63 protein-coding genes and 1 pseudogene (2 of these 64 only partly in view) are annotated in these 57671 nt (G+C 38.2%); 22 read left to right on the top strand and 42 right to left on the bottom strand.

The window, feature by feature from the left end; translation table 11 throughout:
- The 5 genes from IW15_RS10075 to IW15_RS10055 form a co-directional block, all read left to right on the top strand.
- A protein-coding gene (locus IW15_RS10075; RefSeq protein ID WP_034711004.1) for an OmpA family protein crosses the window boundary here: on the top strand, positions 1-146 show its 3' end. Its footprint begins 1159 nt before the window's first position; only the last 146 of its 1305 coding nucleotides appear in the window; its start codon lies off the left edge, out of view; the stop codon is at positions 144-146.
- A gap of 118 nt (positions 147-264) precedes the next feature.
- On the top strand, positions 265-1596 hold the full coding sequence (locus tag IW15_RS10070) for an Nramp family divalent metal transporter (RefSeq protein ID WP_034711002.1): 1332 nt from the start codon (positions 265-267) through the stop codon (positions 1594-1596).
- Positions 1597-1800: 204 nt separating this feature from the next.
- Positions 1801-2337 (top strand): nucleotide exchange factor GrpE, encoded by a 537-nt coding sequence (locus tag IW15_RS10065; protein ID WP_034710999.1) that lies wholly within the window; start codon positions 1801-1803, stop codon positions 2335-2337.
- Between the two features lie 100 nt (positions 2338-2437).
- Complete coding sequence (gene dnaJ, locus IW15_RS10060; RefSeq protein ID WP_034710996.1) at positions 2438-3559, top strand: molecular chaperone DnaJ; 1122 nt, start codon at positions 2438-2440, stop codon at positions 3557-3559.
- A gap of 132 nt (positions 3560-3691) precedes the next feature.
- Positions 3692-4372: a hypothetical protein gene (locus tag IW15_RS10055; protein WP_051881909.1), complete on the top strand. Its 681-nt coding sequence runs from the start codon at positions 3692-3694 to the stop codon at positions 4370-4372.
- Positions 4373-4377: 5 nt separating this feature from the next.
- Here the strand turns inward: IW15_RS10055 and IW15_RS10050 are convergent, their stop codons facing one another.
- Positions 4378-5295, bottom strand: coding sequence for an acyltransferase family protein (locus tag IW15_RS10050; RefSeq protein WP_034710993.1), 918 nt, complete (start codon positions 5293-5295; stop codon positions 4378-4380).
- 63 nt (positions 5296-5358) lie between these two features.
- A complete protein-coding gene (locus tag IW15_RS10045; RefSeq protein ID WP_034710990.1) occupies positions 5359-6243 on the bottom strand; it encodes a DUF808 domain-containing protein in 885 nt (294 codons plus the stop codon).
- 342 nt (positions 6244-6585) lie between these two features.
- On the opposite strand from IW15_RS10045, the gene IW15_RS10035 reads away from it, so the two are divergent.
- From IW15_RS10035 to IW15_RS10025, 3 genes are all read left to right on the top strand, one after another.
- Positions 6586-7179, top strand: a complete 594-nt coding sequence (locus IW15_RS10035; RefSeq protein WP_084681402.1) for a Crp/Fnr family transcriptional regulator — start codon at positions 6586-6588, stop codon at positions 7177-7179.
- A gap of 60 nt (positions 7180-7239) precedes the next feature.
- The gene (locus IW15_RS10030) at positions 7240-7677 is read left to right on the top strand and encodes an SRPBCC domain-containing protein (RefSeq protein WP_034710984.1); all 438 of its coding nucleotides are present in this window, start codon (positions 7240-7242) and stop codon (positions 7675-7677) included.
- A 69-nt stretch (positions 7678-7746) separates the two neighbouring features.
- Complete coding sequence (locus tag IW15_RS10025) at positions 7747-8613, top strand: alpha/beta hydrolase (RefSeq protein ID WP_034710982.1); 867 nt, start codon at positions 7747-7749, stop codon at positions 8611-8613.
- Between the two features lie 42 nt (positions 8614-8655).
- Here IW15_RS10025 and IW15_RS10020 read toward each other — a convergent pair whose 3' ends face one another.
- The 5 genes from IW15_RS10020 to IW15_RS10000 form a co-directional block, all read right to left on the bottom strand.
- Positions 8656-9351 carry a DedA family protein gene (locus tag IW15_RS10020; RefSeq protein ID WP_034710978.1) on the bottom strand — a complete coding sequence of 232 codons (696 nt, stop codon included), beginning with the start codon at positions 9349-9351 and terminating at the stop codon, positions 8656-8658.
- 86 nt (positions 9352-9437) lie between these two features.
- Entirely contained in the window at positions 9438-10550 is a 1113-nt protein-coding gene (prfB, locus tag IW15_RS10015) for a peptide chain release factor 2 (RefSeq protein WP_034710975.1), read from the bottom strand.
- 95 nt (positions 10551-10645) lie between these two features.
- Complete coding sequence (locus tag IW15_RS10010; RefSeq protein WP_131368540.1) at positions 10646-11125, bottom strand: hypothetical protein; 480 nt, start codon at positions 11123-11125, stop codon at positions 10646-10648.
- A gap of 63 nt (positions 11126-11188) precedes the next feature.
- On the bottom strand, positions 11189-12295 hold the full coding sequence (locus IW15_RS10005; protein ID WP_034710969.1) for an NAD(P)/FAD-dependent oxidoreductase: 1107 nt from the start codon (positions 12293-12295) through the stop codon (positions 11189-11191).
- Positions 12296-12339: 44 nt separating this feature from the next.
- The gene (locus IW15_RS10000; RefSeq protein ID WP_034710965.1) at positions 12340-13695 is read right to left on the bottom strand and encodes an ATP-binding protein; all 1356 of its coding nucleotides are present in this window, start codon (positions 13693-13695) and stop codon (positions 12340-12342) included.
- A gap of 117 nt (positions 13696-13812) precedes the next feature.
- On the opposite strand from IW15_RS10000, the gene IW15_RS09995 reads away from it, so the two are divergent.
- Positions 13813-14724 (top strand): ABC transporter ATP-binding protein, encoded by a 912-nt coding sequence (locus IW15_RS09995; RefSeq protein ID WP_034710962.1) that lies wholly within the window; start codon positions 13813-13815, stop codon positions 14722-14724.
- Positions 14717-15562, top strand: coding sequence for an ABC transporter permease (locus tag IW15_RS09990; RefSeq protein WP_034710960.1), 846 nt, complete (start codon positions 14717-14719; stop codon positions 15560-15562). Before IW15_RS09995 ends, IW15_RS09990 begins: the two co-directional genes overlap by 8 nt.
- Before the next feature lie 119 nt (positions 15563-15681).
- On the opposite strand, the gene msrB is transcribed toward IW15_RS09990, so the two are convergent.
- The 4 genes from msrB to IW15_RS09970 form a co-directional block, all read right to left on the bottom strand.
- The gene (gene msrB, locus IW15_RS09985) at positions 15682-16773 is read right to left on the bottom strand and encodes a peptide-methionine (R)-S-oxide reductase MsrB (RefSeq protein ID WP_034711106.1); all 1092 of its coding nucleotides are present in this window, start codon (positions 16771-16773) and stop codon (positions 15682-15684) included.
- Positions 16774-16796: 23 nt separating this feature from the next.
- Positions 16797-17243: a DUF417 family protein gene (locus IW15_RS09980; RefSeq protein WP_034710957.1), complete on the bottom strand. Its 447-nt coding sequence runs from the start codon at positions 17241-17243 to the stop codon at positions 16797-16799.
- A gap of 79 nt (positions 17244-17322) precedes the next feature.
- The gene (locus IW15_RS09975; protein WP_034710954.1) at positions 17323-17595 is read right to left on the bottom strand and encodes a hypothetical protein; all 273 of its coding nucleotides are present in this window, start codon (positions 17593-17595) and stop codon (positions 17323-17325) included.
- 14 nt (positions 17596-17609) lie between these two features.
- A complete protein-coding gene (locus IW15_RS09970; RefSeq protein ID WP_034710952.1) occupies positions 17610-18164 on the bottom strand; it encodes a sigma-70 family RNA polymerase sigma factor in 555 nt (184 codons plus the stop codon).
- A gap of 434 nt (positions 18165-18598) precedes the next feature.
- Here IW15_RS09970 and alaS point away from each other — a divergent pair, with 434 nt between their 5' ends.
- From alaS to IW15_RS09935, 7 genes are all read left to right on the top strand, one after another.
- The gene (gene alaS / locus IW15_RS09965) at positions 18599-21202 is read left to right on the top strand and encodes an alanine--tRNA ligase (RefSeq protein ID WP_034710949.1); all 2604 of its coding nucleotides are present in this window, start codon (positions 18599-18601) and stop codon (positions 21200-21202) included.
- Positions 21203-21284: 82 nt separating this feature from the next.
- On the top strand, positions 21285-22037 hold the full coding sequence (locus IW15_RS09960) for a hypothetical protein (protein WP_131368539.1): 753 nt from the start codon (positions 21285-21287) through the stop codon (positions 22035-22037).
- Complete coding sequence (locus tag IW15_RS09955) at positions 22037-22732, top strand: hypothetical protein (protein WP_131368538.1); 696 nt, start codon at positions 22037-22039, stop codon at positions 22730-22732. The genes IW15_RS09960 and IW15_RS09955 overlap by 1 nt, the downstream gene beginning before the upstream one ends.
- Before the next feature lie 129 nt (positions 22733-22861).
- Complete coding sequence (locus IW15_RS09950; protein ID WP_034710940.1) at positions 22862-25276, top strand: hypothetical protein; 2415 nt, start codon at positions 22862-22864, stop codon at positions 25274-25276.
- Positions 25277-25355: 79 nt separating this feature from the next.
- On the top strand, positions 25356-25592 hold the full coding sequence (locus IW15_RS09945; RefSeq protein ID WP_034710937.1) for a hypothetical protein: 237 nt from the start codon (positions 25356-25358) through the stop codon (positions 25590-25592).
- 9 nt (positions 25593-25601) lie between these two features.
- Entirely contained in the window at positions 25602-27071 is a 1470-nt protein-coding gene (locus IW15_RS09940) for a M20/M25/M40 family metallo-hydrolase (protein ID WP_034711105.1), read from the top strand.
- 58 nt (positions 27072-27129) lie between these two features.
- Positions 27130-27744, top strand: a complete 615-nt coding sequence (locus tag IW15_RS09935; RefSeq protein ID WP_084681400.1) for an MFS transporter — start codon at positions 27130-27132, stop codon at positions 27742-27744.
- A gap of 202 nt (positions 27745-27946) precedes the next feature.
- Here IW15_RS09935 and ilvA read toward each other — a convergent pair whose 3' ends face one another.
- From ilvA to IW15_RS09790, 31 genes and pseudogenes are all read right to left on the bottom strand, one after another.
- A complete protein-coding gene (ilvA, locus tag IW15_RS09930; protein WP_034710931.1) occupies positions 27947-29206 on the bottom strand; it encodes a threonine ammonia-lyase IlvA in 1260 nt (419 codons plus the stop codon).
- A 5-nt stretch (positions 29207-29211) separates the two neighbouring features.
- The gene (gene ilvC / locus IW15_RS09925) at positions 29212-30258 is read right to left on the bottom strand and encodes a ketol-acid reductoisomerase (protein ID WP_034710928.1); all 1047 of its coding nucleotides are present in this window, start codon (positions 30256-30258) and stop codon (positions 29212-29214) included.
- A 27-nt stretch (positions 30259-30285) separates the two neighbouring features.
- A complete protein-coding gene (gene ilvN, locus IW15_RS09920; protein WP_051881904.1) occupies positions 30286-30573 on the bottom strand; it encodes an acetolactate synthase small subunit in 288 nt (95 codons plus the stop codon).
- Between the two features lie 5 nt (positions 30574-30578).
- Complete coding sequence (gene ilvB / locus IW15_RS09915; RefSeq protein WP_034710924.1) at positions 30579-32324, bottom strand: biosynthetic-type acetolactate synthase large subunit; 1746 nt, start codon at positions 32322-32324, stop codon at positions 30579-30581.
- Positions 32325-32335: 11 nt separating this feature from the next.
- The gene (ilvD, locus tag IW15_RS09910; protein ID WP_034710921.1) at positions 32336-34012 is read right to left on the bottom strand and encodes a dihydroxy-acid dehydratase; all 1677 of its coding nucleotides are present in this window, start codon (positions 34010-34012) and stop codon (positions 32336-32338) included.
- A 203-nt stretch (positions 34013-34215) separates the two neighbouring features.
- Positions 34216-35097, bottom strand: coding sequence for a branched-chain-amino-acid transaminase (ilvE, locus tag IW15_RS09905; protein WP_034710919.1), 882 nt, complete (start codon positions 35095-35097; stop codon positions 34216-34218).
- A gap of 488 nt (positions 35098-35585) precedes the next feature.
- Entirely contained in the window at positions 35586-36431 is an 846-nt protein-coding gene (gene folP, locus IW15_RS09900) for a dihydropteroate synthase (protein ID WP_051881902.1), read from the bottom strand.
- Between the two features lie 158 nt (positions 36432-36589).
- Positions 36590-37246: a formyltransferase family protein gene (locus IW15_RS09895; RefSeq protein WP_051881900.1), complete on the bottom strand. Its 657-nt coding sequence runs from the start codon at positions 37244-37246 to the stop codon at positions 36590-36592.
- Positions 37233-37505, bottom strand: coding sequence for a hypothetical protein (locus tag IW15_RS23100; protein ID WP_262483663.1), 273 nt, complete (start codon positions 37503-37505; stop codon positions 37233-37235). The genes IW15_RS09895 and IW15_RS23100 overlap by 14 nt, the downstream gene beginning before the upstream one ends.
- 27 nt (positions 37506-37532) lie before the next feature.
- A pseudogene (locus IW15_RS23210) lies at positions 37533-37733 on the bottom strand (hypothetical protein); the annotation flags it as partial.
- Entirely contained in the window at positions 37679-38368 is a 690-nt protein-coding gene (locus IW15_RS23010) for a hypothetical protein (RefSeq protein WP_228384337.1), read from the bottom strand. The gene IW15_RS23010 and the pseudogene IW15_RS23210, both read right to left, overlap by 55 nt.
- A gap of 145 nt (positions 38369-38513) precedes the next feature.
- Positions 38514-38897 (bottom strand): hypothetical protein, encoded by a 384-nt coding sequence (locus IW15_RS21995; protein ID WP_051881898.1) that lies wholly within the window; start codon positions 38895-38897, stop codon positions 38514-38516.
- Entirely contained in the window at positions 38894-39310 is a 417-nt protein-coding gene (locus IW15_RS09880; RefSeq protein WP_034710916.1) for a hypothetical protein, read from the bottom strand. The genes IW15_RS21995 and IW15_RS09880 overlap by 4 nt, the downstream gene beginning before the upstream one ends.
- Before the next feature lies 1 nt (position 39311).
- Positions 39312-39806 (bottom strand): hypothetical protein, encoded by a 495-nt coding sequence (locus IW15_RS09875; RefSeq protein ID WP_034710913.1) that lies wholly within the window; start codon positions 39804-39806, stop codon positions 39312-39314.
- A 3-nt stretch (positions 39807-39809) separates the two neighbouring features.
- Positions 39810-41819 carry a hypothetical protein gene (locus tag IW15_RS09870; protein WP_034710910.1) on the bottom strand — a complete coding sequence of 670 codons (2010 nt, stop codon included), beginning with the start codon at positions 41817-41819 and terminating at the stop codon, positions 39810-39812.
- A gap of 2 nt (positions 41820-41821) precedes the next feature.
- On the bottom strand, positions 41822-42643 hold the full coding sequence (locus IW15_RS21990) for a phage baseplate protein (protein WP_051881896.1): 822 nt from the start codon (positions 42641-42643) through the stop codon (positions 41822-41824).
- Between the two features lie 54 nt (positions 42644-42697).
- Positions 42698-43186: a hypothetical protein gene (locus tag IW15_RS09860; RefSeq protein WP_034710907.1), complete on the bottom strand. Its 489-nt coding sequence runs from the start codon at positions 43184-43186 to the stop codon at positions 42698-42700.
- Positions 43186-44064, bottom strand: coding sequence for a hypothetical protein (locus tag IW15_RS09855; RefSeq protein WP_034710904.1), 879 nt, complete (start codon positions 44062-44064; stop codon positions 43186-43188). Before IW15_RS09855 ends, IW15_RS09860 begins: the two co-directional genes overlap by 1 nt.
- A 1-nt stretch (position 44065) precedes the next feature.
- On the bottom strand, positions 44066-44365 hold the full coding sequence (locus IW15_RS09850; RefSeq protein ID WP_034710902.1) for a hypothetical protein: 300 nt from the start codon (positions 44363-44365) through the stop codon (positions 44066-44068).
- Positions 44365-44553, bottom strand: coding sequence for a hypothetical protein (locus IW15_RS09845; RefSeq protein ID WP_034710899.1), 189 nt, complete (start codon positions 44551-44553; stop codon positions 44365-44367). Before IW15_RS09845 ends, IW15_RS09850 begins: the two co-directional genes overlap by 1 nt.
- Positions 44543-44839, bottom strand: coding sequence for a hypothetical protein (locus IW15_RS09840; RefSeq protein WP_034710896.1), 297 nt, complete (start codon positions 44837-44839; stop codon positions 44543-44545). Before IW15_RS09840 ends, IW15_RS09845 begins: the two co-directional genes overlap by 11 nt.
- A 4-nt stretch (positions 44840-44843) precedes the next feature.
- Complete coding sequence (locus IW15_RS09835; RefSeq protein WP_034710893.1) at positions 44844-45344, bottom strand: hypothetical protein; 501 nt, start codon at positions 45342-45344, stop codon at positions 44844-44846.
- The gene (locus tag IW15_RS09830; RefSeq protein ID WP_034710891.1) at positions 45319-46314 is read right to left on the bottom strand and encodes a hypothetical protein; all 996 of its coding nucleotides are present in this window, start codon (positions 46312-46314) and stop codon (positions 45319-45321) included. Before IW15_RS09830 ends, IW15_RS09835 begins: the two co-directional genes overlap by 26 nt.
- A complete protein-coding gene (locus tag IW15_RS09825) occupies positions 46314-46910 on the bottom strand; it encodes a DUF6046 domain-containing protein (RefSeq protein ID WP_034710889.1) in 597 nt (198 codons plus the stop codon). The genes IW15_RS09830 and IW15_RS09825 overlap by 1 nt, the downstream gene beginning before the upstream one ends.
- 183 nt (positions 46911-47093) lie before the next feature.
- Positions 47094-47435, bottom strand: coding sequence for a hypothetical protein (locus IW15_RS09820; protein ID WP_131368537.1), 342 nt, complete (start codon positions 47433-47435; stop codon positions 47094-47096).
- Positions 47436-47530: 95 nt separating this feature from the next.
- Entirely contained in the window at positions 47531-47965 is a 435-nt protein-coding gene (locus IW15_RS21985) for a hypothetical protein (RefSeq protein WP_051881895.1), read from the bottom strand.
- A gap of 2 nt (positions 47966-47967) precedes the next feature.
- Positions 47968-49224: a DUF2586 family protein gene (locus tag IW15_RS09810; protein ID WP_034710884.1), complete on the bottom strand. Its 1257-nt coding sequence runs from the start codon at positions 49222-49224 to the stop codon at positions 47968-47970.
- Positions 49193-49741 carry a hypothetical protein gene (locus IW15_RS09805; RefSeq protein ID WP_034710883.1) on the bottom strand — a complete coding sequence of 183 codons (549 nt, stop codon included), beginning with the start codon at positions 49739-49741 and terminating at the stop codon, positions 49193-49195. Before IW15_RS09805 ends, IW15_RS09810 begins: the two co-directional genes overlap by 32 nt.
- Before the next feature lie 8 nt (positions 49742-49749).
- Complete coding sequence (locus IW15_RS09800) at positions 49750-50160, bottom strand: N-acetylmuramoyl-L-alanine amidase (RefSeq protein ID WP_034711097.1); 411 nt, start codon at positions 50158-50160, stop codon at positions 49750-49752.
- An 11-nt stretch (positions 50161-50171) separates the two neighbouring features.
- A complete protein-coding gene (locus IW15_RS22765) occupies positions 50172-51110 on the bottom strand; it encodes a hypothetical protein (RefSeq protein WP_034710881.1) in 939 nt (312 codons plus the stop codon).
- A gap of 5 nt (positions 51111-51115) precedes the next feature.
- The gene (locus tag IW15_RS09790; protein WP_034710879.1) at positions 51116-52279 is read right to left on the bottom strand and encodes a head maturation protease, ClpP-related; all 1164 of its coding nucleotides are present in this window, start codon (positions 52277-52279) and stop codon (positions 51116-51118) included.
- 167 nt (positions 52280-52446) lie between these two features.
- On the opposite strand from IW15_RS09790, the gene IW15_RS09785 reads away from it, so the two are divergent.
- The 5 genes in view from IW15_RS09785 to IW15_RS09765 are tightly spaced (at most 21 nt apart) and all read left to right on the top strand, a layout consistent with a single transcriptional unit that may run on beyond the window.
- Positions 52447-52878 carry a hypothetical protein gene (locus tag IW15_RS09785; protein ID WP_034710876.1) on the top strand — a complete coding sequence of 144 codons (432 nt, stop codon included), beginning with the start codon at positions 52447-52449 and terminating at the stop codon, positions 52876-52878.
- Positions 52878-54428, top strand: a complete 1551-nt coding sequence (locus IW15_RS09780; RefSeq protein ID WP_034710874.1) for a hypothetical protein — start codon at positions 52878-52880, stop codon at positions 54426-54428. Before IW15_RS09785 ends, IW15_RS09780 begins: the two co-directional genes overlap by 1 nt.
- Positions 54429-54440: 12 nt before the next feature.
- Positions 54441-54872 (top strand): phage protein Gp36 family protein, encoded by a 432-nt coding sequence (locus IW15_RS21980; protein ID WP_051881892.1) that lies wholly within the window; start codon positions 54441-54443, stop codon positions 54870-54872.
- Between the two features lie 11 nt (positions 54873-54883).
- On the top strand, positions 54884-57322 hold the full coding sequence (locus tag IW15_RS09770; RefSeq protein WP_034710873.1) for a phage portal protein family protein: 2439 nt from the start codon (positions 54884-54886) through the stop codon (positions 57320-57322).
- Between the two features lie 21 nt (positions 57323-57343).
- Positions 57344-57671: the beginning of a tape measure protein gene (locus tag IW15_RS09765; RefSeq protein ID WP_034710871.1), read on the top strand. Its footprint extends 1586 nt past the window's final position; only the first 328 of its 1914 coding nucleotides appear in the window; its start codon is at positions 57344-57346; its stop codon lies off the right edge, out of view.

Genomic DNA, 57671 nt, shown 5'->3' with positions numbered 1-57671 from the left:
TCAAAGGTGCTTTAGCAAAAGCAGGAGTTGGTGCTCAGGTTTTAGAAGCTGAAGGATACGGAAGCAAATTTGCTAAAGTAGATCCTAAAGCATCAGATGCTGAAAGAGCTGCTGACAGAAAAATGTCTGTACGATTTGCAAAATAATTATAAACACCCAATACTTAAATCCCGAAAATATTTTCGGGATTTTTTTTGGTCTTAGTTTTTATATTTTCATTTATTTAATTACATTTGTTAGACATTTCTAACATTCACATTATTTATGAATCTCAACTTAAAGAGCGCTTGGCGAAAAGATAAAACTTCACATTCATTACCAGAGGTTTATTCTTCCATTAAGGTACCGGTAAAAGGGAGTTTTTGGAGAAAATACCTAGCCTTTGCGGGGCCCGGACTGATGATTGCCGTTGGATACATGGACCCGGGAAACTGGGCAACGGATATTGCCGGAGGAGCGCAGTTTGGCTATACTCTACTTTCTGTTATTCTTATTTCCAACCTTTTTGCCATGGTTTTACAACATTTATCTGTAAAACTTGGTGTGGTTGCAGAAAGAGATCTTGCACAGGCATGCAGAGATCATTTTAATCCTACCACCAATTTTATTCTCTGGATATTATGTGAAATTGCTATTGCAGCCTGTGATCTCGCTGAAGTCATCGGTTCTGCGATCGCCCTGAACCTTCTGTTTCATATTCCTCTTACCTGGGGAATTGTGATAACTACTGTTGATGTTCTTATTATCTTATTACTCCAGGCAAAAGGGTTTCGATGGATAGAAAGTATTGTGGGCGGCCTTATTTTTATTATTTTATCCTGTTTTTTATACGAAATTATTATTTCAAAACCGGCTATCAATGAGATTTTAGGGGGATTAATTCCTCAGAAAGAAATTATCCAGAATCCTGCGATGCTTTATATTGCCATTGGGATCCTGGGAGCCACTGTTATGCCTCACAACCTGTATCTTCACAGCAGTATTGTTCAGACCAGAGACTATCCACGCGATAGAGAAGGAAAAAAGGAAGCTATTAAATTTGCTACTTTAGACAGTACTGTTTCACTATTGCTGGCGTTTTTCATTAATGCAGCAATTCTTATTCTGGCTGCAGCTACTTTTCACACGACCGGCAATGAACATGTTGCAGATATCCATGATGCTTATAAAATGCTGACGCCTATATTGGGTGCTTCGATGGCCAGTATAGCATTTGCCATCGCTTTGCTTGCTTCAGGTCAAAATTCCACGCTTACCGGAACCCTGGCCGGACAGATCGTAATGGAAGGCTTCTTAAACATAAGGTTAAAACCCTGGCTCAGAAGGTTAATTACCAGACTTATCGCTGTAATTCCTGCCTTAATTGTAGCTATTTTATATGGGGAAGAAGGAACTACCAACCTATTGGTTTTAAGTCAGGTGATCTTATCTATGCAATTGAGCTTTGCTGTAGTTCCATTGGTGATGTTTACGAATGACAAAGCAAAAATGGGTGAATTTGTAAATAAACCTGTTTTAAAAGTATGTGTATGGATCATTTCATTCATCATCATTATTTTAAATCTTTACCTGCTTTATCAGACTTTTGCAGACTAACAATAACTGTACACATCAAGATTCACTATGGATTCATTCATTGATTCTATAAAAAAAACGGTTTCATTATAACCTTCAGTAACGGCTGAAAGGGTATATAATCCATGTAATTTTTTCACAAAATAAAAAATAAACTGCCTTAATGTCTTAATTTTTCATTTGGCAAAGTCTTTGCCAAACACACCTGTAAATAAATATTGAATTATGGACAATCAGGATATTAACGAAGAAAGCATCAATAATCAAGAAGAAAACACGATTCAGAACGAAACAGCTTCTGGAGAAAATGTGACAGATACTCCTACTGCTGAGGAACTTTTGGCAGAAGAGAAAGACCGTTACATCAGACTGTACGCTGAATTCGAAAATTATAAGAAAAGAACAGCAAAAGAGAAGATGGAATTCTTCCAGTATGCTAATCAGGATATGATGGTTTCTATGTTAGGAGTACTGGATGATTTTGAAAGAGCATTGAAAGAAATTGCTAAAAACGGAAATACTTCAGATTTACAAGGTGTAGAATTGATTTATCAAAAATTCAAAAACAGACTTACTGAAAAAGGATTAAAACCAATGGAAGTAAGAGCCGGAGATACCTTCAATGTTGATTTCCACGAAGCGATTACTCAAATTCCTGCACCGTCAGAAGATTTGAAAGGAAAAATCGTAGACGTTATCGAAACAGGATATACTTTAAGTGATAAAGTGATCCGTTTTGCAAAAGTAGTAACAGGAAACTAAAATTTAATAATGATAAATGATAGGTGGTAATTGATAGACCTTTTATCCAGCAAGAATCAATCATCATTTATTTCACATCAATTGTAAGCATTTAAGTATCATGTCAAAAAGAGATTATTACGAGGTTCTTGAAGTAAGTAAATCTTCATCATCCGAGGAAATAAAGAAAGCATACCGAAAAATGGCGATTAAATTTCACCCAGATAAAAATCCGGGAGATAAGGAAGCCGAAGAAAAATTCAAAGAAGCAGCGGAAGCTTATGAAATACTGAGCGACGATCAGAAGCGTTCGCGTTATGACCAGTTCGGTCATGCAGGCGTAGGCGGAAACGGAGGTTTCGGCGGTGGCGGCTTTGGCGGTGGTATGAATATGGAAGATATTTTCAGCCAGTTTGGAGATATTTTTGGTGGCGGTGGCTTTGGAGGCTTCGGCGGCGGCGGCGGCGGACGCCAGCAGGTGAAAGGTTCTAATCTAAGAATCAGAATCAAGCTGAACCTTGAAGAAATGGTGAACGGAACCCAGAAAACGCTTAAAGTAAAAAAAATGAAGATGGCAGAAGGTGCCACTTCAAAAACATGTCCTACATGTAACGGTTCAGGAGTTCAGGTTAAGGTAATGAACACGATGTTTGGGCAAATGCAGACCCAGGCTACTTGTGGAACCTGTCAGGGAATCGGAAAGGTTGCTGATAAAATTCCAGCCGGAGCAAATGCGCAGGGACTTATTAAGGATGAAGAGGAAATCTCAATCAACATTCCTGCCGGTGCAAGAGACGGAATCCAGCTGAATGTAAGAGGAAAAGGTAATGATGCTCCTTTTGGAGGTATTCCCGGAGATCTATTGGTTATTATTGAAGAAGAAATCGATAAAACAATCAAAAGAGAGGGAGACAACCTTCACCAGGAATTATATATTTCCTATGCTGAAGCTGCATTAGGAACAAAAAAAGAAATCTCTACCGTTGGCGGAAAAGTGAAAATCACAGTTGATCCGGGAACACAGTCCGGAAAAATCCTTAGGCTAGCAGGAAAAGGCCTTCCTAGCATCGACAGCTATGGAAAAGGTGATATGTTTATCCACATCAATGTATGGACGCCACAGAAGCTTACAAAAGATCAAAAAGATTTCTTTGAGAAGCAGATGTCCAGCGGAGAAATGGAAGCAGAACCTTCCGGAAAAGAAAAAACTTTCTTTGATAAAGTGAAAGATTTATTTAACTAAAATATAAAAGGATTCTTATGGGAATCCTTTTTTTATGGATAATTGTCTGGTTGAATTTTGAATTAATTAAAGTCTCTTTATGGTTTTTCATTTTCTTTATATTTGTTTTTAAATAATTAACCCAAAGCTAAAATGGATACCAGAGTAGTATTTTTAAGTGCCTGCAACGAAATTGCCGCTCAACTTGAGGGGTTTAAAACACTTGAAAAGGGACAAAGGCTTAAGAAAATTTCGACGGATAAAGATATCCATTTTGAGATTTATTTTCAATCGAGTTTTAGGAATGATTCTTCATCCATCCAGATCCTTCCACACATCAATATCTATTCTAAAATATTAAAAAAATGGCAAATTGAACAGAGAAAAAATGAATATTCGCAAGGGTTAATCTATGGAAACCAGATTGGTTATTTAACTCCCTTTAATAATTGGAAAGAATGGAATTTAGCCGGTCTTTCTTATCAAAATTCAATTACTGAAATTACAGAAAGCATACAAAAATACATCCTCTCTATTTTTGAAATTTTCAGTTCTAAAGAAACTGCCATTGATTTTTTAAAGAATAATGGAACAAAATTTAATCAGTGGACAGAAGATTCCATTTCTCCTCTAGATTTTCTCCTCTGCTTTTCTGAAAAAGAAACCGCTGAAATCTTTTTAAACAATTTTGTAGATTATTGCCCATACAAAAGTAACATTCTTAAATTGTATGAGAACTTAAAATCTGAGAATGAAATTGATCTTAATTACTCTGAATTTCACGGAGCGGATGCAATTAAATTAGCCTATGTACAGGGGTTGAAAATTCAGTAACTTTATTACAACAGATATTTTAATTTTCTATTAAGAAAAACCAATATCAAACTTACCATTAATAATGCTCCGATAAAGACCACAAACCTGAATGAGGTAAGGTGAGGATTAAAAATCCATTCCATGATTAATGGATGAACCAAATAAATTGCGGTTGAAATACTTGCTAAAATTTTAGAATCTGTTTTTACAGGAATACTTTTACAGTATAAAAATACAATGGGACAGGCAATCAATAAAGATAGTAATAAGTCAATGCTTTCCTTTTTATCTAATCCTAATACTTTATAATTCAAAAACGCTTCAAAAACGACAAGAGCTACTGATCCTATAACCAGCAGCAAAGATGGCTTCTGCTTTACATCAATATTCAGTTTTTTAATAAGAAAACCTATTCCCAAGAAGGGAAAACATACAAACAGAAAATTTCTGTAGGAAGGAAATAAATTCAATGTTGTGTCTAAATTTCCGGTAAAATAATGAAGATTCCCCAACATTTGTATTACATATCCACAACTGAATAGAAACAAAATCGTTGTTATAATAAATTGTGCCGATTTATTTCTTAGCATAAACAAAACAATTCCAGCAAAGAAAGTTCCTATCAGATACCATAAGTGGTGATATCCAAAAAAAATATTTATTAAAATTTTATCTTCTTTCCAGAAAGGAATATAGATTATCGACCATATTGAATACAGTAAAAATATTCTTATCAGCCATTTTTTCAACTTATGAATATCATCTACATGATAAAAATAATATCCCGTTATTATTAAAAAAACAGGAACCCCTATTCTAAAAAGACCATTTACAAGTACATAACTTAATGAAGGATAAAAATCTATCAGTAAATGCATATGCAAAAAAACCACAAAAAATGCGAGTATAATTTTTAATATATCAATCGATAAATTTCTCATATTTATTAATAAATACAAGGTTAAATGCATTCATAAGCGAATATAAATTATTTTTCAGAGAAACTATTTACGGGTAGCCAAAGTATATACTTTTTTACCCAATGTAAAGACCGCCACAGCAGCCAAACCTCCTACAACTCCAAGTGTAAGCTCTTTCAAAACATCCGGCCAGGTTGGAAATAAGCCATGAAAAAATTCTACTCTATGCAGAAAAATTCCACCAGCTACCATTATTAAAGCAATCGTACCGACTACTCCTAATATTTTAATAACAACAGGTAAAGCCTTCACTAAGAAATGTCCAAGCCTGCCGAAAAAGCCTTTATCGTTACTTTTTTTAATTAATTTAAATCCTGCATCATCCATTCTTACGATCAAAGCTACAATTCCATACACTCCAACAGTAGCAATAAATGCAACCAGGCTCGTTACTAAAATCTGCGTAATGAAAGGATGACTTTCTTCCAATACGGTTCCTAAAGCAATAATTACGATCTCGATCGATAAAATAAAATCCGTTGTAATTGCTGATTTTACTTTAGCTTTTTCTATCTCTTCAGAACTTTTTTCGTCTTCTACAATTTCTTCTATAACCTCATGACCTTTTTTGTCGCGGTGAAAAAGAAATTCTATCACTTTTTCAACTCCTTCAAAAGCTAAATAGAATCCTCCAAGGATCAATACATAATTAATAGCTGGAGCATACAACCAATTGAGTAAAAAAACAATAGGCAGAATGATTAATTTGTTGATAAAAGACCCTTTTGTGATCGCCCATAAAACCGGAATTTCCCGGGAAGAAAGAAAGCCTGTTGCTTTTTCTGCATTTACTGCCAGGTCATCTCCTAAGATACCCGCCGTTTTCTGAGTGGCTATTTTACTAGTAACCGCAACATCATCCATCAACGCAGAAATATCATCCAAAATTGCAAAAAAACCAGACGCCATATTTTAATATTTTTTTAATATCTGTTAAACGGAACAAAAATAATTATTTAATTCTATTTTAGGGTTGTTTATAAAACAATAATTTTACTCCAATTTAAAATGACAAATTTTATTCCATAATAATTGTTATATCCTCAAGAAATCATCATTTATTTGAATTAAAAAAACCTGTATTGATTACTATCATGGATATACAGAATGTTTTATAACCATCAACAAGGTTAAAGATTATTTTCTGGTCATTAAAATCGACTACAATTGGGCATATCAAAGGTTTTAATATTTTGTAACTTTGATTTGCTTTATCATGAAGACCATTGAAAAAAATAATACGTTCCAGCCATGAATTTACCTTCACCAGATCTTGAATATAGCCTACAATCTTACTTTGAAAATATTGAGGATCATGATTTGAAAACCATTGTCTCCTTTTTCAAACCGGAAACTGTTCGCAAAAATGATTTTTTCCTACGTGCCGGGAAGAGCAGTACAAAACTAAGTTTCATTCAATCCGGATTTCTACGAATCTTTACTGAAACTGAAAAAAAAGAAGTTACTCAGTGGATTTCTACGAAAGGATATTTTATTACTGATCTTTCGAGCTTTATGGCTGCCTGTCCTGCCCGGTGGAATATTCAGGCACTTACGGATACTGAAATTTACTCCATTGACAAAGAGGATTACGAAGCGCTCCATCAGTTGGTTCCTCAATGGTATAAGCTTGAAAAAGCTTTCATCATTCATTGTTTTATTACATTGGAAACAAGAGTTCTCACCCATCTTTCTATGACTGCTGAAGAAAGATACACCGCATTTTTTAATGAAAACCGTGAATTATTTACTCATATTCCTCTGCAGTATATCGCCTCAATGCTTGGGATGACTTCCGAAACGTTCAGCCGGATAAGAAATAAGACCGCTCATGAAAACTTTTGATTTTTATCAAGTGGATATTTTCCATTCTGACCGAACTTTGCCCTTATCAATATCAACATCATGGCAAAGAAAATCGAGACACAAATAATCATTAATGCAGCCCCGCAAAAGGTTTGGGAAATTCTCACTGATTTTAACAATTATCCGAACTGGAATCCATTCATTAAAAGTATAGCAGGGTTAATAAATATCGGCAGTACTTTAAAAGTCACTATAGAACCCGAAGAAGGAAAAGGAATGACATTTAAGCCGCTAATTCAGTCGTCAGTAAAAAATAAGGAGCTGAGCTGGCTTGGAAACCTTCTGTTTAAAGGAATTTTTGATGGTAAGCATAAGTTTCAACTCATCGATAATGGAAATGGAACTACCACTTTTATCCAGTCTGAGGAATTTTCCGGTATTTTGGTGTCATTTATTAATCTTGACAAAACAGCTGAAGGATTCAATAAAATGAATAAAAGTTTAAAAGAGCAGGCTGAAAAAAAGACCATCATATGAGCAATATATGCTGCGTTAAAAAGAGTTAGCAGCCATCATAAAATATTTTATTTTCATTACATTTGAAGTATGAAAAAGCTAATTATCAACTATCATTTTTTTGTTTTAGGATGTATCAGCTTTTTATTAATTTCATGTAACACAAAATTCAGGGTTTGGGTGGGTGATCATAATCAGAAGATTTACAATTTAAAATACGGTGAACATCAAAGACAGAAGATGGATATTTTCCTTCCTGCTGACTATCCTGAAACATCACCTGTTGTTTTAATGGTCCATGGCGGTGCATGGACGCTTGGAAAAAAAGAGCATATGATTCAGATCCAGAAAATGCTTTTTGCCCATAATATTCCCAGCATTAATATGAACTACAGGCTGGTTTCAAGGCGAAAAAAAATTACGTATAAACAACAGCTTGAAGACATTGGTTTAGCTATAGAAAAATTTAATTCCCTGGCTCAAAAAGCAGATCTTCAACCCAATAATTATATTCTGCTTGGAGAAAGTGCCGGCGGACATCTATCGCTACTCTATGGATACCAGCATCCGGATCAGATTAGGAAAATCATTTCCCTGAGCGGCCCTACGGATTTCTACAGCCCGGAATATCTTCATTCCTTTTACTCAAAATATACGTCACCTACTTTTCAAAAAGTGGTAGGAGTAAAATTTGACCGTCACAATGTGTCTGAGGATTTTAAAGAAGCCAGTCCGATTGCCAATATCACCAATGTTCCTACTTTATTATTTCAGGGAAATACAGATTTTCTTGTTAATCAGCATCAGGGACTTGCCATGGATTCTGCGCTTACCCGGCTAAACGTACCGCATAAACTGGTTTTTATGAAAAGAACGGGCCACGTACCCAGGTTTTTCAGTAAGATGAAAAGAGACAGCATCATCTATCCCAATATTCTGGAATGGATAAAAAAATAACCCGCTAAAAAGCGGGTTATGTAGATTATACTATAGTTTTCCTTATTCAGGATCTTTGTCTTCATATTTAGAAAAATCCTGTTTTTTACCAAACATAAACTTGATGATAACAGGAAGCGTCGTTATTAACACAATGATAATAATGATAAACTCAAGCTTTTCTTTTAAGTTAATTCCGAACTGGTCCAGAAATAATTTATCAAGATAATGACCTGCAAAAATCAAGATAAATGACCATAAAACAGCTCCAATAACATTATCTCTCAGAAATTCTCTCTTATCCATTTTAACAATACCCGCAACGATAGGGGTAAAAGTTCTTACTACCGGTAAGAATCTTGCCATAATAATCGCTAAAGCACCATGTTTTTCAAAGAAATCATGCGCCTGATAAAGATATTTTTTCTTAAAAAGCATGGTATCCTGCTTTTTATATAGTGTCGGCCCGGCTTTTACGCCAAAATAATATCCTATTTCATTACCAATAATTGCTGCAATGGCTACTGCTGTTGCTAAAATAGTTGTATCTAAAAAATCGCTCCCGGTAGAGCCGAAAGTCTCTTTGATAATTTCTACTGCATAAATCCCTGAAACAAAAAGCAATGAATCGCCTGGTAAAAAAAATCCTACAAACAGACCTGTTTCAGCAAAAATGATAAATAAAATAAGCCAAAACCCACCCATTTTTATATAAAACTCAGGGTTTAATAAATCTTTCCAACTATTGAAATCTTCCATATATATTGATAAGTAACAAAAATAAGCTTAATAAACTTCAAAAGGAAATTAATTATAAGTTTTTAACTAAAATCCAAACATGATATTTACAGGTCGAGATCATCGTCTGAAACCGCGGTACCATCAGCCATTAAGAAGGCTTTCAGGAACGGTGTAAGATTTCCGTTCATCACAGAATCCACGTCTGAAGTTTCGTGGCCGGAACGTACATCTTTTATCAGTTTATAAGGATGCATGACATAGTTTCGGATCTGGCTTCCCCACTCGATCTTCATTTTATTGGATTCAATTTCTGTTCTTGCCCTCATTCGTTCTTCCAATTCCATTTCGTATAATCTGGAACGAAGAAGCTGCATGGCTTTTTCTTTATTCTGAAGCTGTGAACGGGATTCGGAGTTTTCAATAATAATTCCTGTAGGTGCGTGACGAAGACGAACGGCCGTTTCTACTTTATTAACGTTCTGCCCTCCTGCTCCTGAACTTCGCATGGTTTCAAATGAAATATCTGCGGGATTAATGTTGATCTCAATTGTGTCGTCTACTAAAGGATATACATAAACCGACACAAAACTTGTGTGTCGCTTCGCATTACTGTCAAATGGAGAAATCCTTACCAGTCTGTGAACTCCATTTTCACCTTTTAAGTATCCAAAGGCATATTCACCGTCAACTTCCAGTGTAACGGTTTTCACACCGGCAACCTCTCCTTCCTGGAAGTTAAGTTCACGGATTTTATAGCCTTGCTTTTCAGACCACATGGTATACATCCTCATCAGCATGGCTGCCCAGTCACAACTTTCTGTACCGCCCGCTCCTGCAGTGATTTGCAGTACAGCAGACAACTCATCGCCTTCATTGGAAAGCATATTTTTGAATTCCAGGTTTTCAATTTTTTCAACCAGCTGCGGAAAGGCTTCATCCAGTTCTTTTTCAGAATCGGGATCTTCTTTGGCAAATTCCATTAAAACCTGCAGATCTTCAAACTGAGAGCGGATTTCTTCATAGTCCTCCACCCATCTTTTTTTAGAACGCAGTTGTTTCAGGAAAACTTCGGCCCCTTTTGGATTGTCCCAAAATTCAGGAGCAGCTGTCTTCTCATCATCATTGGCTATTTCTATCTTTTTTTTATCAATCTGAAGATATTTGTGAAGGTCTTCAATTCTGGATTGAACTTCTCTTATATGGTCGTTGTTAATCACGAATGTTTCTTTTTTGCAAAAATACGGATATTTGTTGTATTCCCACAGATTTCAAGAATTTACACAGATTCTTAGTTGGAATAAGTACAATTATATTATTTAGCCTCAAATATTTTTTTCAAATCTTCTTTTGATCGCATGCTTTCGCTTTTGAACCCGAACATAGTTAATGCATAGGCAAATAGCAGCATACCTATAGGAATTAATACAACAAAAGATATTTTTTCAACTGCAACCAATACAATTATCAAAAAAAATAATACAAATAAACACCAGAATACCATGAAAATAAGTACAAACACATGCAATTTCATTTTAACTTCAATTTGTGTTTCATTGTTATTTTCTTGTATTGATCCACTTATTTGCGGAAGAAAAGAATTTCTGTTCCTTATAATTCTATTGATTTCAAAATGATGATCATCAATAAAACCTTCGTATTCTTTTGTTGATTTATTATTAAATGTAAAAAAACCATTTCCTTTTGTTTCCATACAGTCAGAAAGTCTTTTTATGATGTCTCGTTTAGATAGGTTTGAAGTGTAAATTATATGTTCAAAAGGTAAATATTTCATTTATATACTTTTTTAATGATGGCTCACAATTACTATGGTACATATTGGGACTTTAAATTTAGATTACATCATTTCCGCAACAATTTCACCAAGTTTAGGAGCTAAAGCGACTCCCATACCTGAAAGTCTTACCACACAGAATTCCCTGTCTGAAAGCTGTTTTACAATGGGCGTTTTCTCAGAACCCATTGCCATAATTCCTGACCATCTCATGGAAATTTCAACATTCTGATGGGGAAGAATAACTTCTCTGAGGAAATTTTCCAGATGATTCTGCAGAAATTCTGTAGTCTCAAAATCTGTAGTTTCTTCTGTTTTAAAATCCTGATTTCTTCCTCCACCCAATAAAATTCTGTTTCCAAGATTCCTGAAATAATAAAATCCTTCATCATAATGGAAAGTTCCTTTTATCTTTATATTTTCTATTGGCTCAGTTACAATAATTTGTCCGCGAGCCGGAATGATCTCTTCGTTATTTAAAAACTTTGAACTAAAAGCGTTTGTACAATGAATAATTCTATCTGATTTAATCGAAAGATCTTCCGAAAGCTGCACTTCAATTTCATGAGGGTTTTCAACAACTTTTTTAACTTCCATTCCGAAAAGAAATTCAACTTTTAATTCCTGGCATTTTTCTAAAAGTTTCGTCAAAAATTTTCCTGAATGCAGACTCCCTTCATAAGGATTTTCAATTAAAAATTCAGATTTTTCCAATCCAAATTCTTTAATTTTTTCCTGTTGTAAAGAATATGTTTTTTCGGTTCCGGTAATATGTTTCAATTTTTCATTTACCTCGTTAATCTTCTCTAAAGCCTGGTTATTATTAAGAATTTCATAGCCTTTGCATAATTCAAAATCAATTTCAGAATGGTTAAAATACTGTTGAATTTTTTGAAGTCCGTCGAACCTCATCTTTACCAGTTTCAGCGTTTTTCCCCAACCCATTTTTTCAGAATCAGCAATGATTTCTGTAAGACTGCCAAAGCATGCAAACCCGGCATTTCTTGTTGATGCACCCAGCGGAACAGAGTTTCTTTCAATAATCAAAACCGATTTTTCCGGATATTTTTCTTTAACGGAAATAGCGGTCCAAAGTCCTGTAAAACCGCTTCCGATAATGATTACATCTCGTTTTCTGTAAAATGTTTCAAGCTCCCAGATGCTGTTCATGAGTACTGTGTAATTGGTATTCTTATGAATGTGTATTTTCAGTATTAGCCCTGACTTTTCTCCTCTCCATTATGATGAAACCCGATGGCTCTTCGTGGTTCTTCCACCGCTTTATACGTTTCGAGTTCTTTTTTCAATGCCTGAATTCTCAATTGAAAATCATCAAAATTATTGATCACAGCATCTGCCAGGAATCGGGTAATTTGATTCAGATATTCTTCGGTCAGTTTTCCGGCGGCTTCTCGTAATGCAGCATTCAACAGTTTCTGGTCAATCTTTAAGTTTTCGTTTTTATTTCTCTGATACAGGTTTTTGATGTGCTTTTTCAGACTTTGTGTAAAATCAATCAGCATGGTGTTGCTGAAAACCTTCATTTTGGAAGCGATATCGTGCCAGAAAGGGACTTTATCTGCTTTATTATTTTTAAGAATTTTATAAAGGAGTGAATCTTCCTGAAGTCCTTTCGTCATGGCATACAGGATAATTTCAGAACGCTCCGCTGCATTGGGCGGAAAAATAGGAATCATGACATCGAATCTTCCGGGAGACAGTATCTCTTCATCAATTTCTGATACGGAGTTTGCAGAACCTACCATCAGTAATTCTTCTTTTTCAAATTTTCCGATATAATGAAGGATCAGTTCCTGAGTTTCGAGGTTACAGGATGCGACATCTGTTTCAGCTTTGCGCTGCATCATAATTTCATCAAAATCATCCATGAACAAGAGTACTTTATTCTCTTTCATCATACTGACCAAAAAGTCATTGAAATTGGTGGGAGTACCATCTACGAATGACGTTCCCATATAATGTTTTTTGACTTCTTTAAATTTGTAACCGATAATTTCCGCAATTTTGTTGGCCCAGAAAATCTTACCGCTTCCGGGAGGCCCGTACAGGATAATTCCGGCCGGTTTATTGATTCCCCAGTCTTTGATCTGCTGTGGATTCAGGAATGGTTCCAACATGGTAGATATATAGAAAAACAAATCGCGGTATCCTATGAAATCCCGGTGCTGCAGGCTTGTTTTATGACCAAAATAATTGTAGACAAATTGATAGTTTCCTCCTAATTTATGATCAATTCCATAGCTTGAAATGGATGAACGGAAAAACCCGTTATCAAAGATATTGGGGTTGCTGTCTTTCATGGCCTGCTCAATTTTTTCTTTGGGCTGGTTGATGGTTTCAGCAATCTGTTCCACGGTTTTATTCTTGTCCAGATCTTTTTCATAGCGCCTTAAAAAGTCTATATTTTCACGGGCAAATTTTTCAAAATCGTCTTTTATTTCAAAGTTGGTACTGATGCAAGATCCCAGATCCAGATCAAAATCCTGTATAAATTGTTTGATGGCTTCCGCCGAAACATTAAGCTCTTTTGCTAATTCAATTAACTTCATAACTCATGATTAATTCAATCAAATTTAATATTTAAAAATTATAATTAATCGAAATATCCTGTAATCTTTGTAACATTTCATCAATTATATACACTACTACTATGTAAAACAAATTACATGGAAAAAATTTTATCAGTAAAAAATCTGACAAAAAAATTCAAAAGAACTGTGGTGAACAATATTTCTTTTGATGTAGAAAAGGGCAATGTGTATGGTCTTTTAGGACCTAATGGAAGTGGTAAATCTACAACATTCGGAATGCTGCTTTCAACGATAAATCCTACAAGTGGCGACTGGTACTGGTTTGGAGAGAAAGGAACAAGTCCTGATGTGCTGAAAAAAATTGGTGCTATTATCGAACAGCCTAATTTTTATCCTTATTTAAGCGCTGAAACCAACCTTAAAATTGTAGCGGAAATCAAGGGTACTCCATACGCAAGAATCGATGAAGTTTTGAAAACAGTAGGATTGTATGAAAGAAAAAAAGATGGCTTCAAAACGTTTTCTTTAGGAATGAAACAGCGTCTGGCCATTGCCTCTGCTATTCTAAACAATCCCGAAGTACTGATTCTTGATGAACCTACCAACGGACTTGATCCTGAGGGAATCATCCAGATCAGGGAAATCATCTCCAGCATTGCACTGCAAGGCATTACCATCATTATTGCCAGCCATCTTCTGGATGAGATTGAAAAGATCTGCAGCCACGTTATTGTATTGAAAGAAGGAAACGCAATCTATTCCGGAAGAGTGGATGAAATGACGGCTAACAATGGTTATTTTGAGTTAAAAGCAGACAACAATACTCTACTGTTGAGCACACTGGAAGAAATGCAATGGTTCACTTCGGTAAAACTGGATGGTGAACTGGTCAAAGCACAGATCCGTGAAGATGCTTCTATCTCAGCTTCTACACTTAACCAAAAGCTTGCTGAAAAAGGGATTTTCCTTTCGCATCTTAACAAGAAAAAACTGTCTCTTGAAACTCAATTCCTTGAACTTGTAAAAAACACCAATACTCATGCTTAAATTATTAAAACTTGAATATTACAAAAACCTGAATTACCGACCATTCAAGGTTTTCACCATACTCTATTTTGCGATTCTTATTGCACTTCTTTTTATCGGATTAGTGGATCTGGATGTTTTCGGAGGTACCATTAATTTAAAACAGCAAGGCATTTATAATTTCCCTGAGATCTGGAATTTCACCACATGGATTGTGGCATTGCTGAAGATATTCTTAGGATTGATCATCGTATTTTCGATTTCTCAGGAGTTTACCAACAGAATGTTCAAACAGAATACGATTGACGGATTGAGCAGAAAGGAATTTATCGGTTCCAAATTATTAACTATTACAATTTTCACAGTAGTTTCTACCCTGATTGTATTTTTAATCACGTTATTCCTTGGCCATCAGTATTCTAAGGTAACGGATTCAGAATCGGTTTTTAAAGAAGTATTTTTTATCGGAAACTATTTTGTAAAACTTTTTACATTCTTCTGTTTCCTGATGTTTTTATCTGTGTTATTAAGAAAATCAATGTTCGTTTTCCTTGGATTTTTTGTCTATTGGGTCATAGAGAGCATTTTTACTGTAGTGGAAACCTATCAAAAGGTGAAAGGACTTCAAGGGCCTGAAAGAATGAAAGTAATGAAAGATGATTTTTTCATCTCTCACCTTCTGCCGCTGGATAGTATGTCTAACCTTATTCCTAACCCAATGATGCGATTGGATATGGCTAAAATGATGGGGGTAAAATATGAATTTACGTATCCTACTGAAAGCTTAATTGCATGTATTGTTTGGTCTGCTATCTTTGTTTTTGGTTCGTACTGGATTCTTAAAAAGAGAGATTGGTAGATGTTTTTAATTGAAGGATTGAAAGATTTAAAAATTAAAAGATTGTGGAGGCCATTAAAATCAAAAAAAACTAACATAATACAAAATAAAAAGACCGCCTTTCAGCGGTCTTCTTTCATTTACTTTTTATCTAATAACGGAAGATATTCTCCGTATCCTTTTTTCTCCATGTCTGCTTTCGGTACAAATTTCAGGGAAGCACTGTTGATACAGTAACGTAGGCCTCCTTTATCAGCAGGACCATCTGTAAAAACATGTCCCAAATGAGCATCACCTGTTTTACTGCGGACCTCTACTCTATCCATTCCGGCAGAACGGTCCAGTTTTTCATCAATCAGTTTTTTGGTGATGGGTTTAGAAAAACTTGGCCATCCGCACCCTGATTCAAATTTATCTGTAGAAACAAACAGAGGTTCTCCTGTCGTAATATCTACGTAAATTCCTTCTCGGGTTTCATTCCAGTATTCATTTTTGAATGGCATTTCAGTTCCGTTTTCCTGGGTAACTCTATATTGTTCTGAAGTCAATTCTTTTTTTAATTTTTTTTTGTCCTGTTTCTGATACTTTGCTTTAGGAAGCGGGTTGGCATTTTTCGCCATTTCAAACAATCCCGGTTCAATATGACAGTAACCGCCAGGATTTTTGTCCAGATAATCCTGATGATAATCCTCTGCTTTATAGAAATTTTTCAGTGCAATAGTTTCTACCACTACCGGTTTTCCGTAGTTTTTGGCTAATTTCTGCACTTCTTCTTTTACGATAGCTTCCGTATCTTTATCTGTTGAATAAATTCCTGTTCTGTATTGGTCTCCTCTGTCATTTCCTTGTTTGTTTACACTGGTAGGATCAATGGTTTTGAAATACAGGTCGATCAATAATTTTACATCTACCTGCTCAGGATCATATTTTACTTTTACGGTTTCGGCAAAACCTGTTGAATGGCTTACGACCTGCTCGTAGGTAGGATTTTTAATATTCCCATTCGCATACCCTACTTCAGTTCCTACCACTCCACGAATCTGTTGAAAAAAATGTTCTGTCCCCCAAAAACATCCGCCTGCAAAATAAATCTCTCTAACGTTCTTATTGTCCATAATTTTTTGATTTTCTTTTTTCTCTTCTTTAGGTTTAGTGTTGTTTAAAAACCCGGCCTTTGCAGCAAATACTGCGATACCCAGAATAATACCGAGTACAATTAATATATTTTTCATTTTTCTCTTTTTATTATTGTCCATTATTTCTCAATTTGATAGATCATTAATCCAAATCCTAAAAACATCACATCCTTGATGATAAAGAAATCAGTGACGGGAACTCCATCCACCATTTTCCATATTCCCGGAGTTGTAAATAAATAACTTAATGTAACCAGAAAGATACCTATCATTCCCATGGCGGCATACTTCCTTAGAAATGCAAATTTCACACTAAAGATCAGTAATGCTGCAATGATAATTTCTATCGCTCCGATAGCATTTGACACCGTCTGCACATCCGCTATTTGATATACGAAAAAGGTAAGAAAATGGTTTTCTATTAAAGGTTTAATCGCCGCTGCTTCGGTGGGAGTAAATTTGAAAATTCCTATCCAGAATAAAATAAGTGAAGCCCCTGCCAGCGAAATATAATATCCAAGTGCATAGGTTGGATGATTTCTGATAGGTGTGGATGTTCCGTTCATGTCTTTAAGATTTTGAGTTATACTTTATCATTTTCAAAAGTATAGTCGGAGCCATTTCAAAATCCTGACAAAATAGGTCTTATAAATCTAATTTTTTAGCTACTTCATGTTTAAACTCCTGAATATCAGATGGATTAATTTCATTCTCTTTTTTATGAGAACATTTTCTTTTTAAAATATCATCTAGAATTTTCAGTTTCTGCTGATAGGCACGGCACCATTTACAAATTTTCAGATGCAAGGCAAGCCTCCGGTTTTCCTTTTTGGAAATCGTTTCTGCATTCTGCTTTTCCATAAGCAGTGTGGCTTCACTGCATGGCAGAAATAGTAAATGAATAAATTTTTTCAACATTTTTTTACAATTCTTTATGACTTTCTAAACCAGTTATTATCCAGGCACTCTCTAAGCTGTAACCGGCTTCTCTGTAAAATCTTCCATAGATTAGTCGTGGAAATCTCCAATTCCTGACTTACTTCCTGTGCTTTTTTTTCCTGCAGATAATACATTTTTAACGGAATCTTCCATCTGGAGGGCAAATCTTCAATGCAGTCTTCCAGCGTGGTATTAAAATCATCATCATCCAAAAGATGTGTTTCTTTACCCGAAGAATCCCAGTCATTAAGGACCTCATTATTGTTCCATGAACCTGTTTCATCAAAAAAATGATCAAGCTTAATATGAGGTTCAGAGTGGTATTTTTTACGGTAAAAATCTGAAACTTTCCTGTTTAATATAGCCATCAGCCATGTTAAAGGCTTACTTTTCCCCTCAAATGATTCATAAGAAGAAAAGGCGGCAAGAAATACATCCTGAACAATATCTTTAGCAGTATCTTTATCGGACAGCACATAAGCAGCTCTTTTCAAAAGAGGTTCAGAGTACTGTTCCACCCAGCTTTTCAGTACATTATTTTTCTCCATACGGCATGAGAATCATTAAAACTCTAAAACGAAGATAATAGAAAAATTTATAATTGATTGTTTAAAATTTTAAATTGATCACACGGTCCCATTATAAAGTTACAATTATTTCTGATATTTTTATTTTTTACAGAATATATTACATTAATTTTTAACAAAATTACATTTCATGCAGTATAGTTTTCAATAATAACCAGCATATCATTAAATATAAGCCCAAAAAGTAAAGGTTTTCTAAAAAAAATATTTCAACTTCTGCCATTCAACAAAAAGGCAGCATACATTTTATAAGATATTTCCATCCATGCTGAGTCTGGCATAATAAAAAATCGTTTTATATAGGCTGAAATAAAAAACTTTATTTCCAAATCAGTTAAAAATCTTAAATTTGCAACTTATCAACTTTTTGATATTTTTTAACGCAAAGCAAAACTATGACATCACAAGAGATACGTCAAAAATTTTTAGATTATTTTAAAAGTAAAGGCCACCTTATCGTTCCTTCAGCACCTATCGTACTGAAAGATGACCCTACCCTAATGTTTTCCAACTCCGGAATGACGCAGTTCAAGGATTTTTTCTTAGGTTACAAAACACCTACTGCCCCTAGAATTGCCGATACACAGAAGTGTCTGAGAGTTTCAGGAAAACATAATGACCTGGATGATGTAGGTCGAGATACTTATCACCACACCATGTTCGAAATGTTGGGAAACTGGTCTTTTGGTGATTATTTCAAAAAAGATGCGATTGCTTTTGCCTGGGAATTATTAACCGAAGTGTATGGAATTCCTAAAGAGAATCTGTATGTAACCATTTTCGAAGGGGATGCTTCTGAAAATCTTGAAAGAGATCAGGACGCTTACGATTTCTGGAAATCTCACATTTCTGAAGATAGAATCATCAATGGAAATAAGAAAGATAATTTCTGGGAGATGGGTGAAAGCGGACCTTGCGGACCTTGTTCAGAGATCCATGTTGATTTGAGAACTCCTGAAGAAAAAGCAGCAGTTTCAGGATTGGAGCTGGTAAACAACGACCATCCTCAGGTAGTGGAAGTATGGAACCTGGTTTTCATGGAATTCAACAGAAAGGCAGATAAAAGTTTAGAAAAACTTCCTCAACAGCACGTAGACACGGGAATGGGCTTTGAGCGTTTATGTATGGCACTTCAGGGAACCACTTCCAACTACGATACCGATGTTTTCACTCCGCTGATTGCTAAAGTTGAAGAGCTTTCAGGTAAAAAATATACAGGAATTTTAGAAGACGAAAAAGATATTGCGATCCGTGTTGTGGTAGACCACATCAGAGCGGTTTCGTTTGCGATTGCAGACGGACAATTGCCTTCAAATGGAGGCGCTGGTTATGTAATCAGAAGAATTTTAAGAAGAGGAATTTCTTATTCTTACAGATTCCTGGATATGAAAGAGCCTTTCCTTTATCAGTTGGTTGCTGTTCTTCAGAATCAAATGGGAGCATTCTTCCCTGAGTTGGAGAAACAAGGAAATTTGGTAACAGAAGTTATCAAAAGTGAAGAAGAATCTTTTCTTAATAAGATTGAAAATGGGTTAATTAGAATTAACAACATCATCAAAGATACCCAAAACAAAGGAGAAACCATTGTTCCGGGAAATTTGGTTTTTGAATTATATGACACACACGGATTTCCCGCAGATTTATCACGAATTATTGCCGAAGAAAAAGGTCTAACGATTGATGAAAAAGGCTTTGACGAAGAAATGAAGAAGCAAAAAGATCGCTCAAGAGGTGATTCTGAACAAAAAGTCTACGACTGGGTAACTTTGGAAGAAAGAGATGAAAATTTCGTTGGTTACGACCAAATCGAAGCCCAAACATATATTACAAGATACAGAAAAGTAGAAAATAAAGACGGAGAATTTTATCAGATTGTATTAAGCAACTCTCCTTTCTATCCGGAAGGTGGTGGACAAGTTGGAGACAAAGGTGTCCTCGAAAATGCTACGGAAAGTTTCGAAGTTTTAGATACAAAAAAAGAAAACGGACTGATTATTTCTTTAATTAACGGTCTTCCAAAAGATGCAGGAGCTCTTTTCTATGCTAAAGTAAATGCAACCGACAGAAAAAATTCTCAGGCAAATCACTCTGTTACTCACCTCTTACATGAAGCCTTGAGAGAGGTTTTGGGAACTCACGTTGAACAAAAAGGTTCTTATGTTGGTCCTGATTATCTACGTTTTGACTTCTCTCATTTCAATAAAATGACGGAGGAAGAATTGGCTTTGGTTGAAGAAAAAGTGAATCACAAAATCAAGGAAAGTATTGCTTTACAGGAATTTAGAAATATCCCAATTCAGGAAGCGATTGACAAAGGTGCAATGGCTCTTTTTGGTGAAAAATATGGTGACAGTGTGAGAATGATCCAGTTTGGAAGTTCAAAAGAACTTTGCGGGGGAACTCACGTAAAAAATACCAGCGAAATCGGACATTTCAAAATTTCTTCAGAAAGTTCTGCAGCTGCAGGAATCAGAAGGATTGAAGCGATTTCCGGAGATAAATCTGAGGAATATTTCAAAAATGCAGAAAAGCAGATCAACGAGCTTTCCCAGTTGTTGAAATCTAAAGACGTTGTACGATCTGTCGAGAAATTAATCGAAGAGAATGCTGCTTTAAAATCTGAAGTGGAAGCGCTGAAAAGAGAAAAAGCAAAAGGTGAAATCGGAGACTGGAAAAATGCATATGAACAAAAAGGCGACAAGCAGCTTTTGGTTAAAAAAACTTCTCTGGATGCAGGTTCTGTAAAAGATATCGTTTTCCAATTGAAGAAGGAAATCCCTAACTCTGTGACGATTATCCTTTCTAATGCAGACGACAAACCTATGATTACAGTGGGTGTTTCTGATGATCTGGCAGCGAGCTATCAGGCCGGAGCTATCGTAAAAGAATTAGCTAAAGAGATTCAGGGCGGCGGCGGAGGAAACCCGGGCTTTGCAACGGCAGGAGGTAAAAACCTTGACGGCCTTGAAAATGCATACCAAAAAGCTTTGAATATGTAATGTTCAAAACACTATAAAAATTAAAACAGGAACAGAAACTTTCGGGTTTCTGTTTTTTTATTATCTTTCAAAAAAAATTACCATGAAAAAACTATTACTTATTTGTTTTACTTCTATTGTATTACTTTCATGTCAGTCAAAGAGCGATAAAGTCCGCAATTTTGTTGATATGTATAACAGATCTTCATCTATGATGGTGAGTTCTATGATCAAATCCAGCAAAGCAACCTCTACGGGTCCGGACGAAATTACTATTGAAGTAAACACTGCTCATCAGGGATCGGATGATATGGAAGGCCAGCTTATTACCTCTTCATTTCCTCAACTTATCGGACAGGCAATTAAAAGCGAAAAGCTGGGTCAGGAGCTGCTTGACAGCGGCGTAAAATTCAATCTTAAAATATATGGGGCAGACGGAAGAGTGATCGCAGACGAAGCGATTGATCAAAATAAGCTTAAAGGAACTACTCAACAGGACCTAAGCTCTATAGCATCGGGTAATGCCACCAGTTCTCAGCTTAATTCTGTACTGGAGGTTTTCAACAAAAATCTTCCGATGGAAGATAAGGCTACAGGAACAAAAGTAATAAGCATTAAAGCTGATGAAAACAAAAACATCGTGTACACCACAGAAGTTCCGGAAAGCTATCAGAAAATGCTTGAAATGGATGGCGCAGAGCAGATAATAAAAGACGAAATGCTTAGAATGCCACAAATCAGACAGATATTTTCCAAAACGGAAGCACTGGGTGTGAAAAATCTTAAATACCTGTATACAGATGTAAAAGGAAAAGTGATCAAAGAAATTACCATCACTAAAGAAGACTTAAAATAATGGACAATAAACCCGTTTGGAGGACGATCTTAAGTGTTGTGTTGGGACTTTTCGCTATTTTCAGAATCGCGATGACCTGTAATAAAAATTCAAGCAGTTCAAGCAATTCATCGTATTCAAGTAATTATCAGCCACAATCGTATCAAAGCGTAACCAGTGCCATTGAGGAGAGTAAGAACAATTACCGGAATAATATTCAGAATATATCAAATGATATTTTTTACGAAAGCTACGACAGCATCAATAAGCTGGGTGATTCTGAAATGACCATCTATCATATAAAAAAGATAAAAAAAGACACTCTTTTACCGTTAGATCTTAGCGCGAAACTCAATGTAGAAGCCAACAGTTATATCCAGAAAAATTATGATGATTCATTAAAGCTTGCCGTAAAATTACCGGATAACACTTCCATTTTTATGCACAGCTATGAAGCCAAAAATGGTGATGCACTGGACAATCTGAAGGCACTAAAAAAGAAAAAAAGCATTCAGAATATCTCATTAAAACTGGATCAGCCCAATTCTAAATTTGTAAGCTACAATTACCAACAGAATGGCAAAAAATATAACGGATATGCATTGATCTCAAAGGAAGACGGACAATACACTTCGATCGAATTTGAAAACAATAAGCTCTCCAAAGAAGAACTTGAAATGAAAACTTTCAAGTTCTTAGCACAGCTTACCAAATAAAAGAAACGCCTGAATTTTCAGGCGTTTCTTTTATAATATAAAGATACCTTCTATTAAAACTCATGTGAATATCAATGAACAAAACTTTCCCGGAAGAATAAATATTACTACTTTTGACTAGTTTTTTTTATGAAAAGGGTTTTACTGTTTTTATTTTTTTTGATGTCTTTTTTTGGTTTTTCACAATCAAAAATCACAGTCATTGACGAAACTGATAAAGTACCTATTTCGCATGCAAAAATTTTCTGTGGTATTACAACTCTCGGATATACCAACAGTCAGGGGGTTTTAGAATTCAACACGACATGTTCAAACATTGAAATTGAGGCAGAAGGTCATCAAAAAGAATCTGCTTTTGTAGAAAAAAACATGCAGGTTTCTCTTTTTAAAAACTCATCAAAAACAACGGATATTGAAGCCATCGTTATTCAGGATAAAAGTGATCCGAGGGCGTTGGAAATCCTGAAAAAAGTCACCAGATTATTTAAAGAAAATTCGCCGAAAAGTCTGGGTTCATATTCGTATAAATCTTACGAAAAGGTTTCTATGGATATTGATGAAGACAGCATTTCCCAGTTCAACGAATTTTTTAATGAAACGAATTTATTCAAAAAGAAAAGGCAAAAGGATTCGCTGAATAATGTTTCTGCCAAAAACATATTTTCAAAGAGTAAATTATTCCTTTGGGAACGAGCTCAGGAGTTTTTATATTCTCAAAAATACGGTGAAAAAATCAACATCCTCGACAATAGAATTTCCGGTCTTAAGCAGCCCATCTATGAAATGATCGCGATGCAGCAAAGTAACCGGGATAAAATACCGAATCAGATCAAACAGGAAAACCGCGGTCTGTACCGTTTTTTTCTAACGGATACAATTGAGCTGGATGGAAGAAAAAATTTCGTAATCCGCTTCCGTGAAGTGAATTACAAAAAGCCTGATAAGAAAAGAAAATACAACGGAGCAATCTACATAGATACCGAAACCTACGGAATTAAAAAAATTGAAAACTTCAGCAAAACGAAAAACGACGGAATCATTACGAGTACCTGGGTTTTCTACAACAATAAATGGTTTTTGTCGGATGAAAAAGTTAAGCTTCGGATGAGCAGATTGGCTATGGATGAAGACGAGAAAAAGAAGCCCAACGATAAACCCGAGAAAAAAGACAAACGGCATTTTGGAACGTATGCGGTCCTGACTTCAAAATATTTTGACTATCAATCTCCCATAGAACAGGAAGCTAAGGATTTTAAAGGGTATACTTTTTCTGTGAAAAATGCGGATGGAAAATCGCTGGATTTATATAGAACGGATCCACTCACCGAACGAGAAAGAAATACATACACGACCATCGACAGCCTGGGTAAAAAATACAATATCGACAGTAAAGTGAAGGTGCTCACAGGCCTCATCAACGGACAGATCCGGGTAGGCATCGTAGATTTTCCAGTTGATGAAATTGTGAACTATAACTTATATGAAGGCTTCAGGGTAGGTTTAAAGGCTAAACTGAATGAAAACTTTAATCCTTATTTTTCGCCGGATTATTATTTTGCCTACGGTTTTAAGGATGAAAAATGGAAATACGGAATTGGTCTTGATATGAAGACCACTCTGGATAAAAGTTCATTTTTCAGACTTGAATATTACAATGATGTTACTGCTTCCGGTGAGTTTTACAGAAGGCTCTGGAATTTCAAAATGAGAATGATGAATTATGGAAACAACCTTAATAATGATAAATATTATCATTACAGAGGAGCTACTTTATCGTATCTGAATGATATTACCAACGGTCTTACACTTGTTTTTGCGGCAAAAAGAAACTTTGAGGAAGCCAAATTCGATTATAATTTCAGAAATCAGGGAGCGGCATTTGAAAATTTCAATACGCTGTTTACCTTAAAATATTCCCCGAATTCCACCAATATCATGACTCCGCAGGGAAAATCCCTCATCGACCAGAAATACCCTGAACTGTATTTTAATTATGAGCAGAGCTATAAAATATTAGGCGGAGATTTTAATTATACCCGTTTTGACGCACTTTTCGTACACAACTTTAAGTCATTGTTGGGAACTACAGGCGTTCGATTATATGGAGGAATGGTTTTTGGTGAAGCACCGATCTGGAAAAACTTTACAATGAACGGGCTGGCCTCTCCAAGCAGAGATCTTAATTTTAACCTTACTTCTTATCTGGGATTTGCCACCCTGGAAGGTGGAAAGTATTATAATGATAAATTTATTGCCTATTATTTTACCCACAAACTTCCTTTTTATCTAAAAAGCTTTGGTCAGAATGTTTCGAGCTTTGATTTTGTCTTAAGGGGGACTATCGGAGATATGAAGCATCCTGAATATCATGATTTCAGGTTTAAAGAACTGGACCACCTGTATCAGGAAGTAGGTCTGGAATGGAATAATTTTCTTTCCAGCTATTTTAATTTAGGGCTGTTTTACCGCGTGGGCTATTATACAACCCCCAATTTCAAACAAAATTTTGCGATACAGTTTAAATTAAAGCTGTTGGAGTTCTAATATTTCCGCCTTCATATTCAAACAATTACAACTGACTTAATATATATTTCAACCATTAATCTATACCATTCAAAAGAACATGAAAACAATACAGATACAAGCAGAACAGTTTTTTGAATTATTAAAATTAAAAGATACTTCAATGTGGGCTATTTTCTCACAGATGATCGACGGAAACGAAAAGGAAATTGTTTTCACAGATCATGAAGAGAAGATCCTTTTCAGCTATATCCTGCCCTCCAATCAGGAAAAACTGGAAGAGGACCGGAAAGAATTCTCCAAGCAATTTTCAGATAAATTGGCTAACTTCAATTAAAAAATAATGATGAACAGAAATTATCTATTTTCTATATTGAGTCTGCTTATTTTCAGCTTTGGCAGTGCTCAAAACTATAAAAAACCGCTGGTTTCCGCTATTAAGGAAGCTGATCTCAAAAAAGATATGTATGAAATGGCTGCCGATCAGTTTTGGGGTCGGGAAGCGGGAACGTTAGATGAGCTCAAAGCATCGATGTGGCTTGCTGATAAAGCTAAGGAAGCAGGAATGAAGCCTGCAGGCGATAACGGAACATTCTTTCAGTTCTTTGACATGTATAGGCATCAGGTAACGCCACAAAGTACCTTAACAATTAATGGGAACAGCCTGAAATTATGGAAAGACTATCTTGTTGCCGAACCTGTAAATGCCAGTATTGATGCTGACGTGATTTATGCAGGGACGACAGAACCGGAAGAGCTTTCCAAGCTGAATATTAAAGGAAAAGTCCTGGCGATCAATGCATCGGCTAAAAATATCAGCAAAGAAATGACACTTTTCGTAAGAAGATATCCTGGATTTATAAGAACGAAATATTATGCTAAAGCTTTTGAACTGGGAGTAAAAGCCATTATTTTCGTGACGGATGACATTTCTGATCAAAGCTGGGTAGAAGTGCTTCCCCAGATGACAAGAGGGTCTTATGGTGTGGAAGGTCTCCGTGAAAAAATCACCAATAATATTCCTGTGCTATGGATCAAAAAGGAAAATGCAGACTGGGTTAAAAATAATCCAAAGGTCTCGCTGAACCTCATCACGGAAACCTACAAATATCCCTCTGTAAATATTATCGGAAAAATTGAAGGTACCGATCCTTCTTTAAAAAGTGAATATGTTTTGCTTAGCGGACATCAGGATCATGACGGAATCAGGCATCCTGTAAAAAACGACACGATCTATAATGGAGCTGATGATAATGCCAGTACCTGTGTTGCCATGCTGGCCATGGCAAGAGCGTATAAAAAACAGCCGGGAAAGAGAAGTATTTTATTTGTTTTTCATGGGGCTGAAGAGAGAGGACTGCTAGGTTCCCGATGGCATGCTGCCCATCCTGTTGTTCCGAAAGAAAAGATCGTAGCTGTCCTGAATGGGGATATGATCGGCAGAAATGACAATAATGAAGCGGCTTTACTGGGTGGCAATGCTCCTCACAAAAACTCTGATGAATTGGTAAAAATGGCAGAAGATGCCAATAACGAAAGTACAAAATTCAAATACCTGAAAGATTGGGATTCTCCGAGCCATGCTGAATATTTCTATTTCAGGAGCGATCATCTTCCGTACGCAAAGATTGGAATTCCTGCTATATTTTTCACCAGTGTGCTTCACGATCAATACCATACTCCACAGGACGAATCTGAAAACATCAATTATAAAAAGCTGTATAAAATGATGGAATGGATGTACAGAACTTCCTGGAAAGTAGCCAACGAGGCTGAACGTCCAAAAGTGCTTTCGAATTTTTCTCTTGAACGATAAAAACTGAGCTAAGCGCTATTTCTGTTAATGATTATTGCTTAGTAAATAGATATGAAAAATGACCACAAACACTCAAAAATTAAGAAAATTATTACCACTTTTCATCATACAATTTTTCACTTGGCTTGGGCTTTTTTCAATGTGGATTTACAGCGTTCCCGTTGTAGCAAAATATGTTTTTAAAGTGGCGAATAACGAGCAGAATTTCGAAAATGCTACTTTTTGGGTCGGGATTTATTTTTCGCTTTACAGCATTTTAGGAACTTCAATTGCCTTTCTTTTGCATCGCTATATTAAAAAATACAATGCTTATTTATTACATTCAATCGCACTATTAATAGGAAGTTTCGGTTTGATTTCGATTTATTTTTTTGCGTCGCCAATTGCTTTACTTCTTTCGTTTGGATTGATTGGCGTTGGCTGGAGCAGTATTAGTACAATTCCATATTTAATGGTAGAAAAAATTTCCAAGGATGAAGAAGACGCCAATAAATATTATGCAATTTTTAATTTTTCTACGGTAATTCCGCAAGTTGTAGCGGCATTTTTATTGGCATTTCTAACTAAAAATTATTTCTCCGGAGAAACCAATAAAACCATTTTTTTGGGCGGAATTTTTATGCTGATTGCCGCAGGAATTTGTTTTGGGATTTTTTTCAAAAAGAAAAATTAATTTTTTGCTCTTTATTAATATCCTTGTCAAGGTTTAAAGCCTTGACAAGGATATTTTCTGGAGACTTTGCATTAGGGTAATATATTATGATACAAAAGTTAATAAAACTATACTTCAGTTCTGCTTTCAGCTTTCAGCTTTCAAATTACAGTCTACAAACTTCCTGACATTATTAAAAAGAAAGCCTTATCCCAAAATCAGGTTAAATAAGAATATTCATCAGTGAGGAATCTTCATTAAGATAATGTACAAAAAAATCATATTTTTTCATATTACTTAATAAGGGCTGAAAGTCTTTTTGATCTTTCAAGGCGATTCCTACGACAGCAATTCCTTTTTCTTTAGAGTTTTTCTTGGTATACTCAAAACTGGTAATGTCATCATTAGGTCCCAGAACATCGATCACAAAGGATTTCAGGGCACCGGGACGCTGTGGAAATCTTACCAGAAAATAATGTTTTAAACCTGCATATAAGAGGGCCTTTTCTTTGATCTCTTCCATTCTGGTAATATCATTATTACTTCCGCTGATGATGCAGACTACGTTTTTTCCTTTTATTTCGTCCTTATATTTTTCCAGAGCGGAGACGGAAAGTGCACCGGCAGGTTCTACTACAATAGCATCTTTATTATATAGAGAAAGTATGGTTTCACAGATCATTCCTTCATCTACAGTTACTACATCATGCAATACATCTTTACAGATATTGAAGGTGATCTCCCCTACTTTCTGTACGGCAGCTCCGTCTACAAATCGGTTTATTTTTTCCAGATGAACGGGTTTTCCTTTTTCCATTGCCATTTTCATGCTGGCAGCTCCGGATGGTTCTGCCCCTATGATTTTTGTATTGGGAGAAAGCTTTTGAAAAACACTGCAGACTCCAGCTGCAAGGCCTCCGCCTCCAATGGGCAGAAAAAGATAATCAATAGGTTGATCTGCCTGCTCCAGTATTTCCAAGGCTACGGTTGCCTGTCCTTCTATAATGGCCGGATCATCGAACGGATGAATAAATACGCCATCATGATGGTCACAATATTGGAGGGCAGCTTCTTTCGCTTCATCAAACGTATCTCCGTACAGTACAATTTCTACATAATCTCCGCCAAACATTTTCACCTGCCCAAGTTTCTGACTTGGGGTAGGCAGTGGCATGAAGATCATCCCTTTTGTTTTCATGGCACTGCATGCAAAGGCCACTCCCTGGGCATGGTTTCCTGCACTGGCGCAGACGACTCCTTTGGCAAGGCTTTCTTCAGATAAAGTGGCCATTTTATTATAAGCACCTCTTATTTTGTAGGATCTTACCCGTTGCAGATCTTCCCTTTTAAAACTGATCTGGGCATCGTATATACCCGACAGATTATTATTGACTGATAGTGGTGTTCTGACACTTACATTTTTAAGCCGCTCAGCTGCTTTGTATATGGGATCTAAGGTGGACGGGCACGTTTCATTTTCCATGTGAATTAATTATTTTCAGGTCTTAAACTGCGTACCGTTTTTCCGGCCTGCCACATTTCACTTTCTCTAAGTTCTTTTAATTCTGCATCCAGTTTTTCTCTGTAATCCGGTTTGCTGTTGCTGTCAATGGATAGCTGAGCTTCTTTTCCGGCCGCTACACTTTCGTATAATTCTTCAAATAAAGGAGAGGTGGCATCTCTAAATCTCTTCCACCAGTCTAAAGCTCCTCTTTGTGCGGTGGTACTGCAATTGGCATACATCCAGTCCATTCCGTTTTCGGCGACCAGTGGCATCAGTGACTGCGTTAATTCTTCTACCGTTTCATTAAAGGCTTCAGACGGGCTGTGTCCTTTCTTTCTCAATACATCATATTGTGCGGCAAATATTCCCTGTACTGCGCCCATTAAGGTTCCTCTTTCCCCTGTAAGGTCGCTGTATACTTCGTTTTTAAAATCAGTTTCAAACAGGTAACCGCTTCCAATGGCAATTCCCAATGCGATAACACGGTCCCTTGCTTTTCCTGTAGCATCCTGATATACGGCAAAACTGCTGTTCAATCCTCTATCCTGTAAAAACATTCTTCTTAACGAGGTTCCTGAACCTTTTGGCGCAACCAAAAATACATCTACATCAGCCGGAGGTACAATTCCTGTGCGTTCATTAAACGTAATTCCGAAACCATGAGAAAAGTATAATGCTTTCCCCGGTGTTAAATGCTGTTTTACGGTAGGCCAGTATTCTATCTGGGCGGCATCACTCAACAGGTAGCAAATAATGGTTCCTCTTTTAAGGGCTTCTTCTATTTCAAATAATGTTTCTCCCGGAGTAAATCCATCAGCCACGGCCTTATCCCATGATGCAGAGTTCTTACGCTGTCCCACAATCACATTGATTCCGCTTTCTTTCTGGTTAAGTGCCTGCCCGGGACCCTGTATTCCGTATCCGATTACAGCTACCACTTCATTTTTTAATACTTCCTGAGCTTTTTCCAGGGGAAATTCCTGTCTTGTTACTACCGTTTCCTCTACTCCTCCGAAATTCAATTTTGCCATTTTTTTTACTATTTAATGATTAATTTTTTAGTTTATATTGATATGTTGTACTGCTCTTAAAAAAACATTCTGATGATGATGTACTTCCAGCACATCGATCTGTTTTTCAATCTGACGGGTCAGTTTTTCTACCGCTTCTTCAGTTTCTTTAATGACAATCACCATTTTTTTAATCCCAGAAGCTTCTGACGGTCCCACACTAAGGCTTATGATATTGATCCTCCTTCTGGAAAACAGGGTATTGATGCGGTTCGCCGACCCCAGATGACTTTCTATATAGGCGGTGATCATATATTCTTTTTGATCCGTATTCATGATTTCTATATTTTATTATTGGTTAATACTATTTCAGAAACACTTCTTCCCTGCGGTACCATAGGGAAAACGTTGTATTCTTTCTCTACCATGATTTCCAAAAGATAGGCTCCTTCGGTATTCAGCATTTGCTGTAATGATTCTTTTAGGTTTTCTCTGAGCACCACTTTTTCACCCGATATTCCATAGGCTTTAGCCAACTGTACAAAATCGGGGCTCTGGATATCTACGAATGAGTATCTTTCATTATGAAATAGTTCCTGCCACTGCCTTACCATCCCCAGGAAGCAGTTATTGAGAATGATGATTTTTATATTGGGATGATACTGCATGACAGTACCTAATTCCTGTATATTCATCTGAGCACCTCCATCTCCCATAATCGCAATGATCTCCCTTCCTGTTTCTGCATAGGAAGCACCTATTGCTGCAGGTAAGCAAAACCCCATGGTTCCGAGTCCGCCACTGGTAATGTTGCTTTTCGAGTGGTTAAACTGAGCATACCGGCAGGCTACCATTTGATGCTGACCTACATCCGTTACAATCACAGCATTTCCATGAGTGAGTTCGTTCAGATTTTTGATCACTTCACCCATAGTGATTTCCCCTTCAGAAGGATTTAGCTCATGATTGATTAAATTAATCTGTTCTATTTCCTGGCAGTCCCTGAACTTCTGATGCCAGTCATTATGCTGTTTAGGTTCAAGCAAAGCAGTGAGTAAAGGCAGTGTTTCTTTGCAGTTTCCGACAATCGGAACCGTTACTTTTACGTTCTTATTGATTTCTGCTTTATCAATATCAAGGTGGATAATTTTTGCCTGCACTGCATATTCATCGAGTTTTCCGGTTACCCGGTCATCAAAGCGCATTCCTACTGCAATCAGGACATCGCATTCATTCGTCAGCAGATTGGGACCGTAATTACCATGCATTCCTACCATTCCAACAGCCTGCGGATGATCTGTAGGGAGAGCACTCATTCCCATAATCGTCCAGGCAGTCGGAATTCCCGATTTTTCAATACACTGCAAAAATTCCTTTTCTGCCTTTCCAAGAATGACTCCCTGACCTACGATGACAAAAGGGCGCTCTGCATTGTTGATTAATTCCGCAGCCTGTTCAATGAATTCATTCCTGATTTCCGGGTTCGGTTGATAGCTTCTGAGAAATTCACAGGGTGTATATCCCTGATACAAAACTTTCTGAAGCTGGGCATTTTTCGTAATATCGATCACCACGGGTCCAGGTCTGCCGGATCTGGCAATATAAAAAGCTTTGGAAATGACTTCAGAAAGGTCATCCGCATCAGCTACCTGATAATTCCATTTGGTGACAGGGGTTGTTATATTCATGACATCGATTTCCTGAAAGGCATCGGTTCCTAACAAATGAGCATACACTTGCCCTGTAATACATACCAGTGGCGTACTGTCCAGTAATGCATCGGCCAGCCCTGTAACAAGATTGGTTGCTCCCGGACCGCTGGTTGCCAGTACCACTCCTACTTTTCCGGACGCTCTCGCAAAACCCTGAGCGGCATGTACAGCACCCTGTTCGTGGCGTACCAGAACATGTTCCAAGGTTTCTTTATAATCATAAAGAGCATCATAAATCGGGATAATGGCTCCTCCGGGATACCCGAATATTGTTTTTACTCCTTCCTGCAAAAATGCTTCGAGAATAACCTGACTTCCGCTAAGTTCCGTTCCTATCAAACTGCTTTTATCTGTGGTGAAATTTTGACTATTCATTGTACTTGATTTTATATTTCATCTGTTACACAGCCTTCTGCTGCTGAAGAAACGGTTAATGCATATTTGTACAGTAATCCTTTTGTCACTTTTAATGGAGGTTTTACCCAGCCCTGCTTCCTTATTTCAATTTCTGCATCAGAGACATTCAGTTGTATAGTATTGTTTACTGCATCAATTTCAATGAGGTCATCATCTTCTACAAAAGCGATTAATCCTCCTTCCTGCGCTTCAGGAGTAATGTGGCCTACAACAAAACCATGGGTTCCGCCGCTGAATCTTCCATCTGTAATCAATGCGACAGAGTTTCCAAAACCAGCTCCGATCAAAGCACTGGTGGGTTTCAGCATTTCGGGCATTCCGGGAGCGCCTTTTGGTCCTTCGTTACGGATAACGATAACGTCTCCATGCTGAACTTTTCCGTTCCGTATGCCTTCAACCAGATTTTTCTCCCCATCAAATACCCTCGCTTTACCTAAAAATTTCTCCCCTTCTTTTCCCGTTATTTTAGCTACGCTGCCTTTCTCTGCAAGGTTTCCGTATAATATTCTGATATGTCCCGTTGCTTTTACAGGATTGGAAATGGGTCTTATAATTTTTTGTTTTGAAAAATCCAGCTCCGGTACGTTTTCTAAATTTTCAGATAATGTTTTACCGGTAACTGTAAGACAATCGCCGTGAAGCAAGCCTTCACTTAAAAGGTATTTCATGACCGCAGGGATTCCTCCGTGTTCATGAAGATCCTGCATCAGGTATTTACCGCTGGGTTTTAAATCGGCAAGTACAGGCGTTATATCACTCATTTTCTGGAAATCATCCTGTGTTACTACCACATCAACACTTTTTGCCATGGCAATAAAATGCAGTACGGCATTGGTACTTCCGCCCAGCACAATGATCATACGGAGTGCATTTTCAAAGGCTTTGCGGGTCATGATATCAGAAGGTTTGATATCTTTTTCCAGTAATTTTTTCAAATAACCGCCGGCTTCCAGACACTCATTCTGTTTTTCCAGACTTGTAGCAGGGTTTGATGATGAATAAGGCAGGCTCATTCCCAATGCTTCTATCGCTGAAGCCATAGTATTGGCAGTGTACATTCCACCGCATGCTCCTGCTCCTGGACAAGAATTTTTAATCACGCCGTTGAAATCTTCTTCAGAAATTTCGCCTGCTATTTTTTGTCCTAATGCTTCAAAAGCTGAAACGATATTGAGCTGGTTTCCCTTATAACATCCGGGAGCAATGGTTCCGCCATAAACCATAATAGAAGGTCTGTTCAATCTTCCCATTGCCATAATGGTTCCGGGCATATTTTTGTCACATCCCGGCAAAGCGATGATGCCGTCATAATATTGCGCTCCGCAGATAGCCTCAATACTGTCTGCTATAACATCCCGGCTTACCAGCGAATAGCGCATTCCGTCTGTTCCGTTGCTCATCCCGTCGCTTACCCCGATGGTATTAAAAACCAATCCGGCCAAGCCCTGTTCCCAGGTTCCTTTTTTTACGATCTGGGCCAAATCGTTGAGGTGCATATTACAGGTATTTCCATCGTAGCCCATACTGGCAATTCCGACCTGGGCTTTCTGCATGTCTTCATCTGTAAATCCTATCCCATAAAGCATGGCTTTTGCGGCCGGCTGTTCAGTGTTTTGTGTGAATGTTTTTGAATATTTATTTAACATAGTATCCTGTATTTGCTGTTCTTATCATTTTCAGTGTGGGATTAAAAATTTCAATTGTTGGAATTTATTAATGAGGTTTTTTATTTAATTTCGAGCCAAAACTACAGCTTGTAATGTTCTTTTTATTTTCACTTTTATAAAAATTACAATATCCAACTGTTTGAAAAACGGATGTATCGAATTGATAATTAAATATTTAAGTTCTAAATATTTACAACGACAGAACTCCTTACCAGTTTCAGATAAGCCTGCTGTACCTTTTCACTTGCAGTATCTTTCCAGTTTTTAGTGAAGGGAACATTATCCAAAGAATCCAATCCTACAATTTCTGCTGCCGTACCACAGAAAAAAGCGGCATCAGCTCCTCTCATTTCTTCAGGTTTAAAGAAGGTTTCTTTAACAGGAATATTAAGTTCACTGCATATTTCAAAAACGGTCTGTCTGGTGATTCCCGGCAGTATACTTCCTTTTGCGGGAGTAAATAATGTTCCGTTTTTTTCATAGAATATATTAGCTCCTGAGCTTTCTGCGACGTTGCCGTATTCATCGAGTAAAAGGGCTTCGTCATAGCCTTTGTCTTTGGCATCCTGGCAGGCCAGAATAGAATTGACGTAATGTCCGCCTACTTTGGCTTCGACTTTAAAAGCATTAGGATTGGGGCGTTGAAAACCTGAGGTCATGATCTTCATTTTATCTGCCAGATAGCCGTTGCTCCATTCCCAGGCGAGCAGCGACAGGTAGGATTCTTTTCCTTTTGAAAGGGACATATTGGGAGAACAGGTAACCAATGGGCGGATATACGCATCGGTGAATCCGTTACGTTCCAAAAGCTCATAGGTAAGGTCTGTCAATTCACTGACCGAATAATCAAAAGGGATATACATCAGTTCTGCTGATCTTTTCAGCCTTTCATAGTGTTCTTTTGCTTTAAAGATCCTTGTCCCGCTATCGGTGTTGTAAGATTTTATGCCTTCAAAAACAGAATAGCCATAATGAAGTGACTGTCCGTAAAGATCCATTCCGGCATCTTTTGCTTTTACAAAATTTCCTTTAAAATAAATAAGGGTTTCGTTGTCGTAATACATTTTTTATACAGTTTAAAATTCATTGAAATAAAAAAGCCCTCTCACAATGTGAGAGGGCTTAGAATATATGCATGCAATATCTTTCCGTCTCACAGTCGTAAGGGAATAATAATGACGATAATAATGATTGTTAATAAGTACATAGTTTCTGAAATAAAAAAAGCCGCTTCAATATGAAACGGCTTTATATAATGTAAAATAATTTTATTGTTATACTACCGCTCTTTACTATTGAATGACAATAGTATTAATAATAGAAATGACAATAATATTTTTCTGATTCGTAAAATTCATGGTGTAAAGGTATTGATTTTTCAATACTACGCAATATTTTTTACCTTTTTTTTGATTTTTAATTTTCTCCAGGCAAAAAAGCACTGGAAATTTACAGATTTTAAAATTTCCGGAAAGCCGTATTGAAAAAGGGAATCTGCAATATTGTTATCCGTATTTTTCAAAACTCTTTTTTATTTAATTTTTTTTGTTTGTCAAGAAAATTCCAGCATCATTTTCTTTGCTTCGGCGACATCGTGAACCCTTAAAATTTTGGCACCCTGTTTCAATACTGCTCTATGAAGTTTTTGGGTTTCTTCATTGATATCCAAAGGAGATTTACCAAGAGGTTTGTAGATGAATGATTTTCTGGAAATCCCTATCAACAAAGGAAACTTACCAAATCCGAGGTACTCTACTTCATGGATCATTTTCATCTGATCTTCCATAGTTTTTCCAAAACCAAATCCCGGATCAAGAACAATATCTTTCACACCTTTCTCCATCAACAATGCCGTTTTCTCAGAAAAATAGCGGTTCACGTCCAATGTAATATCCGCAAAGGTATTTTTATCATGCATCGTTTTGTATGAAGGATTAACTTGCATCAGAATGTAGGGAAGTCCGGTTTCTGCCGCTGTATCAAACATCGCAGGATCATATTGCCCTCCGGAAATATCATTGATCATATCTATTCCTTCATTGAAGCCAAATTGTACGGTTTCGGCATAAAAAGTATCCAGCGAGAGTAATGCCCCAGGAAATTCTTTTTTAATTTGGGAAAGTAAGCTTCCGATTCTCCTTATTTCTTCTGCACTCGTTAAAAATTCAGCATTGGGACGGGTAGATTGTGGACCGACATCAATGATTTCGGCACCGTCTTTCAGCATTTTTTCGGTGTGTTTTAAAGCGGATTTTTCGTTATTAAATGTGCCGCCATCTGAAAAAGAATCCGGAGTAAGGTTCAGGATTCCCATGATTTTGGGAGTACTTAAATCAACCAGTCTTCCGTTACAGTTGATGGAGTGAAAAGGTTTATGAATTAAAGGAGTTGAAAACATACAACTTTGTATTAAGGATGATAGGTGGTTTGGTATACTGCAAAATTAGGGAGTTAATGTGTAATTTTCACTGAATATTATAAACAGAAATTCCAAACGCCAAATTCTCATTTCCAAGCGTCCGAGAAAACTATAAACTCAAAAATACAAAAAGCCACTTAATTGTGGCTATTTTTATAATCGATCATTAACAGATCAGGTCTATATATATCTTTGACGTTGGTATCCGGTTCGAACGTGCTGTATTTTTTATCCTGTGGTTTCCTTGCTATCACTCCGTTTAAGATGTCTTTGAGGGCTGATTCAAAGAGTTTCAACCCCATCGGGAGTAATGTATCCCTCCATAGGCTTGAAGCCGATTTTTGGGGCTGTAAATAATATTCCGGAGGAATCCAGCACCAATCCTGATAAGCAATGTCTCCTCTGTCAATACCTGCATTAAGCCAAAAGACCGTCCCACCGGTGATGGGCTCCTTCATGCGTATGGCCCATTCAATTGCGCTGCGTCCGCGGTGTCGTGGTAATAATGACGGATGATAGCCAAGCCATCCAAGCCGTGGAATATACCGGGTTTTCTTGCCGATATAGTCAAACGAGTGCGCGGTAATACCCAAATCACATTCCGGCATATTATCCGCAGTTAGCATCCCCGCCGGAATAATCGGAACATTCCACAGACGCGCAGACCTCCCAATGTACTTATCATCCAAGGGGCAACAAACCCCGACAATCTCAATATCTAATTTCTGGCAAAGCCTGAATACTTCTTCCCCGAAATACTTTTGCCCTGATATAAAAACTTTAAATTTCTTCATTTCCTAAATATTTAAATCCCTGTACCGCCCTAAAATGTCCACCAAAGCCTCCCGTAAGTTTTTTGCCATCTTGAATACCTTTTCCAGTTTTTTGTAATGATTTTATACTTCGCACCTTATTATCACCGTTAAGTTTTGCAGATACCTGTTTCCATTTTTTGGAATTTCTCATATATCCGCAAAGCTGGGGGTGTGAAGTATGAAAATAGGTATGATATTTTCTTTGGCACCTTCCATTTCCTTCTAAGTGGTACTGCATAATTTCATTTAAAAAAGCGGTGCCCACTCCCGCGCCCTGCCATTCCGGCATTACGACCAACCGGGTGGCTCTGTACCCTTTTGATGGAAAAAAAGGACAAACAGCAACATGACAAACCAATTCACAATCAACCGTTCCAACAAAATACTCGGCACAGGGCGGATGTTTTAAATCTAAATAATAATGCTCTTTAAAAAATTTCCAGAAACTTCCGTCGACCTTCCAAATGTCGAGTTTAATAGGAGGTCGTTTTTGGACTTTTTTTTTACTTCACCCGTCCGGGTGTCATACACCCAATCAGGTTGCAGCCATTCGACAATATCATAATGGCATGAAAGCAATACAATTTGTTTTCCTTTGGTTTTTCGCCATGCTTTTGCAAATGCTGCGGCCCCAATTTTAGCGATCTGTCTGTCAACAACAGACGTAAACTCATCGATAACGACCTGATCCGGGGCTTCACAAATTAATCTGGCCAATCCCGCGCGGAACTGCTCACCATTGCTTAATACTTTAAAGGGGCGGAGCCATGCGGGAACATCTCCCAGTCCTACGGCAGACAATGCGCTGGTAACTGTATTCATTTCTAAGTCTGGAGTGATATCCTCAATAATAGGGAGCTCAGGATTCCAGCCTTCAGATAAATTAGTAATTCCATTTTTCCAAATTTTGCTCCCGATTGATGTTTTGCCACTTCCCGAAGCACCAACGATGAGTCCAATCTGCCAGCCTTCTTCTTCAATAGGTAATTCTGCGGTATGCTCCCAAGTATGCCCGTTTTCGGAATTGAACAGACTTTTTACTTTTTCAGACCTGAACGAATTAAAATTTTTACAGGTGTGTTTTACTTCTATTTTTTTCATACTGATACTACTTTTAAATTTTTGAATCCCATTTCTTTTAGTTTGTCGAACAATTCTTTTTGCTCTTTTTCGCTGTCCACTTTTATAATGACAGCATGTTGTTCTTTGTAATTAAAATTTGACATATATTTATTTTATGATATTTCTACAGTGTAATTCCATTGTCTCTTAATTTTGCCTTAAGCATCGTATTTTCTGCCTTTAACAAATTATTCTCTGCTTTCAGCTGTTCATTAATTCTTTTTTGAAAATCGATCTGTTCCTGGAACAGAACAACCTTTTTATCCGATAAATCTGAAAATTCTTTAAATTTAGCTTCGTAACGGTTTCCCAGATCATCTAGCGTTTCTTTATAGAGTCTAACCAACTTATCAGCGTTTTCAATTTCTTTGCCCTCATTATCGGCGTTTATTCCGGCAACTTCCGCCTGAAGTTTTCTTTTTCCAAATAAAAACCCCGCAAGACCGGTTAGTACTGCCCCAATGAAAGCTCCGAAGTGCTCCATTAACAATTGTAACAATTCTTTCATTTTTTAGTAAATAAGTGGTTATAATAATAAGCCTGCATTTCTGTAATGGCCTCCTCACAATGATTTTTGCCCAGTATATTTAAAAGTCTTCGAAGCCAGGAATCCTTTTCATATTGTTTTAATAATCCTGTTACTGCCGAAATAGTTTCATACCATTTCCCATATCGGGCATAATCGTTTTTGACTTTTAAGACGTCATTCAAAAGCTCTCCGGCTCCGGCATTGGCTAACCCATCAAAAACAAGATTAATACTTCTTAGAATCGGTGTAAACTGTCTTGAGATTGAATAGTCCCACTTTAAGGTGTGCTTTATAACAGTGTAGAAAAATCCTGAAACAAAAAGCAAAAGAAAAATCGGGATTCCGAGTACCATAAACAGGATTTCAAGTAGTAAGGTTGATATCGTTTTCATCTTATATCTCGTTAATTTCTTTGTCAAACAGGGGTATATACATTCCCATAAATTTTGAGAAAATATCAATCACATGAACAGACTTTGTTTTCAACAGAAAACGGATATACTGTACAGATTGGGCTTTCAGTACCTCTTCCTTTTCTTCCACGACTTCTCCGGCATCATTAGTAGTTCTTAAAATTCCTTTAAGAACTCCATTTTCGCCCATAATTTCCTCGACATTTCCTTCATGGATCATCCAGTCCGGCATTTTCAACCGTTTGTGTATCTTGTTGCCTTCCCGCAATATCAGGTATTGACGGACATTTACGTAGATACGGTCTTCGTCACCTTCCATATCGGGGGTATTGAAGCCTGTAACGACTAACTTTCTGGCAAACTGAGGATATACAGGATGATCCGGTAGTGCAATCTCATGCCATGATTTACCTGTATTTTTTATGGCATCTACAATAGCCTGTACTTCGGCTGTTAATATAAGTTCTGTATTCATTTTTTAAAATTTATATGCTTTTATTATTTGTGATGACAGCCCTTTGTTTGCATTGTCATTTGATGTTACTACACCACCAAAATATAGGTCTAATCCGGGCGATATGCTAGACTGCACCTGATAAACGATATCTGCGTTGTTTAATCTCGCATAAGTCCTTTTTATGATAACATTACCTTTCTTGATAAATATAATTCTAAACACTTGTGTTCCTGTATAATTGAAAGTTGGATTATCTATGAACTTACCATTAGAACCGCCGTCAAACTGATAAAGAGACAACACAATCAAATCATTTGATAAATCATTAACTACATTCGTAGATGAGAGTCCTACAGCCTCAAATGAACTATTAGCTCCTAAATAATTAGTAATTGAGACTATTATTTCTAAGTAAAAATTATCCCCTGCATTGAATAAAGGCTGGACGGTTTTAACTTTATGGATTATTTGAGAGGATAACGCAACAGGTGCGACATTACTATCAGGGAATGACTTAAAACCGTTACTTATTAATGCCATGTTAGGCGAGGCAACATTGTTTAGTGTTTTATTAGACCATGATATAGCTGTAAGGTCTACACGATTAACAGAAGAAGAAATAGTAAAAATATCTGTTAAATACGTTGCTACTCCGTTAAATAATAAAATCTTGTAGTCCCCTTGGTAGTTGTTTACATTTAGGAAAAAATTTATATAATTGGCATTCAACAAAGTGACTTTATTATTGTTAATCGTTTCCAAAATTGTCACATTGCCCGCAGTAGACGTTCCGGTGCATATGCTAACCGTAAAATTAGCAGGGTTCAGGTTCAGATTTGCCCCTTCTAAGGTTATATTTACGTTATCATTGTTAGATAGGTTGACAGTATCTTTTTCCACTACAGGCGGGATAACAGCGGTTACGCTCATCGTGTTTGTAGTCCAACCGCCGTTCATTTCTGTTTTCCAAGCTGTTTTTTGTGTATCATTGAGTTGACTGGGAATCGTTACAAATTCACTAGCCAGATCCTCTTTCATTAATACCGTTTTTTTAGTTCCAGTACTATCTGTAAATAAAAGCTTTCTATTATAACAAGTAATCTGATTGTTCAATGTCTCCGTATTATCGTCTAAAACAACCGCTTTAGAACGAATTCTGCCATTATTCAAATGAAGCATTTCACTGGGGGTTGTTGTGCCTACTCCGTATTTACCTAAATTATTGTAGACATCTGAAGCCGTAAAGTCGGAGCCATTCCAAAATAAAAGGTAATTAGAAGCGGGATTAATGAGTCTATACCCCGTAGTAGTTCCGGTTCTGTTGATAAAATAATTTCCTGCTGTGCTCGGTTTGTCAAGTTTCGCATCTAAAGCCGCTTGTAACCCCTGAACCATCGCAATAGTAATATTGGTGAGTCCGGTAGGAATGTAATTGGCGGAAACGGTTTTGGTTCCCCCTTTGTAAATGTACAGGCTATAATTTCCAGCTCCGTCCGGAATAGCAATCATGTCGTTCTTCTCATACGGATAACTGGCATTGTTTGCCATAAAAGCAGACAAAGAAGTTTGTGTCACGGAAATAAGCTCAGTAAGCCCCAATGCTTCAATTTTGGAAGCCATAATCTTACCATTAGAAACAAAATCTGTAAGAACCATATATAGGGCATCACTTTGCTGTTTACTCCACACATTCCCGTACACATTATTAGGCGGATCATCTACCGTGGCAATATTGGGAGGAAGATCTCCAACGCCTAAAATAATTTTCCATGCTTGAATATTTATATCATTAAGGTTGGATGCATCTAATTTAGCCAATGTGGTATTATGGGCATCCACATTGGTTAAATGGGCCTGATATACCAATTTATCTGTTTTGTCCTGCAATTTGGCATTGAGGTTGTCGACCTTATCCATAGGGATGAATTCATCTTTATGGTAGAACGAAGACCATGAAGCGGCAAACTGTTCCTGTGTTGGAAAGTCTCCGTCCTCATACCAGCTCAGTATTGTATGTAATGGTGTAGACATTATTATTGAAAATTAGGTTCTATAAAATTTACGATTCGTGAAGGCTGCACATTATTATGAGGCTGGTCTCCCCCGGTTGTTGCTGTTTTTGCAGAAGACGCGCCGTTGGTTGATGCTGATAAATGGTTACCATTCTGACCGGGAGGGCCCGCATATTCTGCGGTAGCGTGATCGTGTATAGGTATTTCGGATATGGTAAGCTTATGTGTTTTACTTCCAAAGCTTGCATTTAATGTCGCAAAATCGGGATCATCAGGATCGAGACCCACCAATGTTTTTCCCCTGAGATCAATACATTCTTTCCAGCCTTCCGGAATTTCGTCAAACGGTCTTCTCCAAGCCCAGACAATCCCACCGTTGATAATTGGGGCTGTTTTAAGTTCTAAAAGTTGTACACGATCTTCCAAAGCTTCAAGATCATCCTGAGAAGCACTGCTTTCTACTTTCTCCTGAATTTCCTTAAGGGTTTTTAACTTGATGAAATCTGCCCAATTATAATTGGGATTTCCATTTCCGAAACGCACAATCTTTTTTTCGATGAGTGTTTTTGTCGTTTGGTCTTCAAAAGTTTTTTGTATCTCTTCGGTATGGATATAAACAGTAGGTACAATGGACCCCCCCTCAAAATAATATAACTTACCTTCAATAGCCAATACTCCCGGACTTACATTCGTTCCGATGATCTCACAGCCGGAAAGTATGGTAAGGCTTCCCGAAAGATCACCTAACACTTCAAATATTCCGTACGCCTCCTCAATAAGAGCCATCAGGTCATTTGTCAATGGTACACCGCCCGTCTGTAAAAATTTGAAAATATATTTCATCTGTAATTTTTATCTTTTTTTATGGTCAGATGGAACCTTATGCAGGTTTCATGATTAAATGATTACGATTTGATATTGCTTGCTTTGCAGGATATAAAAATCTATCTCTGCCTTTAACTGTAATGGGTTAATTGCCGTATTCGGTATTTCTACGATAAAATCGTATTCACTGTACAATTCCGCCTCTGTTCTTATATAAATTGGGTTACCGCTATCATACAGCCATTGCATTTTAGAATGTTGTACATCATCCTCTGCCTCTGTGTAGAGATAAACACCTTCATACTGTACCGCTTTAACAATTTTAATTCTCCGTTCTATGGGGTCAAATAGATCATTAAGTCTTCTTTGCACCGAATATTTTTGATAATTGAAATTCATTTTAATGAGGTTCTGCTTTCTTTTTCTCAGAAATTCGATATACATCGACTCTAAAGGAAAGAGTAGACACCACAGATAATTGAGAGTTATCGGTTTTCTCCTGAAGGTAGGAATCCACCACAACGCTAATTGTTTGAAATTGATTTTAAATAACTGATCCATTATTCCTGAGGTTGATAATTGATATAGGTAATCCCGCTCCAGTCTTCTATCTTAAATCTTCCGGACTTTGGAATTCGGCTGATTGTAATCGGCTGGAACTGTCCGTACCCAACGCCTGGCTCAATCCATTTGCTCTGTATATTCAATTTGTTCAGATCAATAACGCCTTCCGTAGCCTTAATTTCTTCCAGAAGTTTTTGAACACTTAGCTCCCCATTAAAAGGAAGATTCAGTAAAAAACGGCTGATTGTATCCCGTACCGGAAACTTTCCGCTTACGATACTCATTCCGTTGGGAAGCAATACCAAAGGATCATAACATATTTCAATATCCTGCTTCAGTATATCCGGCAAAAAGTTCAAGATTACAATATCATCACCGGCTGCCTGTATTTCTTCAATAAATTTTTTGAATGCCAGGGCTTTTTCGTCTGAAAGGACTTCGTCCGTATTTTCGCCCGCAATCTTCATGGAAATTTTAATTTTACCGGTATTGGATTTGCTGCGGGTTACGGCGACATATTTTATGATTTTTGAAGCTTCAACCTGCTCCGGCGTTGCTTCGATTTGTACGCCGTTATCTTCGTAAGTGGATGAAAACTGATCTGTTTCAGGGATTAAGTCAAAGCCATACTGAAAGCGAAGTGCTTCATTTCTGTACCATGGCAAACGCGGGACTTTCTGATTGGCTATTTTGTCATCTATTTCTTTCATGTGAAGATTTACAGCTTCCTGAAAGTTGAAAATCATAAAGGCCACAGCTTCCATAATATTACGCCAAACCGCCGTTTTTGAGGGAGAACTGAGCACCTGTAAAAAAGGATTAGTCTCTTTTAATGATAGAATTAACCCTATAATTTCCTGTAGTGTCCGATTCATTTTAGCTTATTTTAAAAGAATTTCCAATCTGCATATATCCTATGCCTTTGAATGTCGGTATTTCATTGTTTTGGTCTCCTGTTGCTGCCGTTGCCGGCTGTATTTTTTTTGCCGTATACTCATTCAGCACATCCGTATTTTTCTGTACATCTTCCGGGATTTCGGCGGGATTACCTGCTGATACTATATCCGAAACAGAAAAGCCATTGGCAATAGCGATGGCAAAGCAATTCTCTACAGTTCCTGTATGCTGTAATGCGATGTCCAGAATCGATTGATTATTTAAAATAATTTCTTTCATTACGTTACTTTTCCCTGTGTTAACGCTCCGCCATTAGGAGGGCAAACTCCGGTCACGGTTCCGCTTTTAACATATTCCTCTATTGCATCTGCCAACTCCTGAGCGGCAATATCTACATTACTTGTTGTTTTGGGCTTGCTAAAAATGGCTGTAAGCCTACTTATTAATTGCGGTTTATCAAGTGCCATTTCTCTGAGCGTTTATGGTGAAATTTTCGGCATCTTCAATTTTGAAATCAATATTTTGGAAGCCGTCATATTTCAACTGTTCGTTGACTTCACGGGTGATGCCTTGTCTGGTATTTCTTGCTTTTAGCAATCTGAGCATTTCAGCACCCAAAAGAGGCGTATTTTTAAATTCCCCCTTAAAGGCAATAAGTATGCTTTCAATTTCCTGCTGCTCGGAACTTCCAATCTGAAAATCCCCGTTTACAATAGAAATATCGTTTTCGTCGTTTAAAAGTATATCCATCATATTTTTAGGTTAATATTTTGTTTAATGCCTGTTTATTGGCATTAACAATGTCATTTTTGATCTGCATGATTGCGGGAACGTCAGGCGTTACCCCAATGGATACCACTACTTTTGCCACCTCGTCACACAGCTTTCCGAATCCTTCCTGAAACTGATTGAGAACTTCTTTTAAATTTTCGCCGTCTCGGTTAAACTGGAAGCCGCTACTATCGAAAGTGAAATCTGATTTATCATTCCTGAACTCAATTTTTTCGACCTCACTGACGGAAAGAATCACCGCCTTATTATTTTTTTTATAAATTCCTATTGTTACTAAGCTTCCTACTTTAGGAACAATTATGAGTTTATCTGTTTTATTCTCAACAACTGCATTAATGGAACAATCAAAAAATTCTTTTTTATCATCAATGGCGGCAACCTGGCAGTAATCGTTTTCAATTTTGATTACTTTTGCGGTATCAATAACCACTGGAAATCGATTAAGTAATAGTTTTAAGCTCTCCATCCCTGTATGTTTTTCCTATATCTAAAGTTCTTCTGAAGCCGCCATTTGCGGTGACATTGATTTCTACTTCATCCACGAAATTTTTAGTATTTCTTTCGTCATATTTTTTATCAATGACCTGAGCCACTTGTCCATGCTCTACACGAGGCCAGCCAAATGAAGTAATGGTACCTTTGTAACCACCTCTTGTTTTCAGATTTTTAAGCCTATTATCTGTTCGCTTCTTAAGCTCATCCTTATTCAATCCGTCTCTATCTGTCCAATGTTCAATGTCGCCACCTTCTTCACCTGTTTCATAATTAATGACCTCACCATTTTTGTTAATGCTTTTTGCGTAAATCTTTACTTTCGCCTCTTCAGGAAAAATATATTGCAGGTTATGATCAATAATATTTTCGCAGTATTCAAAAACCGGTTGTTTTTTGGAGACTTTTTCATCGGAGTAGATTTTACCACAAACCAGACGGTCGTCTCTGAAAAAAGTATAGATCCCGGCTTTCTCCTGAAGTTCATTAAATGCTTTTACTGCCGTGGTCTGCTTCATGGAAAAGTCGCCGTAGAGTTCGTCGATACAATCAAGGTCATACCCCGGAGCGACTGCCTCAATAATCTGTCTGACCGCGGCATTTTTAATAGAAACACTCACTTCTTTTCGTTTAAGCTGCCACATTTCATCCTCACAGATGAGCTCATAGGGAATGTTAATCCGTGGAGACCTTGCCACATAGCCGATAAACTCAGTAAATAACTGGCGGTTATAGCCCAGCTTAATTTCGACTTTATGACCCACTTTTATAAAATTTCCGATATGTTCAACCGGTTTTAAATTTCCGTTATCATCATAATAGATGGCCTTGGGGAGTTTAATCGTTGCCGTATCCGTAAAGTTTTTCCAGCCTTTTTTAATCGTAATTTCTGTTGCCGCCGTAAACTTTAATTTTCCGATGAGAATTTCAATACAGGGTACCATTAGGGTGTAATTATAAAGGGGATTTTACTTTTTGCTTCAATCTCAAAAGCCTGAATATGGGAATAGCCGATCGAGGGTGTTAAGGTGAGTTTATGAATGCTCATATAATGAATGCCCAGCATCGTTAACAGCGCTCCTTCACATTCCAGTAGTGAAGTTTTTAATTCACATATCCTTTGAAGCTCTTTAACTTTCTGCTCCGGGTAATCGGTACTTTCATAATTAATGATAAGCCCCCTTATCGTAAGCTGCCAGTCGTCCAGCGCGATCAACTCCTCAACATTTCCGTCACGACCGAAAATATCGGTTTCCACGATTTTTTTAGGCCGTATCGGTTCGATGGTTGTTTCCAATGGAAAAGAATATCCCCCGAACTGTTCCCCCGTTCCTTCAATATAAGAAGGTCTCAGGTCTATAAAATCCCATACCGGTGTTCCCATTACAGAAACTTTAGTCAGCTCATTATAGGTCGGAAGCACCTGCAAGTCGTCAAACCCATTAAAAAGTTTGTCGGCAACGGCCTGTGTCGCAAACCCTAGTTTGAACGGGAAATGCTGCCTGATCAATTCTTTAACATTAATATTATATCTCGACACTTTCTCCTTCTTTTGCGTTATACCTTTTACTTTCAAACCACAATGCCCATTTTAGCTGCTGCCATTTATTCCAGAACGTATGATCGTCCAGTTCTTCAGGAAATGGAATATTAAAATGGTAACTGAGCAGAGCGTTAACCTTACGGATAAAATCAAATCCGGCTTCCTGAATAATAGGAAGCCCTAGACTTCCCCCAGTTCCGCTTCCAGGAACTTAATAATTCCGGATGCCTGAATGGCTGCCGTATCGGCAATGTCACCATCCATTTTTAACCTTTCATCTCCACCGAGCCAGCAGTTATCCCGGATAAACTCACCGCATTCTAAAATCTTATTTTGGGAATACATGGAAAGCGCAGTGGCTTTAATTTCCCGGCCCGGCGGTTTTAAATATCCCACCAGCGCATTACCGTCCTTGTCTTTTACGGTAAGCTTATGGAGCTTATCAACTTTCAGTTTCTTTTTCCATTCTGTTATTTGTTCCGGTGTAATATGGCCTTCTTTTGTTTCGATTGACATTTTCATTTTTCGTATTTTCTCTGTTAATTGTGCGTTGTTATCTTTAGATGTAAAGGGAATGCCCATTTCTTTGCATTGGTCCCTGAGTGCCTGGCGATCCATTATGCGGCGAAGTCTATATCATGAATATATAAAGGACTTTCCACGAAGATGGCACCGTTGTTTCCGGCTTCTGCGGACCTTCCGTTTTCTTTGAATTTACAGCCGTAAAGAACGTGGCAGACTTGCAGTCCCGCATCATCCACATATGAAACCGTAATCGGAAATGGCGGAATATCCTGAAGTGTTTTTCCTTTTGGAAGTTTTGCCTGTAAAGCGTCCACCGTTTCGCTGATTAAAGAAATGCTCCCTTCGTAGGTTTCGTCGCCCTGTGTATATCCGATCGGCTTGGTTGTCCCCACAACCTTTACGGGTTCGATAGCGTCGGTTCTTTTGTATTCAATTTTTCCAACCCCTGAAAAAGTGGCACCGAAAGCGGTAATCCTGACATTTCCATAATTCCTGTATTTTCCGTTTATTCTCGTCTGTGTCGTCATGTTCAATTCGTTTTTAAAGGGTTTCTGAATCCTACTTTTAAGGTGATCCTTCTGCCGATAGCCACCGGAATAAACGTTAAAAGCACTTCAAATTCACTCGTTGCCAGTACATTCTGTTCAGGATTGATATAGGCATCCACGCCGCCGCTGATGTCACCGTTTGCCACCATCGGATCGAGTGAAACTTTGGTGATGGTTTCTAAATCTTTTACGGTTTCAGGTGCCATAAATCCGGTGCTTTCATCGACGTACAAACGCCCTTTCACTTTTGGGGCTAATGCCGCCTTGGCCAGCTTGATCGCTTTTTTAATGCTTCGGTTATTTTCCCCATACGCATAATCGGAAGTAATTTTGTCACAGGTATGCGTATCGTTGATAAAGATTCCTGCGGTCGAAGAAATTCCTCCCAGATTGACAATTGGGGCAAAAAATATATAGCCTCTTTCGTCCAGATTATCCAAATCCGTATCCGAATAGTCGCTCAGCTTGTTACCGGAACTTAGTCCGGGAACAATAAAGGTTTTCTCACTGGCATTCGTCAGGTTAAAATCATTAATTTGTTCCCCTGCATTTTGCGAAACGTCTGCCTTAGAAACCATAGCCGTATAATCTTCAACAGCTGCATATCCTTTGTATAGAGCATCACGATTGGAAATTTGATAATCGGCACCGATGACAATAGATATATCCGGGCATTCATTCGTAAGCATTCTTAAATTTAGAGCCGCAGTCGATGTTCCTGAAAAGCTTCTGCCTTCGATATACATTTCGCAGTAGCGGTCTTTCGCCCATTCAGAGTCCGACAACGCCTGCGCCTTATAAATGGCATCAATACTGTCTTTGTCGAGTCCTGTTTCTATGGTGGGTGTATAGTCTTCAGCAGGGTTTAATGAAACACAAGCCTGAACAATTTCTCCGGCTTTATCCCTTAATAATTTAGCGAGATAGTTATTATCTTTATCCACCATCTGGGTAAGGGTAACGCCTTGAGCGACGGGCATAAAATACACGGTAATTGAGGGGTTATGAACAAAAAACCTTCTCAGTCTTTCGTACACGAGTACCTTATTAATCTCATCATATTCCGGAGTAATACCAAGTGCTTCTACTTCCTGAATATTTTTAAGTGTGTAGATAGTTCCCAGGACCATTTTGGAAGTGGCAATGGCGTTCATCACGCTGCCGGTCACCATATCCGCTGAAGGATTTCTTCTTCCTAATCCTCCGTTAAGTTTCTGTACTATGAGTCTGGGACGCATTTTTCCTTGTTTTAATAGTGTTATTGGTGGTGCCAAAAGCCTCAATTTGTTTATTGGCAGCTTCCAGCTGTTGTTGTAAATTTTCGTTTTCCGCAGCCAGTCCTGAGAGTTCCTCCAGTTTGGCGTTGGCTTCAGTGAGTTGCTTCTGGGTTATGACGTATTTCTCGCGAAGAATAATGACTGAAGTAAGCGTTTCATCCGTTTCGGTATTTGCCGGTTCGTAGTCCTGGTCAAGATCACAGACGATGGCAATTTCTTCCACAATACCCGTTAAAGCCATTCTTGCCAGCTCAGACTGGTGCAAAGTCTCCTGTAGATCCGAATCATCCTCGTCCTCAAACCCTTCACGAAAAAAGACTTCCGGTTCGCTGTCAAACTCTTTTAAACCGTGATAATCTTTTGAGGCTTTTTCATCAAAAAAACATTGCCCGTTTTCCGAAATGAAAATTTTATTTTCCTGAGGATACTTTTCAAAAAGCGCATTGGCTTTCTCCTGAAATTTCTTTTTATTGGCCATGGTTTAATTCATATTGATTTGTATTCCGTTTTTGCATCAAATGAGGGACAGGCTTTTGCCACTTTCGGAAAATCCCGGTGTCCCTGTATCAAGGCGTTTGGAAATTGTTTTTTCAGTTGTTTTAATAGGGTAAGTAAGCTTTCTTTTTGAGCGGGAGTCCGGGTATCTTTAGGCTTTCCTTTGGGATCAATACCGCCGATATAGCAGACATTGACCGATATGGAATTATACCCTTTTACCCCATTGGAAATTTTGTCAACCGACAACAAATTCACAATTTCGCCATCCGCTTTGATGAGAAAATGATAGCCGGGCATTTTCCACCCTTTTTCGTTTTTCCAGTAATTCTGGATTGATGACACTGTCGCGGTCGGTTGCGTAGCGGTACAATGCACGGCTATATATCGTATACTTCTCATGAGCTTTATCATTAGGCGTTTTCGGAAACAAGGGCTCCGAAGCCGTATTCTTGTTTTTTATCACACAAACCGTAAGACTGTATTCTTAATTCAGAAGTCGGATCGGCGTTTCTGGTGTCCTGATATTCCGGTTTGTAGAGGATCAGTAAATTTTCTAAATGATATACCGTATTGGGAGCATAGAAAAATGTTGAGGCGTATTGGTCGCCGTCCTCCCTGATTGCGCCCCTTGCTTTAAGATCGCCCGCCTCAGAATACAGCGGAGCCGCGTTATTTTCCCACATTCTCATTTTATAGAACCTTTTGAACTCTCCGGTGTCTTTATCAAATTCCAGATTGTCCCTGTGGTTGGCCGTTCCGGCTTTATCCACCATTAAATCGGCTCTGTGTTCCATATTCAGGATCATATTCCATGAGTTGGGAACTTCCGCGGTGTCGTCGTCAATTAAATTCAGGGTTTCAATTTCATGATAGAAATTGATCATGTCCTGAAAAGTCAGCCTTTTTCTGCCGTTGACCACCCCTCCTGTAGTTCTCAGTACGGGCATTGATCCTGAAACGTGCTGCGCCGGTGCGAGCTTGTTCATACAATAATCACGGACACCGATTCTGAACGCCTGGGACTGCTTAACGCGGACTTCGGCTCTTTTATCAAAAACCAATGCCCTGACTTCTGCATTCGTTACTTCTGTAGGGTCGGTATCGAGTTTATCCCATGGGATAATATTGTTTTTACCCGTCATTTTTTTAGCGGTAAACGGAGCGGTATTATTGACATAAAACCCTACGTTATTGATCAGCTTATTCTGACGAAGACCATCCGCTGTTAAAGCTCCTTTAGGTGCCGGCTCCAACGCCGACATAAACTTATCGTTATAGTTTTTGAACTCCTTGAGTAATTGCGGAGCCACAAATTGGTTAAGGTATAACCCGTCTATTAAATCTGGCATGGGGATTAATTAAATTCTGCGTTAAACAATTTTTCAAATTCTTCGGTGGCTTCTTCGTGAAGCGTTTCTAATCCTTTAGGATCTTTCGTCTGCCAGTCTGAATAGCTCCAGCTGTCACGACCGGTTAAGAGCTCGTGTTTTGCGCCGTCCACCGGCGGTTTTTGTCTTTCAAGATTTCCATTAGGATCGGGCTTGCCGGACATTCTTTCCAGTGATTTTGCCACTAAGGCAAAATTTTCCAGCGCGTGTTTTTTCCAGTCTTCTTTTTCGGTGTTGGAAATTTTACCGGATTTCAAGGCATTAGAGATCAAAGTTTCCGCCTGGGCTTCTTTAAATTCCTTCAATTCATTTTTGAGGGAATCAGCTTTATTGGCTTTGTTTACAATGTCTTTTAAATGATTCTCAAAGTCGTTATCTGAAGACGAGGCGGTCAGTGCCCCCGCCAATCCTGCCGCTTGTAAGGTGGCTAAAATCGCTTCTTTTTTCATGTCAGTATGTTGATTTATTATAATTTCCTCCGGTAGTTCTTCCGGATAGAGATTGAAACATTCAAAGGCTTCTTCCGGCGTTTTATTCGTAATATTTTCTGCGTCCTGTTCGGACGTTTTTCTTTGTTTGGTAGGCTTTACTATTTGATCTGCAATTCCCAGCTCAAGGCAGGCTTCCGCTGATAGCCAGAAATCTTTTCCCGAAACCAGCCATCCCTCAATCGTTTCGGCATCGGCTTTTGTTCTTTCCTTAAAGATGTTACGGAGCCTGTCTTCGCAGCTATCCATCAGGTCAATATAATTGAGCATTTCCTGCTTATTTCCATAAATACCGCCTTTCACGGCGTGTGCCATTCCGAATGCATTTTCATTGATCATAATAACATCACCGGCAAGGGCAATAACAAATCCCATGGATGCTGCCATTCCTTCAATAATCACCGTTACCTCACAGTCAGAGGCGCGGATCAGATCATAAATTGCGAGTCCTTCAAAGACAGAACCACCGCCGCAATGCACACGGATCGACAATTCCTTATTGGCTTTCAATGATTCCCTGAAAACGCCTTGAAATCGTGGATAGTCAAATTCCTCCCATCTTCCGATAAATCCATAGAGTAATATCTCGGCCGCTCCTGCTACCTGATTTTTGACTTCATAATGAAAGGGTTTATGGGACATTTCTTTGATTTTGTTAGGACAAAGATTGACTTAAAAACAGCCGGAAAAAAGCTAGCGGTTAGCGGCTAAATATTTTCGTGTAGTGATTGTATATTTTCATGCAGTCCCTAATAGCGAGCTTCCGTAAAGCCCCTATATAAAGCAACTTTGTTACATATATATAAGGAATGAACGAGAGAAAAAGGCTGACCAATGACGAGAAATATGCCATTGCACAGGACTTGTTTTTGGAGACCGATAAAACACAGAAAGAAATCGCGGAGATTATTCATGTTACCGAAAAGACCTTGGGAAAATGGAAAATCGAAGGTGACTGGGAGATGCTTAAAAGTGCATCAACCGTTACTGCCCGGAAAATTATTGAGAACCTGTATAAAAAGGCACATGCGCTGAGTGAAGATCCGAAAAGTAAACCCAATGATATAATTCAGATTGCCAACAGTATTGAAAAACTTTCGAATAAGAAAGTAACGGTAAGCCAGATCATCAATGTATTTAAGGATTTTACAACCTATGCTTTTACTCAGGATGCAGAACTGGCGAAGGAGGTCAACCTGTTACAGAAAAAATATGTTGACTTTAAAATCGGTGAAAAATAATGTCTGCAACGAATATTACCAGAAGGGATTATAACGAATGGCTGGAGTTCTGCGCTCAGGTTCAGAATAGCACCGCTGTTGCTTTTAATGATACCGAGGAGCTGCAAAAAATACGGATTAAAAGAGCCTTAACCGAATATAATTATTTTGTTACCACCTATTTTGATATTTACGCTGATGCCGACTGTGCCGACTTTCATATTGATTTTGCGAATGCCTGTCTTGCTGATCCCAATTTCTTTGGAATCGCCGAATGGGCAAGGGAACACGCAAAATCCGTTCACCTTACTATCATTATTCCGATGTGGCTCATTGCCCATAAACAATTAACCGGAATGCTGCTGATGGGTAAAAACGAAGATGATGCCTGTAACCTTTTATCCGATCTTCAGGCGCAGCTGCAATCCAACAAATTATTTGCCCACGACTTTGGGGAGCAGTATAATTTCGGATCATGGGAAGACGGGGATTTTACCACGAAAGAAGGAATCCGTTTTCTGGCCTTTGGACGGGATCAGTCGCCAAGGGGAGCAAGGGAAAACGAAAAGCGTCCCAATTACGGCGTGGTGGATGATGTAGACGATGACGATATTGTACATAATCCTAAGCGTGTAGATAAAATTGTTAAGAAAATATTAGGGGCGATGTATTTTGCACTGAGTATTAAAGGGGCCCGTTTTGCCATGGGTGGCAACCGTATTCATCATAATTCGATCCTTGCCAATATCGTCGGTGATACCAAACCCGGAGCTAAAAAAAGAGAAGGTATTTATCATTCGAAAGTTAAAGCCATTGAAAATGGAAGACCGGCGTGGTGGCAACGGTATTCTTTACAGGAACTCTTACGGAAAATTCAGCGTGCCGGTCCTGTTTTGGCAAAACAGGAATTTTTTCACGAAACGGATATTGAAGGGAAAATCTTTAAAAACAAATATTTCAGGTTTGCCAAACTTCCGCACCTCGCCAAAATGGATATTATCATCGGGTATTTTGATCCGAGTTTTGAAAACAACCAGACCTCAGATTTTAAGGCGGTTTCCCTTTGGGGACAGAACCGGTTCAAGCGGTTCTGTATTAAGCGCTTTACCCGAAGGTGTGAGCTGGAGGACGTTTTCGAGTGGATGATTAAAGTTGAAAAAGACCTGCCCCCAGGTGTTGGAATTATCTGGTATATGGAAAAACAGTTTTATACCCGACCGGTAAAAAAAGCCCTCCGCCGGGTTTGTAAAAAACTCAAATATCCCTTAAGTGTTCTAACTGACGAACGGAAAAAGCCCAACAAATACACCCGTATGGTGAGAATGGAGCCGGAATATTCATCCGGCAATGTTATTTATAATGTAGAGGAAGAGCACGATCCGGATATGGTCGAAGGAAACTTGCAGCTCAAAGGAATTGAACCCGGTTATAATACCGCAGATGATGCACCGGATGCTGACGAGGGAGCGTGGTTCTATTTAGACCAGCACCAGTTTTTAGATGCCGAGGATTTAGAACAGGATGCCCTGAGCCTTGGGAAACATGAAAGAGACGAAGAAAACACCTACTAAAATTTTTACGCTATGCCTTTTTTAATAGAAACCGATTACGAAGTACAGATCCGAAACTGGATCAAGCAAATTATTATCCAGCGAAAAGAAGATGTCAGACATCAGGCAGAACTTGCCTCGCAGGCGGAAATGGAAGGCTATCTCCGCCAGCGTTACAATGTAGCGCAGATATTCTCGGCAACCGGCGAAAACCGGAACGCCCTGATCATCCTGTATATGGTAGATATTGTGATCTATCATTTACACTCTAATAAGGCCGGAGACGTGATTCCTGAATTACGGATCATTCGGTACAATGCGGCCAAAGACTGGCTCAAAGCCGTTGCCAAAGGAGATATTTCCCCGGACCTGCCGGAAAAGCCTGACGAAGGAGAAAACGGCGAAGGAACCGGCAGCCAGATTATTGAGTTTGGAAGCAACCCTAGATATTCAGAACGCTATTAAATACCATGTACATGAAATTTAACTTATCAACAGTTACCGATTTTTTAACCAATACTTTTGGCGGCAGTAAAGACAAAGACCATGAAAATGCCGTCACTCAGATGGTGGATGCCATTAAACGCCAGCGTACCTTATATAATAAGGAAATAAGAGACTGGAAAATGGCAAGGGCGGCGGCATTAGATCCGCTCATCCCACGCCGTAAACCACTCATTGATATTATGGAGGAAGTCTTGGACGACCCTTTTATTTTCGGACGTTCCGACACCCGAAAATTAAGGGTTTCCAATAAGGCGGTGGCTGTTATGGAACTGGACGGAGAAATTAATGAGGATAAGACAAAGCTGCTTCAAAAATTGTGGTTTAAAAACCTGATCAAATACACCCTCGATAGCATTTATTTTGGCTACACCTTAATGTACCCAAAGGAACTGGACGAAAACGGGTTTATCAAAAACCTGTCTTTTATATACAGGGATCACATTGTCCCGGAAACTACCGAAATATTAATCAACCCTTTTGATCTGCACGGAGAAAATTTCCGTGACGGGAATCTGAAACGCTGGACGCTTTGGGTACATCATGAGCATTCGATAGGGCTTTTAAATAAGGCGATCCCATTATGGATATTTAAAAAGCATTCTTGGCAAAACTGGGATGAATTCGAGGAAATGTTCGGAATTCCGATGCGTACCGCTAAAGTGGCTTCTACCGATCCAAGGGTAAAAAAAGAGGTAGACAAATGGTTAAAGGATTTGGGTTCCGCCGGATGGGCAAGATTTCCGGAAGGTGTGGAAATTGACATTAAGGAATCCAACAGCCGCGACAGCTTCAATGTATTTAACGAAAAAAGAAAAGCCTGTAACGAAGAACTGGCGCATCTTTTTGATGGAAACTCTGAAACTTCAAAGGATACTGGAAGCCGTGCCAAAACAGGGGAAATTATCAACAGTACTCAAAAGCTTATTACCATGGATGATGAAACCTTCGTCATGTTTTTTATCAATGATGATGTTCTGCCGTGGCTTCGGGAGCTCGGCTATCCTTTTGACGAAACCGATCAATGTGTATGGAACGATAACGTAAAATTATCGCCTAAAGAACGCCTTGAAATTTTCAAAGGGGTAAAAGATTTAGGCTATACAATTAAAAAGGAACAGATCGAAACCGAGCTGGACGTTGAAATTGTCGGAGAAATTAATGAACCGAAACCTGAAGATACAAACCCACCACCAGAGAACAAATCCGGAAATTTTAATTTGCCCTACAGTCAAAACGCTGGTTGTGGGGCTGAACCGAAAGCTCCAGCAAATGTCAGAGACTTATCTCCTGAGGAAGAAAATTTTCTGCATCAGTTGTATAATAATCCGGATTCTATCAACTGGAGTTACAACGAATTTCAAGCGTCACACAGTCCATTGTTAGATGCCATAAAGCAAGGGTTTGGAAAAATCGATTTCGATTTTGACAGTACTGACCACCGCAGGATGCGGGCTTGGATGGATAATATACACCGCTTTGGCGTGGATAAAACACAGGCGGAAGTCTACGAGCTCAATCAGATGCTCAAGTCTCCGGAGGTTAAAAATTTTAATGACTTCAGGAATAAGGTTAAATCAATATTTCCAACGTATAAGGAATTGCATCTGCAAACCGAATGGGATCATGCCAATGCCACTTCTAATATGGCAGCGAGATATTTGGAAATGATGGACGACATGGAAATCGCCCCTTTCTGGAAATTAGATGCGATTCGGGATGAAAGAACAACGGTAATCTGTAATAGTCTGGATGGAAAAGTTTTTGATAAAAGGGATAAAAATTCATGGAAATTTTTACCGCCTCTGCATTTCAAATGCAGGACGGATGCCCTGGACATTTTCGATGATTACGACGGGGAAATTACAAGTTTTGAGGATGCTGTAAAAACTGATCCCGACGGTTGGGAAAGGATGCAGAAACAGGGCTTTGATGTCAACTGGGGAGATAGTGACGAAATCTTTACCAAGGCACAAAGCTATTTAAGAAAGCTGCCTAAAGACTCAGCTCCGATCAATGTAGATGATTTGGGAATTACCGATTATGGGCTTTCAGATTGGGCACAGGTTAAAAAACATTCCTATCCTAAAAAAGGGGTGACCATTAAAAGCCATATTGATGATACGGGAATGGCGAGAATCGTTACTTCCGAAAATCTACCGGTTTGGGTGGACGCGGAAACGGCCGGTATGAATGATGAAGTGTTTACCCAACTCAGGGACACCTTAACAAATCCGGACGAAATATTCTGGAGCGATTCAGGGGACATTCCACAGTCCGTATTTATACGGTTTTATAAGGACGGAGCTTTTAAGGTCACCACCCAATCTGTTAAAGTGACTGATTTTGAGATGGTCTCCGATGTTGACACAGTCCGCAAAGGTCTCTTGGTCTCCACACCAAAAAAATAATAACAATTTAATGATAATACAATGAGCGGTTTACAGTATGCTTTAGATATGATCGATCGTTCCTTTAGTAACGGAATCAGTCGAGCAAGGACCGAAACGCAGGGGCTGGATAATGCCGTTAATACCACCAACCGCGGTATTGGAAGATTAAGAAACACCGGACAAAGTACCTTCAGTAATTTGACTCAGTATGCTAAAACTGCCGGTCTCGCTATTCTTGCCGCGTTGTCGGTGGGAGCTGTCATCAGCTTTGGAAAAGAGGTCACCGGTATTACTTCCAAATTCGAGGGAATGGAAAATGCCATTGTCTTTGCTTCCGGTCAGGAGGGTGCCAAAAACATTGCATTTC

This window comes from Chryseobacterium soli, assembly GCF_000737705.1.
Taxonomy (GTDB): Bacteria; Bacteroidota; Bacteroidia; order Flavobacteriales; family Weeksellaceae; genus Chryseobacterium; species Chryseobacterium soli.
Note: the sequence above shows the minus strand (reverse complement) of the source record. Positions and strands in the feature narration are given on the sequence as shown.

Coding starts and splice junctions, on each gene's coding strand:
- IW15_RS09955 (WP_131368538.1), top strand. CDS start 22,037: ATGGACAATAAACCCGTTTGGAGGACGATCTTAAGTGTTGTGTTGGGA.
- IW15_RS21990 (WP_051881896.1), bottom strand. CDS start 42,643: ATGAAATATATTTTCAAATTTTTACAGACGGGCGGTGTACCATTGACA.
- IW15_RS10010 (WP_131368540.1), bottom strand. CDS start 11,125: ATGAAATATTTACCTTTTGAACATATAATTTACACTTCAAACCTATCT.
- IW15_RS09860 (WP_034710907.1), bottom strand. CDS start 43,186: ATGGATCAGTTATTTAAAATCAATTTCAAACAATTAGCGTTGTGGTGG.
- IW15_RS09800 (WP_034711097.1), bottom strand. CDS start 50,160: ATGAGAAGTATACGATATATAGCCGTGCATTGTACCGCTACGCAACCG.
- IW15_RS09805 (WP_034710883.1), bottom strand. CDS start 49,741: ATGGCCAATAAAAAGAAATTTCAGGAGAAAGCCAATGCGCTTTTTGAA.
- IW15_RS09960 (WP_131368539.1), top strand. CDS start 21,285: ATGAAAAAACTATTACTTATTTGTTTTACTTCTATTGTATTACTTTCA.
- IW15_RS09880 (WP_034710916.1), bottom strand. CDS start 39,310: ATGAAAACGATATCAACCTTACTACTTGAAATCCTGTTTATGGTACTC.
- IW15_RS09895 (WP_051881900.1), bottom strand. CDS start 37,246: ATGAAGAAATTTAAAGTTTTTATATCAGGGCAAAAGTATTTCGGGGAA.
- IW15_RS09785 (WP_034710876.1), top strand. CDS start 52,447: ATGAACGAGAGAAAAAGGCTGACCAATGACGAGAAATATGCCATTGCA.
- IW15_RS09875 (WP_034710913.1), bottom strand. CDS start 39,806: ATGAATACAGAACTTATATTAACAGCCGAAGTACAGGCTATTGTAGAT.
- IW15_RS09980 (WP_034710957.1), bottom strand. CDS start 17,243: ATGAACGGAACATCCACACCTATCAGAAATCATCCAACCTATGCACTT.
- IW15_RS09810 (WP_034710884.1), bottom strand. CDS start 49,224: ATGCGTCCCAGACTCATAGTACAGAAACTTAACGGAGGATTAGGAAGA.
- IW15_RS09770 (WP_034710873.1), top strand. CDS start 54,884: ATGAAATTTAACTTATCAACAGTTACCGATTTTTTAACCAATACTTTT.
- IW15_RS10070 (WP_034711002.1), top strand. CDS start 265: ATGAATCTCAACTTAAAGAGCGCTTGGCGAAAAGATAAAACTTCACAT.
- IW15_RS10045 (WP_034710990.1), bottom strand. CDS start 6,243: ATGGCGTCTGGTTTTTTTGCAATTTTGGATGATATTTCTGCGTTGATG.
- IW15_RS09990 (WP_034710960.1), top strand. CDS start 14,717: ATGCTTAAATTATTAAAACTTGAATATTACAAAAACCTGAATTACCGA.
- IW15_RS09855 (WP_034710904.1), bottom strand. CDS start 44,064: ATGAATCGGACACTACAGGAAATTATAGGGTTAATTCTATCATTAAAA.
- IW15_RS21985 (WP_051881895.1), bottom strand. CDS start 47,965: ATGACGACACAGACGAGAATAAACGGAAAATACAGGAATTATGGAAAT.
- IW15_RS09830 (WP_034710891.1), bottom strand. CDS start 46,314: ATGGTACCCTGTATTGAAATTCTCATCGGAAAATTAAAGTTTACGGCG.
- IW15_RS09995 (WP_034710962.1), top strand. CDS start 13,813: ATGGAAAAAATTTTATCAGTAAAAAATCTGACAAAAAAATTCAAAAGA.
- IW15_RS09970 (WP_034710952.1), bottom strand. CDS start 18,164: ATGGAGAAAAATAATGTACTGAAAAGCTGGGTGGAACAGTACTCTGAA.
- ilvE (WP_034710919.1), bottom strand. CDS start 35,097: ATGTATTACGACAACGAAACCCTTATTTATTTTAAAGGAAATTTTGTA.
- IW15_RS09975 (WP_034710954.1), bottom strand. CDS start 17,595: ATGTTGAAAAAATTTATTCATTTACTATTTCTGCCATGCAGTGAAGCC.
- IW15_RS10035 (WP_084681402.1), top strand. CDS start 6,586: ATGAATTTACCTTCACCAGATCTTGAATATAGCCTACAATCTTACTTT.
- IW15_RS09950 (WP_034710940.1), top strand. CDS start 22,862: ATGAAAAGGGTTTTACTGTTTTTATTTTTTTTGATGTCTTTTTTTGGT.
- IW15_RS09940 (WP_034711105.1), top strand. CDS start 25,602: ATGAACAGAAATTATCTATTTTCTATATTGAGTCTGCTTATTTTCAGC.
- ilvD (WP_034710921.1), bottom strand. CDS start 34,012: ATGTTAAATAAATATTCAAAAACATTCACACAAAACACTGAACAGCCG.
- dnaJ (WP_034710996.1), top strand. CDS start 2,438: ATGTCAAAAAGAGATTATTACGAGGTTCTTGAAGTAAGTAAATCTTCA.
- IW15_RS09850 (WP_034710902.1), bottom strand. CDS start 44,365: ATGAAAGAAATTATTTTAAATAATCAATCGATTCTGGACATCGCATTA.
- ilvN (WP_051881904.1), bottom strand. CDS start 30,573: ATGAATACGGATCAAAAAGAATATATGATCACCGCCTATATAGAAAGT.
- IW15_RS09945 (WP_034710937.1), top strand. CDS start 25,356: ATGAAAACAATACAGATACAAGCAGAACAGTTTTTTGAATTATTAAAA.
- IW15_RS10025 (WP_034710982.1), top strand. CDS start 7,747: ATGAAAAAGCTAATTATCAACTATCATTTTTTTGTTTTAGGATGTATC.
- ilvB (WP_034710924.1), bottom strand. CDS start 32,324: ATGAATAGTCAAAATTTCACCACAGATAAAAGCAGTTTGATAGGAACG.
- IW15_RS10020 (WP_034710978.1), bottom strand. CDS start 9,351: ATGGAAGATTTCAATAGTTGGAAAGATTTATTAAACCCTGAGTTTTAT.
- msrB (WP_034711106.1), bottom strand. CDS start 16,773: ATGAAAAATATATTAATTGTACTCGGTATTATTCTGGGTATCGCAGTA.
- IW15_RS10065 (WP_034710999.1), top strand. CDS start 1,801: ATGGACAATCAGGATATTAACGAAGAAAGCATCAATAATCAAGAAGAA.
- IW15_RS09845 (WP_034710899.1), bottom strand. CDS start 44,553: ATGGCACTTGATAAACCGCAATTAATAAGTAGGCTTACAGCCATTTTT.
- IW15_RS22765 (WP_034710881.1), bottom strand. CDS start 51,110: ATGCCAGATTTAATAGACGGGTTATACCTTAACCAATTTGTGGCTCCG.
- IW15_RS09840 (WP_034710896.1), bottom strand. CDS start 44,839: ATGATGGATATACTTTTAAACGACGAAAACGATATTTCTATTGTAAAC.
- ilvA (WP_034710931.1), bottom strand. CDS start 29,206: ATGGAAAATGAAACGTGCCCGTCCACCTTAGATCCCATATACAAAGCA.
- IW15_RS09870 (WP_034710910.1), bottom strand. CDS start 41,819: ATGTCTACACCATTACATACAATACTGAGCTGGTATGAGGACGGAGAC.
- IW15_RS10055 (WP_051881909.1), top strand. CDS start 3,692: ATGGATACCAGAGTAGTATTTTTAAGTGCCTGCAACGAAATTGCCGCT.
- IW15_RS23100 (WP_262483663.1), bottom strand. CDS start 37,505: ATGCAGTACCACTTAGAAGGAAATGGAAGGTGCCAAAGAAAATATCAT.
- IW15_RS21995 (WP_051881898.1), bottom strand. CDS start 38,897: ATGAAAGAATTGTTACAATTGTTAATGGAGCACTTCGGAGCTTTCATT.
- IW15_RS10000 (WP_034710965.1), bottom strand. CDS start 13,695: ATGAAGTTAATTGAATTAGCAAAAGAGCTTAATGTTTCGGCGGAAGCC.
- IW15_RS10050 (WP_034710993.1), bottom strand. CDS start 5,295: ATGAGAAATTTATCGATTGATATATTAAAAATTATACTCGCATTTTTT.
- alaS (WP_034710949.1), top strand. CDS start 18,599: ATGACATCACAAGAGATACGTCAAAAATTTTTAGATTATTTTAAAAGT.
- IW15_RS10005 (WP_034710969.1), bottom strand. CDS start 12,295: ATGAACAGCATCTGGGAGCTTGAAACATTTTACAGAAAACGAGATGTA.
- IW15_RS09790 (WP_034710879.1), bottom strand. CDS start 52,279: ATGTCCCATAAACCCTTTCATTATGAAGTCAAAAATCAGGTAGCAGGA.
- IW15_RS09780 (WP_034710874.1), top strand. CDS start 52,878: ATGTCTGCAACGAATATTACCAGAAGGGATTATAACGAATGGCTGGAG.
- folP (WP_051881902.1), bottom strand. CDS start 36,431: ATGTTTTCAACTCCTTTAATTCATAAACCTTTTCACTCCATCAACTGT.
- IW15_RS09935 (WP_084681400.1), top strand. CDS start 27,130: ATGACCACAAACACTCAAAAATTAAGAAAATTATTACCACTTTTCATC.
- ilvC (WP_034710928.1), bottom strand. CDS start 30,258: ATGGCAAAATTGAATTTCGGAGGAGTAGAGGAAACGGTAGTAACAAGA.
- IW15_RS09820 (WP_131368537.1), bottom strand. CDS start 47,435: ATGAAAATGTCAATCGAAACAAAAGAAGGCCATATTACACCGGAACAA.
- IW15_RS10030 (WP_034710984.1), top strand. CDS start 7,240: ATGGCAAAGAAAATCGAGACACAAATAATCATTAATGCAGCCCCGCAA.
- IW15_RS23010 (WP_228384337.1), bottom strand. CDS start 38,368: ATGAAAAAAATAGAAGTAAAACACACCTGTAAAAATTTTAATTCGTTC.
- IW15_RS09835 (WP_034710893.1), bottom strand. CDS start 45,344: ATGGAGAGCTTAAAACTATTACTTAATCGATTTCCAGTGGTTATTGAT.
- IW15_RS21980 (WP_051881892.1), top strand. CDS start 54,441: ATGCCTTTTTTAATAGAAACCGATTACGAAGTACAGATCCGAAACTGG.